A 56,251-nucleotide genomic window follows, 5' to 3' on the forward strand; every position below is an offset into this window, starting at 1 on the left:
CTCGAGAGACGGATCCTCGCAGCCCTGATGGATCAGGCCGGGCGGTCGGTCACCGTACAGCAGTTGATCGTCGAGGTGTGGGGTCCAGGGCGGTCCGACGAGGAGTCGGTGGCGCGGCTCTACCTCGGGTCCCTTCGGCGCAAGCTGGCCGCCGAAGGGCCAGGCCGTTGGCGCCTGCTGACCGACGACACCGGTTATCGTCTCCTCCGGTCCTTGCCGTCCGATCAGGAGTGAACGCCTGAGTTCCGGCGACCTCAGAATGAGGCGGCGTACAGCCATCCGGCCAGCGCGTAGCACGAGGCCCGCTACCCGTGTCCCGGCCCAGTCCGGTCCGTCGATGCACTTCGCGTACACGCTGAGCAGAACATTCACACCGTGTCCCGCTCGTTCCGCCGCTTCCGGGCGTGAACACCAGCGGCGTGCGCGGCACCCCGTGCACCAGTTCCTCCCCGCCGCCCTCCGGCGCGGGCAGGGCGCCCCGGTCCAGTAGTCCGGGCACCCAGATCGGCTCACGGTTCACAGGATCAGCGAGCCCGTGCCGCCTGCGCTTTATTGCACAGTCTGTAAATATTCACCACGAAGACCTTGCGGCGCAGTGGCGATGCCGGAATGATCCCGCTAGAGGGCCTTCACTTGGGACAACTTCCTCTGGAGTCTGTCAATATGTGCAACCACGTGCCGACCACCTCTGACGACACACAGAGGTCACGTCACCTGAGCCTGCCCGGCGCCCTCGCCGCAGCCGCGGCGTCTCACCTGACAGCACCTCGCACGCCCTGAGACCCACCCCCTCCCCCGAAATCTCGCAAAAGGAATGCCCATGCGCTTCTTAGTCCCTCCCGTCGCAGTCGCCGTTGCCTTGACCGGACTGCTCGCCGCCACGAACACCACCGCAGCCGCCGCCGACCGTGGAAGCAAGCCGAGCTACCGGTTGGACTGCGACGGCAACGGCCCCAGCAGCACCTGCACAGTGGTCGCCACCGGCAAGGCCCGACCTCACCGCGTCGAAGAGTTCGTCACCACCGTCAGGAGCGGCGACCAGGTATGGGCGCGAGACACCTTGTACACGCGTGACGGGCAGGTGCGCAGCCGCCCCTTCGTGCTCCCCGACAAGGATGTGACGGTCGACGTCTCCCTCACCTCCCTGCCGGAGAAGCACGTGGGGACACCCCTCCGGCTCATGGCATGGAACCTCTTCGTCGGCGGCACCTACAACCGCCAGGAGAACACCGGCGAGAACCTCGCCCAGATGATCGACTACATGAACGAGGTCAACCCCGACATTCTTTTCGTGGTCGAGGGGTACGGCTCCGGCCAGAAGATCCTCGACGGGCTGAACGCCGGACGGGCGGAGGGCGACCGATTCGCCGGCGTGCAGCTCACCACGCCCGAGGACTACAGCGTCAACGGCGACAACCTGTGGCTCTACACCAAGCTGGACATCCAAAAGGTGTACCCGCGCTACGCCGACGCCGACATCAGCTCATTCAACCTGGGCGGCGCCCGGCTCGGCCTGCCCAACGGCAAGCATGTCCACGCCTTCAGCCTGTGGACCTGGCACGACGGTTGGGCCTACGGCGACACCCACGACGCGGCGGTGCAGAACACCCACGGCCTCCCCCGCACCAAGACCAACGAACAGATCCTGGAGGGCGACAACCTTCGCCGGGTCGCCATGGGCAAGGCCATCCTCGAGAAGGCGATCCCGTCCTTCGTCGGCGACGACGATGCCCCTGTGCTCATGGGCGGCGACCTCAACGCGCAGTCGCACCTGGACTGGAGCGAGCAGTTCGCCAACGCCCCCGGCCACGGCGGCGTAGTCCTGCCCTGGCCGTACACCAAGCTGTACACCGACCACGGCTTCATGGACACCTTCCGCTTCGCCAACCCCGACGCCGGACGCTACCCCGGCCGCACGTGGAGCCCTTACCACGGCATGGGCGCCATTCCAGGCCGCATCGACTACGTCTTCGCCCGCGGCAAGGACGTCCGCGTCCTGGGGTCCCGCGCCGACATCGACCGCCTCCCCCGCCACCGGCAGAGCTGGCTCAACCAGCCCTACCCCTTCTACTCCGACCACGGCTCCGTCGTCACCGACGTCCTGATCCGCGGCAAGGGGACCGGACCCGACCGGGAGCCCGTCACCGAGGAGCCCGGCAAGGGACGCCACATCTGGCCGGCCGAGCCCGCCGGTCGCCGCATCCCGCCCGCCGAGCTCACGGCCACTGCCAGCACCTTCAAGCCCGGCATCGGCGATCCGCGCAATGCCGTCGACGGCAAGCTGACCACCGACTTCCACTCCGACTACCCAGCCGTCCCCCCGCAGCCGCACACCATCACCGTCGACGTCGGCCGCGTCAGGGAACTGTCGGCCGTACGGTTCCAGCCCAAGCTGCGCACGAACATGAACGGCACCATTCTCAAGGGCATGGTGCAGGTCAGCGACGACGGCATCACGTTCAGGGACGTCACACGCGTCGAGTGGCCCCGCATGACCGCCCCCAACGATGTCAGCCTCCAGGGGCTCTCGGCCCGGTACATCAGGCTGCGCTCCGACTACGGCATCGGCGGAGCCTCCGCCCTGGCCGAGATCATCCCCTACGAGAAGGCCTGACGACGAAGGCCGGCCGAGCCAGGTGAACCCGCCTCGGCCGGCCTTCGAGAGGGGGCGTCAAGAGATGCGCTGAGGAGCGGCGGGGTCAAGGATGGCCTCTTCCAGCGAGAAGAGCCGCTCGTCCACATCGTCCAGCGCCAGGCAGGCTCCGCCCAGGGCGACGCATTCCTCACCGAGCGTCGACGGCCGGATGCCGGGAACGCGCACGCAGTGGGGCTCAAGGGCCCGGTTGAGCGCGGGAAGCAGAACGTCGGCCGAGCGGGAGAAGCCACCGCCCAGAACGACCAGCTCAGGATCCAGGGTCAGCACCATGGCGGCGGTGCCGAGGGCGAGGTGGTGGGCGTAGGTATCGACGGCGGCCTGGGCTTCGGGGTCTCCGGCGCGGGCTGCGTCGAAGACGAGCCGGGCAGCCTCCTCAGGTGATGCGCCGGCGGCCGCGCGACAGCCCTCCAGGTGGCCGGCCATGGTGCGCCACCCGGTGACCTCCATGAGGCCCACCTCGCCGGTGGCCCCGCTGAACCCGTGGTGAAGCCGGCCGTTGAGGATGAGCGCGGCGCCGGGCCGGCGGCCGACGTGCAGGTAGACAAGGTCCTGAACGCCTGCCGCGACGCCGAGCCGCTGCTCGGCGAGAGCGGCCAGCTTGCTGTCGTTCTCGATGGTGATCGGGCAGGGCAGGCGCTGCCCGAGATGGCCGGCTAGTTCGACTCCGGCCCAGTCGGGAAGATCGTGGACCCGGGTGACCAGCCCTTCCCTGTTGACCACGCCGGTGCTTCCTGCGGTGGCGCCCCACAGGTCGGAGGCTGTCAGGCCGGCGGCGACGAGTGCGGCGTCGACGGCTCTCCACACGGCCTCCAGCCGCTCGTGCCGGGCGGTGTGCCGGTCGACGGCGACCCGGCCGCTGGCGATGGTCCGGCCCGTGAGGTCGGTGACCACGGCCAGGATCTTGTGAACTCCTATGTCGATGCCCAGCACGTGCCCGACGTCGGTGCGGAAGCGGTAGCGCTTGGCGGGCCGGCCCAAGGTGCCCGGTGCGGGGTCTACCTCGGCGATCCAGCCACGTTGCTGGAGCTCGGCGACGACGTCCCCCACGGAGGCTCGCGACAACCCGGTCTGCGCGACCAGCTCTGTGAGCGTCAACGGTGCGCGCGCCTCACGCAGGACGCGGAGGCTGTTCAGGGTGTTCTGCTGACGCAGCCGCTGAAGGTCTCCACCACTGACCTGCACGGGCGTGCTCCTCACTATCAACAGTCTCTGAATTATGTCGCGCCGGTCTACCTCGATCATCCGGCATTGGGGGCTTGACGGCAAGGCCGGATCCATGAATATCTATGGAGCCTGTAATAAAGGGGGTCGTCGAATGACATTGACCATAGCCGTCGTCGGGGCGGGAGCGCGCGGCCAGATCTACGCCAGGGCGGCGGCTGCTGACGGTCGGGCACGCATCGTGGCTGTGGCCGACCCAGACCCGGCGAGGCGGGCCGCGCTGGCCACCGAGCACGACGTGCCGGAGCAGTCCCGCTTCACGGGATGGGCTGACCTGGCCGCCGTGCCGAAGCTGGCGGACGCCGTGGTCATCGCGACCCAGGACCAGCTGCACGTCGAGCCGGCGGTCGCCTTCGCCGAGCTGGGCTATGCGATCTTGCTGGAGAAGCCGCTGGCCCCCACCGAACGGGAAGCCCGCCGTATCGTCGAGGCGGTCGACCGCAGTGGCGTGGTCTTCGCGATCTGCCATGTGCTCCGCTACACCGCCTACACCAAAGCGTTCAAGGAGCTCCTGGGCAGCGGCAGGTTGGGTTCGATCTCCAGTGTCCAGCACCTGGAGCCGGTGGGGTGGTGGCACATGGCCCACTCCTTCGTGCGCGGTTCCTGGCGCAACACGGTCGAAGCGGGGCCGATGCTGTTGACCAAGTCCTGTCACGACATCGACTGGCTGCTCCACCTCGTCGGCGAGGAACCGGTCGCCGTGTCGTCCTTCGGCTCGCTGACCCACTTCCGGCCGGAGAACCGGCCGAAGGGTGCGGACACGCGGTGCGTGAGCTGCGCTGTCGAGCCGAGCTGCCCTTACTCGGCCACACGCCTCTATCTGGGCTGCCTCGGCGATCCGGCCCGGGAGTTCTGGCCGCTCGGCGCCGTCACCTCCGACGCCAGTACGGCAGGCGTCATGCACGCGCTGGAGACCGGTCCCTACGGCCGCTGCGTCTACGACTGCGACAACGACGTGGTGGACCAGCAGGTCGTCACGCTGGAGTTCGCGGGGGGCGCGACCGCGACGTTCACGATGACGGCGTTCACACCACTGGAGCACCGCAAGACGCGGGTTTTCGGCACCCACGGCTTCGCCGAGGGGGACGGGCGCCACATCAGGATCGTCGACTTCGTGACCGGCGCCGAGGAAACACTTGACACCGGGACGAACGCGGGCGCATCGCTGGCCGATGGCCATGGCGGTGGCGACGCGGGCCTCGTCAGGGCGTTCATCGACGCCGTGGCCGCCGGAGACCAGGCGCCGCTCGGCGCCGACCCGGCCGGAGCTCTGGCCGGGCACCTCGTCGTCTGGGCCGCCGAACGCGCCCGCGAGACCCGGACGGTGCAGGCACTGTGACCCTGATCCCGGCGCCTTCCCGCTGCGCACCCGGACAAGGGGTGTTCACCTTCACCGCCGCGACGCCGTTGACCGCCGACCCGGTGCTGGCCAGGGCCGCGGCGTGGCTTCGCCAGGCGCTCACCTCGGCCACCGGCCTGCCGCTGCTCGAAGGTCCCGGCGGGGTCGAGATCCGCCACACCGTGGGCCTCGGGCCCGAGGAATATCGGCTCACCGCCACGACGGAGTCCGTGCTGATCGAGGCCTCGGCCCAGGCCGGTGCTTTCTACGGGGCGCAGACTCTTCGCCAGTTGCTCGACCCGGCCGCTTTCCGCGCCGGCCGTACCGGAGACAGAACCTGGAGCATCCCCGCGATCGAGATCGCCGACGCCCCCAAGTACGGCTGGCGCGGCTGTCTCATCGACGTCGCCCGGTACTTCCTGCCCAAGAACGACCTGCTGCGGTACATCGACCTGCTGGCCGCGCACAAGCTCAACGTCCTCCATCTGCACCTGACGGACGACCAGGGCTGGCGGCTGGAGATCAGGAAGTACCCGAAGCTCACGGAGATCGGCGCCTGGCGACGCGAGTCACCGCTGGGCGCCAGGCGGCACCGCCTGTTCGACGGGCGTCCGCACGGCGGCTTCTACAGCCAGGACGACATCAGGGAGATCGTCTCCTACGCGGCCGATCGCTCCGTCACGGTCCTGCCTGAGATCGACCTTCCAGGCCACACGCAGGCCGCCATCGCCGCTTACCCCGAGCTCGGCAACCTCGACGTCCCCCTGGGGGTGCGCACCGAGTGGGGTGTCGGAGAGAACGTCATCAACGTCTCCGACGAGACGATCGCCTTCTTCACCGATGTCCTCGACGAGGTCCTCGAGCTCTTCCCCGGCGAGTACATCTGCGTCGGCGGCGACGAGACTCCCAAGACCCAGTGGAACGAGAGCCTCCCCGCCAAGGAGCGCATCCGCGAACTCGGCCTGCGCGATGCCGACGAGCTGCAGACCTGGCTCATGCGGCACTTCACCGACTACCTGCTGGCCCGCGGGCGCAAGCCGCTCGGCTGGGACGAGCTCCTGGAGGGCGGCCTGCCACCGGGCGTCACCGTCGGGGCCTGGCGCGGCGACAGGTGTGCGTCGATGGCCGCGCGGGCCGGCCACGACGTGGTCGTCTCCCCGTTCGCCGAGACGTACCTGGATTTCCGCCAGGCCGAGGGCGATCAGGAGCCGGTGCCGATCGGCAGCGTGACCTCCCTGGGCGCCGTCCACGCTTTCGACCCGGTCCCCCGTGGCCTCACCGGGGAGGAGCAGAGCAGAATCCTCGGCGCGCAAGCGGCGCTGTGGACCGAGCACATCGACTCGCCCCGCCTCCTCGACTACATGGCCTTCCCACGACTGGCCGCCTTCGCCGAGGCGATGTGGAGCGACGAGCGCGACTTCGAGGACTTTCTCGTACGGCTCGCCTTACACGAAAAGCGGCTCGACGCCCTGGGCGTGGAATATCGTCCGGCCACCGGCCCGCACCCGTGGCAGCGACGTCCCGACGCTCCCGGCCACCCCCGGACCAGGGCCGAGATCGACAGCGAGCTCGCCGACTGGACCTCCAACCTGCGGCCCTGAACACCCCCCAACCCTCTGGAGACAAACGTGCGTTTCCGCCTACCCCTCGCCTGCCTCACCGGCCTGGCCGTCATGACTGCCGGCTGCGGCTCGTCCAACGAGCCGCAAGCCTCAGGGAAGGCCACGATCAGCTACGCCATCTGGGACAAGAACGACCAGGCGAGCGCGGAGAAGATCATCGCGGCCTTCCAGCAGACCAACCCGAACGTCACGGTGAAGCTCGAGATCACACCGTGGGACCAGTACTGGACCAAGCTCCAGACGGCCGCGTCCGGCGGCGCGGCGCCCGACGTGTTCTGGATGAACAGCCTCAACGTCCGCATGTACGCCAAGGGCGGGATCATCACCCCGATCGAGGAGTCCAAAGCCCAGGGCCTGTCCCCGGCGGTCGTCGAGGGTTACCGCTACGACGGCAAGCTGTACGGCCTGCCGCACAACGTGAGCGTCCCGGCGCTCTGGTACGACAAGAAGCTCTTCGACGCCTCCGGAGTGGCCTACCCCACCGCCGACTGGACCTGGGACGACGTCAAGGCCGCCGCCAAGAAGCTGACCGACCCGTCCAAGAAGCAGTTCGGCATCCTCGCCCACATGTGGGACCAGGGCGCCTTCTACCCCACCATGCTCCAGGCAGGCGGCCACGTGCTGTCGGAGGACGGCAAGAAGAGCGGCTTCGACGACCCCGCCTCGATCCAGGGCCTGGAGTACTGGACCGACATGATCGAGGAAAAGGTCGCCCCCGTCGCCGAGGTCTACACCGACACCGACCCCATCCAGCTCTTCCAGTCCGGCAAGTACGGCATGTTCTACGGCGGCGCCTGGCTCGCCTCCACCTTCTGGGCCAACCCCGAGATCCGTGAGCGGATCGACGTGGCTGCGCTGCCCAAGGGCCCGGCCAAAGATGCCGTCATCCTGCTCGGCCTGGCCAACGCCGTCTCGGCCAAGAGCAAGCACCCGAAGGAGTCGGCGGCCTTCGCCGAGTTCGTCGCCTCCGAGCAGGCCCAGAAGATCCTCAGCGACAGCGGCGGCGGCTCCCTCTCGCTCCGCGACGGCACGCAGGAGGGCTGGTTCAAGGCCTTCCCCACCTTCCACCTGAAGGAGACCTACGACGCCTCGATGCCCAACGGCGTGCCGTACCCGGTGTCGCTGAACACCGCGCAGTGGCAGGACGTGCAGAACAAGCTGCTCGCCGAGGCCTGGGCAGGCAAGCGGCCGGTGGCCGACGTCGCAAAGGAGATCGCGGCGCAGATGAACGAGATTCTGGCCAAGGAGTAACGATGCACTCCAAGCGCGAGTGGGCGTGGGGGTACCTCTTCATCGCCCCGATGGCGCTGGGCCTGGCCGTCTTCTACCTGTGGCCCATCGTCCAGACCCTGTATCTCAGCATGACCGAGTCGGGTGTCTTCGGCGGCTACACCTGGGTGGGGACGGCCAACTTCGCCGGACTGTTCACCGACGAGGAGATGTACGGCGCGCTCGGCAACACCCTGCTCTACGCGGTGCTGGTGCTGGCGGGCGTGCCGCTGTCCATCGTCGTCGCGGCACTGCTGAACGTGCCGGGGCTGCGCGGGCTGAGCCTCTACCGCACCCTCTACTTCCTGCCCGTGGTCACGATGCCCGCCGCGGTGGCCCTGACCTGGAGTTACCTGTTCAACGGCGACTTCGGGGCGATCAACCACGTCCTGGGCACGGTGGGGATCGACGGGCCGTATTGGCTCGGCGACCCCGACTTCGCGATCTACGCCATCGCGGTCGTCGGGATCTGGAGCTCGATCGGCTACAACGCCGTGTTGTTCCTGGCCGGGTTGCAGGGCATTCCGCGTCACTACTACGAGGCCGCCGAGATCGACGGGGCCGGGCGGCTGCGGCAGTTCTTCCGCATCACGCTGCCGTTGCTCACGCCCACCACGTTCTTCGTCATGGTCATAACGATGATCAACGCGCTGCAGGTCTTCGACCTCGTCTATCTCATGATCGACCTCAAGAGCCCGGCCCTGGAGGGCAGTCGCACGATCGTCTACCTCTTCTACGAGACGGGCTTCGTGCAGAACCAGCGTGGGCTCGCCGCGGCGATCGCCGTCATCCTGCTCGGGCTGATCCTGGTGCTGACCGCGTTCCAGTTCAGGCTACAGAAGAAGTGGGTGCACTATGAGTAGGCCCAGGACCTGGCCGGCGCACGTGTTCCTGGCCACCGGCGCGCTGGTCATGCTCGCGCCGTTCGCCTGGCAGCTCGTGGTCTCGCTGCAGACCCTGCCGGACTCTCTACGGGTGCCGCCGAAGTTCACGCCCTCCTGGCAGTGGTCGAACTTCGCCGATGTGTTCCGGTCAGTGCCGCTGGCCAGGCAGTTCCTCAACACAGTCGTGGTCACCGCCGCCGTCACCGCCGGGCAACTGCTGCTGTGCTCGCTGGCCGCGTTCGCCTTCGCCCGGCTCCGCTTTCCAGGCAGGGGCGTCCTGTTCCTGCTCTTCCTGGCCGTCCTGATGGTGCCCGGGGAACTGTTCCTCATCCCGCGCTACGAGATCATGATGGAGCTCGGCTGGCTGAACTCTCTGCAGGCGCTGATAGCGCCAGGCGTGTTCGGAGCGTTCGGTACCTTCATGCTCCGGCAGTTCTTCCTGTCGTTGCCCAGGGAACTGGACGAGGCGGCCTCGATCGACGGGGCGAACCCGCTGCAGATCTACTGGCACATCCTGCTCCCTCTGGTCAGACCCGGCCTGCTGGCGCTCGGCATGCTGACTGTCATGTGGTCGTGGAGCAGCCTGCTCTGGCCGCTGGTGGTCAACACCGATCCGGAGATGATGACGCTCTCGGCTGGACTCGCCTCGCTCCGCGGTCAGTTCCTGACCAACTACCCCATCCTGTTCGCCGGGTCGGTCGTGGCCTCACTGCCCGTGATCGCCCTCTTCGTCGTCATGCAACGCCAGCTCATCGCCGGTATCGCCTTCACCGGCTCGAAGGGCTGATGTCATCAACCGGTCGGCGCTGACGGAAGCCGACCTCGGGCCCGGCGCCGGGTTGAACAGTTCCGACCCGGCCACGGGGTTCGTTCATGACCCCGGCCAAGGATCAGCCCGTCGGCGTTGAGGTGGTCGACGGCGTCACTCGTGCACCTGCTCTGAGCCGGCATTTCGTCGGGTCAGCCAGGCAGCCCGGTGGTACTCGTTGATCGCTCCGCTGTCATGCCTGCAGCGCTGAGATGCCGAACCCCAGGTCAGCCCCACGACCGAGTTTCCGGCACCCACGGGCGGCTTCGACGAAGTCGCGGCCGAGGCCGCAGGACGAACCAGACCTCGCTCATGATGTCTTTCCGTTCCTTCTGCGGTGGCGGTCGCGCGGCGGTCACCCCGCAACGGGGCGAAGGCGATCACTCGTGGAGTCGTGTGCCGCGCGGATCGTTCGCGCGGCTGACGGCCATGAGGCGCCGGCGACCCGGCTTCTGTGACAGGGCGGTCATGTGACGTGCGCCACCGATCATGGGTGTCACACGGCGGTGCCGGCCGGAGTCTTGTGCATGGAGCGCAGTTGAGGGCGAACAGGCAGGAGCCGGCTATGAACGAGCGCAGCGAGCCGACGACGGGCACAGCCGAACCGCTCGCCGGCGGCCGGATGGACTCCGCGATCGAGGCGTTCGTCGCCCACCGCAACCTGCTCTTCACCGTCGCCTACGAGATGCTCGGATCGGCGGCCGACGCCGAAGACGTCCTGCAGGAGACCTGGCTGCGGTGGATGAAGGTCGACATGGAGCAGGTACGCGACCAGCGGGCCTACCTGGTCCGGATCACGACCCGCCGCTCGCTCGACCGGCTGCGCACCATGAGTCGCCGTAAGGAGGACTATGTCGGCTCCTGGCTGCCGGAGCCGCTGCTCACCGCGCCGGACGTGGCCGAGGACGTCGAGCTCGCCGAGAGTGTGTCGATGGCGCTCATGATCGTCCTGGAGACGCTGTCGCCGACCGAGCGCGCCGTCTTCGTGCTGCGCGAGGCCTTCGGTATCAGTCACGACGAGATCGCGGCCGCCGTCGGCAAAAGCCCCGCGGCCGTCCGGCAGATCGCGCACCGCGCCCGAGAGCACGTCGATGCCCGCCGTCCTCGCGAGGAGGTCGCCCCAGGCCAGGCCCGGGCGGTGTTGGCGTCGTTCCAGCGCGCGTTCGAAACCAGGGACCTGCAGGGCCTCCTCGACGTGCTCGCCCCGCAGATCGTCCTGATCAGCGACGGCGGCGGCGTCAAGCAGGCCGCGCCGCGGCCGATCACCGGTGCCGAGAAGGTGGCTCGCTTCATCGTCGGCGGCCTCGGCAAGGCCGACGTCGTGCTCACCAGCGACCACACGCTGGTCAACGGCAACCCGGCACTCGTCCTACGCGTGAACGGCGAGATCGACGGCGTCATAGCAGTCCGTGTCGAGAACGCCCGCATCGCCGGCCTCTACTACGTCCGCAACCCGGAGAAGCTGACCCGCATCGAATCCGAGACCCCGCTCACCCTGCGATCAACACGGTGACAGGCCTGCCCGCAACCTCGCAGCGACCTGGACCTGACGGTGGCGCAAGAGCCTCTCGTCCTGCGCAGCACGGTCCGGCAGGTCGGGAGCCCGATGGTGGCGGTGTCGATCACGCTGCCGAAGTCTCCGGCAGGCAGAACAGATACGGCCAGATCCATCACTAGGAGGTTATTGATGACGAAGAACGTCGCCGGCGAACTCGCCGGCCTGGAACTGCCGGTCGAGCGGGGCTGCCCGTTCGCCCCGCCCGCCGAGTACGAGCGACTGCGCGGGCAGGCGCCGATCAGCAAGGTCCGCCTGACCAGCGGCGGCGAGGCGTGGTGGGTGTCCGGACACGAGGAGGCCCGTACCGTGCTCGCCGACCCCCGCTTCTCCTCCGACAAGCGCAAGGACGGCTTCCCGCTCTTCACCCTCGATGCGGCGACCCTGCAGCAGCTCCGCAGCCAGGCGCCGTTGATGCTCGGCATGGACGGCGAGGAACACTCCGCGGCCCGCCGCCCGGTGATCGGCGAGTTCACCGTGAAGCGCCTGGCTGCGCTGCGCCCGCGGATCCAGGACATCGTCGACCACTTCATCGACGACATGCTCGCCGCCGACCGGCGACCGGTCGACCTGGTGCAGGCGCTGTCCCTGCCGGTGCCCTCCTTGGTGATCTGCGAACTGCTCGGTGTCCCCTACACCGACCACGACTTCTTCCAAAGCCGCACCACCATGTTGGTGCGCCGGACCTCGATGGAAGACCGCCGGCGAGCCTTCGCCGAACTGCGCGCCTACCTCGACGACCTGGTCACCCGCAAGGAGTCCGAACCCGGCGACGACCTGTTCGGCAGGCAGATCGCCAGGCAACGCCAGAAGGGCGCCCTCGATCACGCGGGCCTGGTGAGCCTGGCCTTCCTGCTGCTGACCGCCGGCCACGAGACCACGGCGAACATGATCTCGCTCGGCGTGGTCGGTCTGCTCTCCCATCCGGAGCAACTGGCCTTGGTCAAGGCCGACTCGGGCAGGATGCCCATGGCCGTGGAGGAACTGCTGCGCTACTTCACCATCGCCGACGGGGTCACCTCCCGGGTGGCCACCGAGGACGTGCAGATCGGCGGGGTGAGCATCAAGGCCGGCGAGGGCGTCATCGTCTCGGGCCTGTCGGCCAACTGGGACCCGGCGGCGTTCAAGGATCCGGCCGAACTGGATGTCGAGCGCGGGGCCCGCCACCACCTCGCCTTCGGGTTCGGCCCGCATCAGTGCCTCGGCCAGAACCTGGCCAGGATGGAGCTGCAGATCGTCTTCGACACGCTGTTCCGCCGCATCCCCACCCTGCGGCTCGCCGTACCGGTCGAGGACCTGCCGTTCAAGGCCGACGCCGTCATCTACGGCGTACACGAACTCCCGGTCACCTGGTGAGGAGGAGATGATGCGGATCAAAGCCGACACCGGGGCCTGCGTCGGCTCCGGCCAGTGCGTCCTGACCGAGCCGGCCGTCTTCGACCAGGACGACGACGGCATCGTGGCCCTGCTGACCGACCACCCCGACGACCAGACCGCGGCGCAGGCGCGCCACGCCGTCACCCTGTGCCCGTCCCGGGCTCTGTCCATCCTGCAGGAGTAAAGCACCCAGCAGAATGATCTCCGCGGTGCTTTGATCTCTCGCTGTGGCGGTCGCGAGAGGAGTACGGGTGGCGCGGGCGAAACCGTGGGAGGTCAGCGACGAGCTGTGGGCGATGATCGAGCCGTTGCCGCCCCAGCGGCAACGGCTTCGCCAAGGGATTGGAATAGCCGACATGTCCGTCTCGGACCTGTACGGCGAGCTGCGCCCGCGGGCGTTCGCCATCGCCTACCAGATGCTCGGCAGCGTCAGCGAAGCCGAGCACGTGGTGCAGGAGGCGTTCCTGCGGATGCACCAGACCCTCCAGCGGGACGAGCGATCGCCTCGCCGCGGGCGTACATCGCCACATTGGCCACCCGGCACCTGGTGGCCCGAGCCCGCAACCACGTCCAAAAGCACCGGCCCCGCTACCACGCCACACGGCGACAACGCGAAGAACTGGCCCAGCGCTTCTTCTCCGCCTCCGAACAAGGCGACCTGAGCGCACTCTTGCGCCCCACCGCGTCGATCCGGGTCACGTTGTCGACCACCAGCCGTACACCCTCGGCCAGGGCCGTCGGCGTCGGGTCACCATTGGGTGATGAGCGGCGTCGATGATGGCGCGCCGCAGGTTGCCGTGGTGGTGGGCGGTCTGCTTGATCTGCCTCACCTCCGCGCTTTGCGTGATCGATGGACGCCATGCCCCCTATCTTGACGTTGACAAGATAGCGAAGCTCCTCCAATCTTGCCGATGACAAGATTGGAGGACGGGATGGTTCCGTTCATCGCCCTGATCGGCGGTTCTGCTGTCTTGCGTCTGACAGGCCTGGCCGCCGTCATCGCCGCGGCCGCGTAGGTCACGGCCTGGGCGCCTCGCGCCTCACCCGTCCGCATACACCGCGACAGTCACCGCCGGCATCTGTCGGTCACGGGCACGCTTGCGCGCTCGACAGGTCCGCATCCGCACACCGGACGGCGTGGACATCCTCGCCCTCCCCATGAGTTCGACGAAGGAAGGAGAGCGATGACCGCCACCGGCTTCGCCCAGGCGAGGGAACAGTCCACACCGCCATCAGATGCCGACCCCGAGACGGGACAGAGCATGACGCGGCTGTTGCGTCCGTATGGATGGCGTTTCGCGCTCGTTGTCATCCTGCAGGTGATCGGCGCCCTTGCGGGTCTGGCGCCGCTGCTGGCGGTCGTCGAGCTGGGTCGTGCCCTGTTGGCCCCCGGCCCGGTCGATCACGGTCATGTGTGGCCGGTGGTGATCGGGGGTGCGGTCGGCTTGCTGGTCCGGCTGGTGTTCACGGCCGCGTCGTCGGGCGTCGGGCATCTTCTTGACGGCCGGGTGCAGCTGTCGTTGCGGCGGCAGTTGGCCGCGCGGCTGGGTCGGGTGCCGATCGGCTGGTTCTCCAGGCGCCGGACCGGCGAGCTGGCCAGGGTGGTGGGTGAGGACGTCAGTGCCGTGCACCCGTTCATCGCCCACACCCCCGGCGAGCTCGTCTCCGCCTTCGTGGTGCCGCTGGTGTCGCTGATCTACCTGTTCACCATCGACTGGCGGCTCACGCTGATCACGCTGATACCGGTGGTGATGGCGATACTGCTGGTCCCGCTGCTGATGCTCCCCGCGAGGCAGCGGGAGCAGGAGGCGTTCGATGCGGCCATGGGACGGATCGCGAGTTCCGTCGTCGAGTTCGTGCAGGGTATCGCGGTGGTCAAGGCGTTCGGCGGATCCGAGCGCGCCCACCGCAAGTTCCTGTCGTCCGCCGACGATTTCGTCGGCGTCTTCTCCCGGTGGGTGCGTGGCATGTCCCTGGTCGCCGCCGGGATGCAGCTGGCGCTGTCGCCGCCGTTCGTGCTGCTGGTCGTGCTGATCGGCGGAACGGCTCTGATCACGGGCGGCTCCCTGGCCCCCTCGGATCTGCTGCCCTTCCTGCTGCTCGGACTGGGCCTGACCGCTCCGGTGGCGGCCCTCGGCCATGGCTTCGACGAGCTGCAGGCCGCAGGGCGCGCGGTCGGCCGGATCCGCGACGTGCTCGAGGTGCCGCCGCTGGCGGAGCCCGCGCACCCGGTCGCGCCACAGGGGCACCGGGTGGAACTGCGCGGCGTCCGATTCGGCTACGAGGCCGATCACGAGGTGCTGCGCGGGATCGACCTGGTGCTCGAGCCGGGGACGGTCACCGCGATCGTCGGCCCGTCGGGAAGCGGGAAGTCCACGCTGGTCCAGCTGTTGCCGCGCTTCTTCGACCCGACCCACGGCTCGGTCGTCCTGGGCGGTGCCGATCTACGCGAGATCGGCAGCCGGGAGCTCTACCGGATGGTCTCCTTCGTCTTCCAGGACGTTCGCCTGCTGCGCGCGTCGGTCGCCGACAACATCGCGCTGGCGGTACCGCATGCCGACCGTGACGACGTGATTCGCGCCGCCCGGCTGGCGAACATCCATGACCGCATCCTCGAGCTGCCGCGCGGATACGACACGGTGATCGGTGAGGAGGCCGGGCTGTCGGGTGGCGAGGCGCAGCGGATCTCGCTCGCTCGCGCGCTGCTCGCCGACACGCCCGTTCTGGTGCTCGACGAGGCGACCTCCTTCGCCGACCCGCAGACCGAACAGGCGGTCCGCCGGGCCCTGGCGACGCTGGGTGGCGATCGGACGATCCTGGTCATCGCCCATCGCCTGGAGACGGTCGCCGACGCCGACACCGTCGTGGTGCTGGAGAACGGGTCGATCGTCGAGCGCGGCAGGCCCACCGAGCTGCTGGCACAGAACGGAAAGTTCGCCGCGCTCTGGCAATCCCACCGATCCGCGATCCAAGGAGACCAGTCCCGATGATTCGAATGCTGCTGCGCGTGCTGGGACACCAGTACGCCAGGGTCATGCGCCGCACCGTGACCCTCATGGCGACGACCGCGATCGCCGAGGGTCTGTCCTACGCACTGCTGGTCCCGGTACTGCGGGCACTGTTCGGGAGCACGCCGGCCGATGCCGGGCCGTGGCTGATCGCGTTCGGCACCGCGTTCGCGGCGTACGCCGTTCTGCGGTACGTCAGCGACCTATCCGGTATGCGTGTGGGGATGACGATGCTGCATGGCATGTACCACCGGCTCGGCGAGCATCTGGCCCGACTGCCCATCGGCTGGTACAGCGACGGCCGGGTCGGGGAGGTGTCCGTCATGGCCAGCCGCGGCCTCCTGCAGGCGATGGGGGTGGCGGCGCACCTGCTGGCACCGTTCATCTCCGCCCTCGTGACTCCCGTGACGATCGTCGCCGTGATGCTCGCCTTCAACTGGCAACTGGGGCTGGCCGCGCTGCTGGCCGCACCGGTCGTGGCGGCGATGATGGCCTGGACGGCACGCTCGGTGGCCGCGACCGATACCGAGCGGCACGAACGCGACAAGGAAGCCACCGGGCGAGTCATCGAATATCTCCAGGCCCAGCCGGTGCTGCGAGCCGGCGGCCGGACCGGCGAACGGTTCCGGCTGCTCGACGACTCGCTGCGGGAGGTCCAGCGTGCCTCCCGCCGTACCGTGCTGGCGATGCTGCCAGGCACGGTGGGCCTGACGCTCACGGTGCAGGCGATCTTCACTGCCCTGCTGGCCCTGGGCACCTACCTCGCGCTCGGCGGCAACATCGGCGCCGCCGAGGCGCTGGCGATCATGGTGCTCGCCGCCCGCTGCGCCGATCCGTTGCTGTCGCTCTCGGACATCAGCGGCAAACTGCGCAGTGCACGGTCCGAGCTGGACAGGCTCGACCAGGTCCTGCGCACCGAGCCGCTGCCCGAGCCTCCCGAACCGATCCAGCCGACACGCCATGACCTGGCGTTCGAGTCCGTCACCTTCAAGCACGGCGACCGTACGGTGTTCGACGACGTGTCGCTGTCCGTGCCCGAGGGACAGCGGCTCGCCGTCGTCGGGCCGTCGGGCGCGGGCAAGAGCACCCTGCTGCAGCTGCTCGCGCGGTTCTACGACGTGGACTCCGGCGCGGTGCGCGTGGGAGGCGTGGACGTGCGCTCCATCAACACCGAGGTGTTGATGGCGCAGATCGCCATCGTCTTCCAGGAGGTCTATCTCTTCGACGGCACGATCGAGGAGAACGTGCGCCTCGGCCGTGCCGACGCCTCCGAGACCGACGTGCGGGCGGCGGCGACCGCGGCGCGCCTGGACGAGGTGATCGAGCGGCTACCCGGCGGATGGGCGACGAACGTCGGCGAGGGCGGCGCCCTGCTGTCCGGCGGCGAGCGCCAGCGCGTCTCCATCGCGCGGGCGCTGCTGAAGAACGCGCCCATCGTGCTGCTGGACGAGGTCACCTCCGCACTCGACCCGGTCAACGAGGCGGCCGTCCACGAGGGCATCGAGCGCCTGATGGCGGGCCGGACGGTCGTGATGGTCGCGCATCGGCTGCGCACCGTCCAGCGCGCCGACCACATCGTCTTCCTGGACGGCGGCCGGATCGCGGAGCAAGGCAGCCACGACGAACTGCTGCACCGCAGTGGCCGCTACGCCGACTTCTGGTCTGTCTCCGCGGCGCCCGCGCTGGGTGAATGAACCAGTGAGGCCAGCAGCTTCTGCCTTGCGCTGACGGCGAGTCTGGCAGAGCCAGGACCTCGAAGGCTCCTCCGGCCAGCCGTCGAAGACCTCTGATCAGCAGGACGGAGCGGTCAGGGACGTGGCGCGCTGGTCGAAGAACAGGCGGGCGACCAAGTCGCCCCGGGAGCCGGTGCCGGACCTGGCGAAGATCGACTTCAAATGGTCGAGGTGGAGATCCAGGTGGAAACCTGTGCACCGGGTGGGCTTAGCGTCAACCGAAGCCGAGAACGTCGTCCACGTGACCGCGTTCATGGCCGTTCCCGCAGGAGCGGCGGTTCGGGAAGGGGTTCCATCATGCCCAAATACCTCATTCAGGCGAGCTACACCGTGGACGGCCTCAAGGGGGTGCTCCGGGAAGGAGGCACCGGACGGCGCCAGGCGGTGGAGCGCATGGCGGAGAGCCTCGGGGGCCGCGTCGAGCAGATGTACTACGCGTTCGGCGAGAGCGACGTCTACGTCATCGTCGACCTGCCCGGCAACGTCGCCTCGGCCGCCTTGGGCCTCAGGGTGTCGGCGGCCGGCGGAGCACGGACGAAGACGGTCGTCCTCCTGACGTCGGAGGAGATCGACGATGCCGTCAGGCAGGAGGTGGAGTACCGGGCTCCCGGAACCTGACGACGGCCGCCCGCCGAGGGTAGGCGGCGATCAGCATTGCGGAGCGATCTCGATGGCGGCCTCCTTCTGACCGGCGAACTCCAGCAGCCGCCGGGCCTCCGCCATGACCTCGTCGGGCAGCGCGCCGAAGGGCTGGATCCGCAGGCCCGTCCTGGTCAGCCACCACATCCCGGCGACGAAGCCGTCGACCAGGATCACCGGATGGGTCACCGAGCCCACGCACACCTGCCTGCGGTGCTCGTCGGCCATGAGCCTCGTGCGGTCGTCGTAGGCGAGCACGAGGTTGTCGAAGGACGGCAGCAGCCGCACCGGCGCGGGCGTGTCCTCGTCGGCGAGCTCGGCGTCGGGCAGGTCGTACAGGACGCGCCCCTCCTCGTCGGTGTAGCGGCGCAGCGGCATTCCCTCGACGACCTCGCGCAGCCTGCTCAGCCCCGACCACATCTGGACGTCCTTGACGCCGGCGGGGCCGAAGGCGGCCAGGTACCGCTCGACCAGCCGCTCGGGCGAGAGCGTGCTCTCCAGCGGCCTGCCGATCCACTCCTCGGCCAGCGTGAACGGCGTGGCCCCTCCCCTGCCCCAGATGCCGTTGGGCGGGGTGTGCACCACCGCCAGCAACGACTGGGCCAGCCAGCCGAGCGCGAGCGCGTCCGCCTCGGGCCAGCGCTCCGCCAGCAGGTCGCGCAGCTGCGGGCGGGTCAGCGTGCGGCCGGTCAGGTGCCGCCTGGCCAGCGCGGCCAGCTCGTCCCTGTCCACGCCCTGCGTCACCTTGGCGAAGGCGCTCTGGCTCGCCCTGCTGAACCTGGCCTGCATGAGGGGGCGCACCCACACGTAGTCGTCGGCGGCGGTCAGGTGCTGGGTGGCGCGCAGCAGGGAGCCGCGCACGACCTGCCCGCCGTACAGCATGTCGGACAGGTCGTCGTGGGCGAAGCCCGACAGCCGCGACCACAGCCCGAGGTAGGGCGCGTTGATCTCCTGGCCCTGCACCGCGACCAGCCTGCGGATCGCCTCGATCGGCGACATCGTGGAGCGGCGCAGCAGGAGCTGCCGGTGGAGTGCGGTGCGGTTGAGAGTCCTGCGCGTCAGCTTCATGGGGCCAACGCTACGGCCCAATGCGGAAGGCTTCATTCCGCAATTCGTCGAGCGCGTCGCGGAGCCTGCCGGTGATCTCCCACGCGTCGGGGATCATGGTGCGGTCGGTGACGACCCCGACGTCCAGCGAGCCGTCGTAGGAGAAGCAGGTGATGTTGACGCCGCCGCTCACGTCGGTGATCACCGACACCGGGTAGTGCGTCAGCAGCCTGGCCCCGCACACGTAGAGCGGGAACTGCGGGCCCGGCACGTTGGAGATGGCCACGTTGATGGGCGGCGAGGTCTGCCCCACCAGGCCGAAGGCCGAACGCGAGGCCAGGCCCATCAGTGCGGCGGGCATCGACTCGCTGAACTCCCTCAGCCAGCGGGCGGGGGCCAGCGAGAACCTGTCCTTGATGCGCTGCATGGAGACGCGCACCTCCTCCAGGCGCTGGACCGGGTCCTCGACGTGGACGGCGAGCGGCGCCGTCATGATCGTGACCTGGTTGCCCCTGCGCGCCTCCCCCACCTCGCGCACCGAGAACGGCACGCCCGCCACCAACGGCCGGTCGGGCACCCCGCCGTGCGCGGCCAGCCACTGGCGCAGCGCTCCCGCGCACACCGCCATGACCACGTCGTTGACCGTCACGCCGAACGCCTTGCGGACCTCCTTGATCTCCTCCAGCGGAAGCGACACGAAGGCGAAGCGCCGGTGCGCGGAGATGGGGCCGCTGAAGGGGGTACGCGGGGCGGGCAGCGCGGGCAGTCCGGGCGCGTCTCCCGCGCCCGCCACCCTGCGCGCCAGCCCCGAGACCAGCTCCACGCCCGGCACCTTCGACACCACGGGGATCTCGTCCAGGTGCGGCACCGCCCTGGCCGCGAACCGCACCGCCTGGGCGGGGTTGGCGGCCAGCCTGGTCAGCGCCCTGCCCACCATCGCGGTCCTGCTCGGGGCCGGCTCGTCCGGCTCGGGCTCGCCGTCGGGCGGCGGCGCGGGCGTGGGCGACAGGTCGAGCAGCGCCGCCAGCACGTCCGCGCCGCCGACCCCGTCGACCGCCGCGTGATGGATCTTGGTGTAGAGGCCCATGCGACCGTCGGCCAGGCCGTGGATCAGGTAGATCTCCCACAGCGGCCTGCCTCTGTCGAGCCTGCGCGCGTGCAGGCGCGAGACCTGCTCGGCCAGTTGCCTGTCGTCGCCCGGCGGCGGCAGCCCGATCTCCCTCACGTGGTAGTCGAGGTCGAGGTCGTCCTCCCTGATCCAGTAGGGATGGTCGAGCCCCAGGGGCACAGGGGCCAGTTTGCGCCGCAGCGCGGCCACGTGCGGCAGGCGCTGTTCCAGCAGCGCCTGCAGGTCCGATCTGTTGAGGTCGCCGTCGAGGATGGCCAGGCCCGCGATGTTGGCCACGTTGGTCGCTGTCTCGAAGTGGAGGAACTGGGCGTCTAGAGCGGTCAGCTGCGCCATGACAGGAAATTTACTCGGCTTCGGGTTTGCTGCAGAGGGCATGAGTAGCACAGCTGCCAGACTGCTGGTCCGGGCGCTGGAGGCGGAGGGCGTGAAGTACGTCTTCGGCATCCCGGGTGAGGAAAACATTCACTTCGTCGACGCGTTGAACGACTCCTCCATCCGCTACGTCCTCGTCCGCCACGAGCAGGGCGCGGCGTTCATGGCCGAGATGTACGGCAGGCTGACCGGCAAGGCGGGCGTGGCCTCGGCCACCCTCGGCCCGGGGGCGATCAACCTGCAGCTGGGCGTCGCCGACGCCACCACCAACAGCACCCCTGTCGTGGCCATCTCGGCGCAGGTGGGGCTCGACCGCATTTACAAGGAGTCGCACCAGATCGTCGACCTGGTGTCGCTGTTCAGGCCCATCACCAAGTGGGCCGAGCTGGTTCCGACGGCCGCCGCGGTGCCCGAGATGCTGCGCAAGGCCTTCAAGATCGCCCAGACCGAGCGGCCAGGCGCGGTGTACCTGGCGATCCCCGAGGACGTCGAGAAGGCGCCCGTCCCCGACGACGCGCGCCCGCTGCCGGTGAACGTGGTGCGGCCCGTCGACCCCTCCGCCGCCCAGATCGCCCGCGCCGCCGACCTGCTGGCCACGGCCAGGCGGCCGATCGTGCTGGCCGGTCACGGCGCGGCCAGGGCAGGGGCCCGCGACGCGCTGGTGCGCTTCTCCGAGCACCTGGGCATCCCCGTGGCCACCACCTTCAACGGCAAGGGCGTCTTCCCCGACGACCACAGGCACGCGCTCGGCGCGTTCGGCTTCATGCGGCACGACCACGTGAACGTCGCCTTCGACGAGGCCGACGTGCTGATCAGCGTGGGCTACGAGCTGCAGGAGTTCGACCCCGTCAAGATCAACCCTGACCGGTCGAAGAAGATCGTCCACATCCACCAGTTCCCCGCGGAGGTCGACGAGCACTACCCGGTGGCCGTCGGCGTCCAGGGAGACCTGTCGAGGTCGCTGCACGCGCTCGGCGAGGCCGTCCACCGGCGCTTCACGCTCAGCCCGACCGTGGAGAAGGTCCGCACGCTCATCAGGGAGGAGTTCGCCCAGGGACAGGGCGAGGACGGCTTCCCGCTGACGCCGCGCAGGGTCGTGGCCGACATCAGGCAGGCGATGGAGCGCGACGACATCGTGCTGGCCGACACGGGCGCGGTGAAGATGTGGATGTCGCGCATGTACCCGACCTACGAGCCCAACACCATGCTGGTCTCCAACGGCCTGTCGTCCATGGGGTTCGCGGTGCCCGGGGCCATCGCCGCCAAGCTCGCCTTCCCCTCCCGCAGGGTGCTGGCCGCCACGGGCGACGGCGCCTTCCTGATGAACTCGCAGGAGCTGGAGACCGCCGTGCGCGAGCGGATCCCGATCACGGTGCTGATCTGGGAGGACGGCGCCTACGGGCTCATCGACTGGAAGATGGGGCTGGAGCTCGGACGCAGCTCCAGCATCGCGTTCGGCAACCCCGACTTCGTCAAGTACGCCGAGAGCTTCGGCGCCAGGGGCCACCGGGTGCGGGCGGCGGAGGAGCTGCTGCCGACGCTGCGCGAGGCGCTGGCCTATGAAGGGGTGTCGGTGATCACCGTCCCCGTCGACTACTCCGCCAACCTGGCCCTGACGGAGACGCTCTCCCACGTCCTGGAGTCCTAGGATCGGCGGGATGGACGTGCCCGCCGTACCCGCCGCCGAGCAGCGGCTGCCCGCGATCGCCGAGGCGCCCGCCACCGACCCCTACCACGTCTACCTCGACTCACTGGCCAGCGCCGAGTCGAGGAGGACGATGCGAGGGTGCCTCGATCGCATCGCGAGGGCGCTGACCGGCGACGAGGCGGTCACGGGGGCGGGCATGCCGTGGCACCTGCTGCGCTACGAGCACACCGTGCGCATCAGGACGGTGCTCACCGAACAGGGCTGGTCGCCCGCCTACGTCAACAAGCACCTGGTGGCGCTGCGGCGGGTGCTGAAAGAGGCCTGGCGGCTCGGCCAGACCAGCGCGGAGGAGTACGCCCGCGCCGCCGACCTGGCGCCCGTCACCCACACCAGGCTGCCCACGGGCCAGCATGTCCCGCCGGAGGTGGTGGGCGCGGCGCTGTCGGCGTGCGACGACTCCCCCGCGGGGCTGCGCGACGCCGCGCTGATCGCGACCCTCTACTCCACCGGCTGCAGGCGCGCGGAGATCGCGGGGCTGGCCCTGACCGATTACGACCCCGCCGCCCGGTCGCTGCGGGTGCGCGGCAAGCGTGACAAGGAGCGCATGGTCTACCTGACCGGCGACGCGATCGGGCTGCTCGAGCGGTGGCTCGCGGTCAGAGGCCGTACGGCCGGCGCGCTGTTCTGCCCGATCAGCAGGGTGGGACGGCTGCGCACGCGCGACGGGCGACTGGTGCCGCTGACCGGGCAGGGCATCGCCGACATCCTCGCCAGGCGGCTGGGCGAGGCGGGCGCCTCGCCACGGACCGCGCACGACTTCAGGCGCACCTTCATCGGCGAGCTGCTGGACGCGGGGGTGGACCTGGCGACCGCTCAGGCGCTGGTCGGGCACTCCTCGCCCGCGACGACCGCCCGCTACGACCGCAGGCCGGAGAACACCAGGCGCGAGGCGGTCGACAGGCTCAGGCTCCCCGAGGCCAGACCGCTGCGCTGAAGCAGGCCCACGCGCCGGAAGATTTTCCTCCTCGTTGTCGAAACGGCCGCCGCTCGCGCGTCATGGCAGTGACACCATCACACAGGAGGGACTGTCATGAAATATCTGTTGCTGGTCCCCTACGTGGAGACCGTCGAGCACCTCGGCGGCTTCTACCTCATCGAGGCGGAGAACCTCGACGAGGCCATCGGCTACGCCAATGCATGCCCCGAGCAGATCGTCGAAGTGCGACCTGTCGTTGAGTATCAGGAATGACGCGGTCGAGCAGGCGTACCGGGAGCACTGGGCGCGCCTGCTCGCCCTCCTGACCGCCGAACTGCGCGACCTGGACCTGGCCGAGGAGTCGCTGCAGGACGCCTTCACCACGGCCGTCTCCTCCTGGCCGCCCGTCCCCGCCAACCCACCGGCCTGGCTGCTGACGGCCGCGCGCCGCCGCGCCGTCGACCGGCTGCGCCGTACGGCGGTGGCCACCCGCAAGCTGCCGCTGCTCGTGGTCGAGGAGCAGCCCGCGCACGACGACCGGCTTCGGCTGATCTTCACCTGCTGCCACCCCGCGCTGTCCATGGAGGCGCGGGTGGCGCTGACCCTGCGCTGCGTGGGTGGTCTGACCACCCGGCAGATCGCCAGGATGTTCCTGGTCGGCGAGGCGACCATGGCCGCCAGGATCACCCGCGCCAAGAAGAAGATCAGCCAGGCCGGCATCCCCTTCAGGGTGCCCGCGGGGCCCGAGCTGGGCGAACGGCTCGACGGCGTGCTGGCCGTCCTCTACCTGATCTTCACCGAGGGTTACGCGGCCACCGAGGGCGACGCGCTGATCCGCGACGAGACGGCGAGCGAGGCGATCACGCTGGCCCGCATGCTGGTCTCGCTGCTGCCCGACGACAGCGAGGTGAGGGCGCTGCAGGCGCTGATGATGCTGCACCACGCGCGCCGCCACGCCCGCGTCGGCGCAGACGGCCGCCTGGTCACCCTCGCCGAGCAGGACCGCTCGCTGTGGCGGCACCAGGAGATCGAGGAGGCGCTCGCGCTGCTGGCCCCCGGCCCGCCCGGCCCCTACCTGCTCCAGGCCGCCATCGCCGCCGAGCACACCTCCGCCGCCCGCGCGCGGGACACCGACTGGACGGCCATCGCCGCCCTGTACGGCATGCTCGAGGAGCTGACCGGCTCGGCCGTCGTGCGGCTCAACCACGCCGTCGCCGTCGCCGAGGCGTCAGGACCCGAGGCGGGCCTGGCCATGCTCGACGGGCTGGAGGCCGAGCTGCCCCACCACCACCTGCTGCCCGCCACCCGCGCCGAGCTCCTGCGCAGGCTGGGCAGGACGGAGGAGGCGGTGACCGAGTACGGCAGGGCGCTGGCCCTGGTCGGCACGCAGCAGGAGCGGGAGTTCCTGCTGTCGAGGCGCACCGAGACCGAGAGCGGGCCGCACCCGTGAGATCCTGGCCACCGTGCCCCCACTCCACACGCCCCGCCCGGGTCCCGCCCTTCCCTCACCCGCGGGCGGCGTCATGGGCGAGGCCGGCGAGCTGCTTCCCTTCGACCTGCTGCAGGCTCAGGTGACGGCCAACCTCGCGCTCCTCCGGCCGGTGAGCGCGCCGGTCGGCGACGGGCTGCGAAGGGCGGCGGTGGCCGTGTGCGTGCTGCGCGACGGCGAGCGCCCGCCGTACACGATCGTGATCAGGCGGGCCGCGCGCGGGCGCAACGCGGGGCAGTGGGCGCTGCCTGGCGGGCGGCTCGAGGACGGCGAGCAGGCGACGGAGGGGGCGCTGCGCGAGCTGGCCGAGGAGACGGCGGTCACCGGCATGGAGGTGGCGGGCGTGCTGGACGACTACGTCACCGACTCGGGCTTCGTGATCACCCCGGTGGTGGCCTTCGGCGGGCCGGCCGACCCGCGCCCCGACGCCAGGGAGGTGGCCTCGGTCCACAGGGTGCCGCTCGACCGGCTGCTGGCGCCCGGCGTGCCCCGCTGGAACCAGGGGCTGCTGCAGATGCCGCTCGGTCCGAGCATCGTGATACACGCCCCGACGGGTGCGATTTTGTGGCAGTTCGCCGAAGTCGCCCTCAGGGGGCGTGAGCTGCGCGTTTCCGGCGTCAGCCAGCCCCACTGGACGAGAACCTGACCCACTCTTGGGGCAGGATGGAATAGCCACCGCCCGATGTCCGTTAGAGTCGACAAGGCCGCTGTGGTCTGTGTCCCCCGGGCCGCAAATTACCGCCTTCACGGAATACCGTTCGGCTGGAGCCGTGTTGTGCACCTCGCCGAGGAGGCGACCGCCACAGCGGCCTTGAGCGTCACGAACGGCGCCCCACCCACCGGTGGGGCGCCGTTCGGGTGTGACGGGTGGTAAAATATGTGACGCGTCCGCTCGGACGCCCTCCGCGCCCGTGAGTCCGCCGGGTCGCCCTCTCCTTCTCCCTTACCGTGCCGGTCCTGCGCAGAGTCCCGTCATGGACATCAACGCGTTTCCCACCCAGCTGGCCCGCACGCAGCGCCTCTCCCTCGGCCTGCCGCGCGCCTTCACCCTCTCCCCCGACGGCCGGAGGGCGCTGTTCCTGCGCACCCGTGGCCCCGAAGACCGCGCCGGCTGCCTCTGGCTGCTCGACGGCGACCGCGAGCGGCTGCTGGCCGCCCCCGAGACACTCGGCGCGCACGGGCCCGTCCCCGAGGCCGAGCGCGTCCGCAGGGAGCGAGCCCGCGAACACGCGGCGGGCGTGGTCGCCTACAGCGCCGACGCCGACCTCCGCGTCGCCGTCTTCGCCGTGAACGGGCGGCTGTGGGCGGTGGACACCCGCGAGGGCAGGCCGTGGCGAGTGCCCACCGAGGGGCCCGTGACCGACCCTCGCCTCGACCCCACGGGCGCCAGAGTGGCCTACGTCTGCGAAGGGGCGCTGCACGTGAGCGAGCTGGCCGGCGGGAGGCTGCTGCGCATGGCCGCGCCGGACGGTCCCGAAGTGGTCTGGGGGCTGGCCGAGCACGTGGCGGCCGAGTCCATGCACAGAAGCCGCGGCCACTGGTGGTCGCCCGACGGGCGCAGGCTGCTGGCCGCCAGGGTGGACCACTCCCCCGTCCAGCGCTGGTGGATCGCCGACCCCTCCGACCCGTCCAGGCCGCCGCGCCCGATCCGCTATCCCGCCGCGGGCACCGCCAACGCCCTCGTCACCCTCCACGTGCTCGGCCTCGACGGCGGGCACGTCGAGCTCGACTGGGACCGGGAGTCCTTCGAGTACGTCACCGCCGCCCGCTGGGACGCCCACGGCCCGCTCATCGGCGTGCAGAGCCGCGACCAGCGCACGCTGCGGATCCTGGCCGCCGACCCCGGCACGGGCGCGACCACGCTCCTGCACGAGCAGCGCGACCCCGCCTGGGTCGAGCTGATCCCCGGCACCCCCGCCCGCACCGCCTCGGGCGCGCTCGTCCACACCGCCGACTCCCCTGGCACCCGGCGGCTGCTGGTGGACGGCGTCCCCGTCACCCCCGAGGGACTGCAGGTCGCCGAGGTCCTCGACGTCAGCGGCGAGTCGGTGCTCTTCCTCGCCACGGACGAGCCCACCGAGAGACACCTGTGGTCGTACGACCCCTCGCGCGGCGCCGTACGGCTGAGCGAGGAGCCGGGTCTGCACACCGGCCACCGGTCGGCGGGCGCGCTGCTCGTCGCCTCGCACACCCCGCGCGGCCACACCTTCCGCCTGCTCCGCGACGGCCTGCCGGACACCGAGATCGCCTCGCTGGCCGCCGAGCCGCTCCTGTCGCCGCGAGTCACCTGGCTGAGGGCGGGCGCGCGGGAGATCCGCACCGCGCTGCTGCTGCCGTCCTGGCACAGGACCGGCGCGGGACTTCTGCCCGTCCTGATGGCCCCCTACGCGGGGCCCGCCATGCAGCTGGCGGTCAGGGCCAGGCACTGGTGGCTGTGCGAGGCGCAGTGGTTCGCCGAGTCGGGGTTCGCCGTCGTGGTCGCCGACGGGCGCGGCACCAGGGGACGCGGGCCCGCATGGGAGAAGGCCGTCCACGGCGACACGCTCACCGCGCCGCTCGAGGACCAGGTGACGGCGCTGCGCGCGGCCGCCGCGCACTGCCCCGATCTCGACCTCGCCAGGGTCGCCATCCGCGGATGGAGCTACGGCGGCACGCTCGCGGCGGCGGCCGTGCTGCGGAGGCCCGAGGTCTTCCACGCCGCCGTCTCCGGCGCCGCGCCCAGCGACCAGCGGCTGTACGACACCCACTGGCGCGAGCGCTTCCTCGGACATCCCGATCAGGAGCAGCAAAACTACGAGCGCTCCTCTCCGATCGGCGACGCGGCGCGGTTGCGACGGCCACTGCTGCTGGTGCACGGCCTGGCCGACGACAACGTGGTGGCCGCGCACACGCTGCGGATGTCGGCGGCGCTGCTGGCGGCGGGCCGTCCGCACCAGGTGCTGCCGCTGCCCGGCGCCGCCCACACGCCCACGGGGGAGGCGGCCGTCGCGGGGCTGCTGCACTGCCAGCTGGACTTCCTGCGGCAGGCGCTGAACCTCACCGCCCGAGGTGGGGCGTCGGGGCCGCCCAGCGCGCAATAGGGTTGGCTTCGCCGTCCACACGATTCAGGAGAGCCGTTGCTGTACCAGATGGTGAAGTTCGTCGCCGCGCCGATGGCGCACGTGATGTGGCGCCCGCACATCTCCGGCGGTCACCACGTCCCCGCCACGGGTCCCGCCATTTTGGCCGCCAACCACCTGGCGGTGATCGACTCCTTCCTGATTCCCGCGCTGCTGCCCCGCCACGTGACCTTCACCGCCAAGAGCGAGTACTTCTCGGGCAACCCCGTCTCCCAGTGGTTCATGCGGCTGGGCGGCAGTCTGCCGATCGACCGCGAGTCGGCCGGCGCCGCCCAGGCCATGCTCGACAGCGCCGCCGAGCTCCTTGAGCGCGGCGAGCTGTTCGGCATCCACCCCGAGGGCACCCGCTCGCCCGACGGCCGCCTATATCGCGGCAAGGTCGGCGTGGCGTGGCTGGCGCTGAAGACGGGCGCGCCGGTGCTGCCCGTCGCGCTGTCGGGCACCGAGAACGTGCTGCCCCTCGGCGCCAAGGTGCCGCGCTTCACGAAGATCGGCATCAGGATCGGCGCACCGATGACGTTCGAGGGCGACTACAAGAACGCCCGCGACCGGCGCAGGGTGACCGACGAGATCATGGTGGAGATCCAGAAGCTGTCCGGTCAGGAGTACGTGCCGGCCTACGCCTCCAGCGTCAAAGCCGGAATGTCGTGAATCGGCGGCAGGTAGGCTCTGCTACCTGTCGATGACCGGGGGGATGGCTCGTGCCGCGTGGCCGTACGATCGCGATCGTTTCAGGGGTCAGCGTGCTGGCGGTGGGGGCCGCGGCCGGGGGTGCCTGGTGGGTGCTGCACACGCGCGGCACCCCGCAGGAGAGCGCCCAGCGCTTCGCCGCGGCCTGGCAGGCGGCCGACACGGGCAGGATGACGGCCGAGCTGGCCGCTCCCGCCTCGCTGGCCGCCTACGAGCAGCAGCGCAAGGGGCTGAACGTCGAGCGGACCACCGTCAAGCTCGGGCAGGCCGTCGAGACGGGCGACGGCACCGCCAGGGCTCCCTACACCGCCACCCTCACGCTGAGGAACATCGGCGACTGGACCTACACCGGCCAGATCGATCTGAAGGTCGCCGACAGGGCCTGGAAGGTCGACTGGTCGCCCGCGACCGTGCACCCCTCGCTGACCGGTCAGGCCGCCTTCTCGCTCAAGACGGACTGGCCGGCGCGGGCGGCGATCACCGACTCCTCGGGCGAGCGCATCGACACGGGCCAGGCCGGCGGCTCGGTGCAGCAGCTGGTCGGCTTCCTCGACAAGGCCACCGCCAAGGACGTCGCCAAGCTCGGCCCCTCCTACAAGGTCGGCGGCGCCGTCGGCAGGGGCGGCCTGCAGGAGACCTTCCAGAAGCGCCTGGCGGGCACCCCCGCCACCGAGATCCTGCTCGGCGGCAAGACGCTGGCCACGATCAAGGGCAGTGATGGCAAGCCGCTGGAGACCACCCTCGACCCCCGCGTGCAGGCCGCCGCCGTCGGCGCCGTCCGCGACCTGGACAAACCCGCCTCCCTGGTGGCGGTCCGGCGCGGCACGGGAGAGATCCTCGCCGTCGTCAACAACCGCGGCGGCTTCAACAGGGCGCTCGACGGCCGCTACCCGCCGGGCTCCACCTTCAAGGCCGTCACCGCGCTGGCCCTGCTCGCCGAGGGCGTCTCCCCCACCGAGCGGGTGACCTGCCCCAAGTACGCCACGGTCGGCGGCCTGAAGGTGCGCAACTCCGAGCACGCCGAGTACGGCTCGCTCACCTTCTCCGACGCCTTCGCCTACTCCTGCAACACCACCTTCGCCCCGTTGGCCGCCGAGCGACTGGGCCCCGACAAGCTGCTGAAGGCGGCCGAGATGGTCGGCTTCAACCAGCCGCTCACCATCGGCGTCCCCGCTGCCAAGGCCAGCTTCCCCAAGGCCGAGTCAGACGCGGAGCTGGCCGCCGAGTCCTTCGGCCAGGCGCGCATCACCGCCAGCCCGCTGGTGATGGCCTCGGCGGCAGCCGCGCTCGCCGACGGCGCCTGGCGCCCGCCGACGCTGGTGAAGGGGCTCAAGCAGAAGGCGAAGGAGGTCGAGCTGCCCGAGGGCGTGGCCGACCAGCTGCACCCGATGATGTCCGCGGTCGTCACCAAGGGCACCGCCAAGGCGGCGGGCCTGCCGTCGGGCACGCGCGGCAAGACCGGCACCGCGGAGTACGGCAGCGGGCCCGAGCTGCCCTCCCACGCCTGGTTCATGGGCTACAGCGACGACGTGGCCTTCGCGGTCGTCGTGGAGGGCGGTGGCGGCGGCGGCAAGGTCGCGGCCCCTGTTGCAGCCGACTTCCTGCGCGGCCTCTGAGCCCGTTCCCGGACCGCCGGCTCGCCGGTCCGTACCCCGAAGACGTCCGCCAGGCGCCAACACGCGCCTGCACCATGCTCACCACGGCGGAGGACCGGAACCGGCCGCGGGAGGCCGACGCCAGCCTCCCGTTCAGATCCTCGGCGCCCTCGCAACGTAGTGGGATCGAACCTCAGGCCGGCCCCCCGCAGCGGCCCGCCCGACGGCCGCCTCGACCGCCCCGCACCCCGCCTCCGCCGACCTCGCCGCGTCGGCGCGTGTGGGCGAGATGGTCGGCGCGGTCGTGACGGCCGGGCTGGACGCCGTGGCGCTGAGCGCCGCCGCGCTGGCCCGCCTGCCGGCCGCCGACCGGCGCGAGGCGGTCACCGCGCTGCCCGGCCTGGGCCCGCTGCGGCTGAGCGACCGCTACGGGCTGCACCGGCTGACCGTCGTCTGGCTGCACACCCGGCCCTCGCCGGCCACCACCGCCGCCTACCTCGCGGACCTGACCGGCTACCTGCTCGCGCACGAGGTGGCCACCCGCAACCCGCTGGCCGGGCTGGACCGCCCGCGCTGGACCGCGACACCTCGGCCACCGTCAGCCTGTCGCGCGCCGAGGCCGCCGCGGCGTGCGCACCTCCACGCTCCGCTTCTGGGAACAACAGGGCCTCGTCACCCCCGAACGCACCGCCGGGCTCAACATGCGGCACTACCCGCTCGCCGCGATCCGGGAAGCGCGAATCGTTGCTGCGCTACGCGCCGGCGGCTACCGCATCCCCGCAGTACAAGCGGTGATGAAATCCCTCCGCAGGATCAGCGACACCGACGACGCCCGCACCGCGCTCCAGAACCGACTCCGAACAGTCGCGAGCCAATCAGAAGCGCTACTCCGAGCCGGCACCGACATCGCCGACCTGATATCGCGTTGAGCCTGACCAGCAAGCCCGTGCCTGCTCCTCACGCCAGGCCGGCTCAACCCTCGATTTACGCACCCTCTAAGTGTTAGGTCACCTTTCAGTTATCTGCTACGTTGGGCCAAACGATCTGATCACGGAAGGGGATAGGCGATGACGGAGGCGCCGGAGTTGTCGCTGGAGATGCGGCGGGACGGACTCGACCCGGTCGAGGAACTGGCCCGGGCTCGGGACGGTGAGGGTGTGGTGCAGGTGGTGACGCCGTTCGGCCAGCCCGCGTACCTGGTCCTCCGGCACGAGGATGTGCGCGAGGTGCTTTCGGATCCGACCCGGTTCAGCAACGCCATGACACCGTTCGCCGCGGCCGGTGAGATGAGCCAGGAAGAGCAGGACAAGCTGCGGGCCGGGTTTCTGCTCGCGTTCGACCCGCCAGAGCACACCAGGTTGCGGCGGATGCTCACCCCGGAGTTCACCATCCGTCGGATGCGCCGGCTCGAGCCGCGCATCGTGGAGATCGTCGAGGCGGCGCTGGACGATCTGGAGCGGGCAGGCAAGCCGGCCGACCTGGTGTCGCACTTCGCGTTGCCGGTGCCGTCGCTGGTGATCTGCGAGTTGCTGGGAGTGCCGTACGCCGACCGCGCCGAGTTCCAGGAACGTTCCGTTCGCCTGTTGAACATCTCGTTGCCGGTCGAGGAACAGACCGCGGCGCTGCGGGAGAACCGCGCTTACACGGCCGGCCTGGTCGCCCGCGCACAGGCCGACCCGGGCGAGGACATGCTGGGCATGCTGGTGCGCGAGCACGGCGACGATCTGAGCACCGACGAGCTCAACGGCATCGCGGCCCTGCTGCTGCTCGCCGGGCACGAGACGACCTCGAACATGCTCGGCCTGGGCACCCTGGCCCTGCTGCGACACCCGGACCAACTCGCCGTGATCCGCGAGGATCCGACGCGGGCCGAGCCCGCCATCGAGGAACTGCTGCGCTGGCTGTCCATCGTGCACTCGCCGTCACCGCGCACGACCACGACGGATGTGGAGATCGCCGGCCACGTCATCCCCGCGGGATCGCTGGTGCTCCTTTCGCTTCCCGCCGCCAACCGCGACGGTGGCCACATCGAGAACCCCGACACCCTCGACATCACCAGGGGCGCCCCCGGACACATCGCCTTCGGCCACGGCGTGCACCACTGTCTCGGCGCGCCGCTGGCACGAATGGAGATGCGCATCGCCTTCCCGGCTCTACTGCGACGCTTCCCCAACCTCACACTCGCGGACGAGCAGGCCGACTACCGGGTCTTCAGCACCGTCTACGGGTTGAACTCGCTACGGGTGACCTGGTGAGAGCCGACGCAGCCCGCAACCATGAGCGCATCGTCGGCGCCGCGGTCCTGGCGTTCGAGGAGATCGGGCCCCAGGCGACGCTCGAGGAGATCGCCGCACGCGCGGATGTGAGCGTGATGACGGTCTACCGCCGCTTCCGCTCGCGTGACCAACTCGTCCGGGCCGTCTTCGACCATGTCCTCACCACCGAGCTCCAGCCCATTACAGCGGTACACACCGACGACCCATGGCAGGATCTCACCGGGATGCTCGAGGCCGTCACCGAGGTACTCGCCCGGCGGCGGGTCATCATCTCACTCGCCCACGAGTTCGTGACGTTCGCGAACGAGAGCACGCAGCTCTTCATGCAGGCCCTCGAACCCATGCTGCGCCGGGCCATCGACGCTGGCGTGGTGCGACCGGAACTGCTTCCTCGCGATCTGACCGTGATCACCGTCATGAACCTGGCCACGGTGCACCCGGGAGATCCCCAGGGCGAGGACCGCAGGCGCTACCTCGCGCTGCTCATCGACGGACTGCGCCCATCACCGGTCACCCTGCCCCCACCCTCACCGCATGACTTCTTCGAGCCACCCGGCGCCGACGAACCGGCGCCCTAACCACTCGAAGCTCAAAGCACCGATATCTCTCTCCCATCGACCTCGACGGCTCGCCGTTCTCCGGCAGAGGCCGCAGGTCTTCCCAGCCCTGTCGCAAGCTGCCACCGGCGTTCACCTCGCCGGACGTCGCGACTCGTCCCACCTGCTGGAGCACGTACGGCTTGCGTTCGTGCACGGAATGACCAACCTGCTGTGGATCGCCGCCGCCGTCGCGCGCTGCGGAATCGTCGTCGCCCTCGTTGTGCTGCCGCGTGGCTCCAACAGCGTTCCACAAACCGAACCGACACCGAGGAGGCCGACATGGAAGTAATCGTCGACCAGGACAAGTGCACTGCGGGCGGCCTATGCGTCATGGCCGCGCCGGAGGTCTTCGACCAGCGCGACGAGGACGGCATCGTGGTGCTGCTCGACGCCATTCCGCCCGCCGGCCACCACGAGGCCGTCCGCGAGGCCGTCATGATCTGCCCCGCCGCGGCCATCCGGCTGAAGGAGGATCGGTGAACGGTGTCCTGGTCATCGGCGCTTCTGTCGGCGGTCTCACCGTGGTGGAGGCCCTGCGCCGAAAGGGCTATGGCGGACGCATCCGGTTGGTCGGCGACGAACCGCATCTGCCCTACGACCGGCCACCGCTGTCCAAGGAGATCCTCACCGGCAGGTGGCCGATCGAACGGGCTCTGCTTCGCAACCGTGAGCAGTTGGACGACCTCGAAGCCGAGCTGTACCTCGGCCGCCGAGCCGAACAGCTCGACCTCGAGGCCCGTACGGTGTGCCTCGATGACGGGCGCCACCTGCGGTACGACACCCTCGTGATCGCCACCGGCCTGGCCCCACGCCCGCTGCCCTTCCAGCCCGATATAGCTGGCATACACACGCTGCGAACCGTGGACGACGCCCTCGCGTTGCGCCGGGAGCTGTCCACGGCGCGGCGGGCCGTGATCATCGGCGCGGGCGTGCTCGGCTGCGAGATCGCCGCCGCAGCCCGTTCCCTCGGCCGTCAGGTGACGCTGATCGACCCTCTGTCCGTGCCGATGGCCCGCCAGATCGGCGGGGAGCTCGGCGCCCGCATCGCGGCGATGCACCAACGACGTGGCGTTCACCTGCGCATGGGAGCCGGTGTGTGCGGCTTCAACAGTGTGAACGGGCGCGTCGGCGCGGTCGAGTTGGCCGACGGCGAGGTCGTCCCCACAGACCTGGCGGTCATAGCCGTCGGGTCCGTCCCGGCCACCGGCTGGCTGACCGGCAGCGGACTGACGCTGAGCGACGGCATTGAATGCGACGCATACTGCCGCGCCGCGCCCGACGTTTACGCGGTCGGCGACGTGGCCCGCTGGCGCCACCCTGTCACCGGGGCGAGCACCCGCCTGGAGAACCGCACCAACGCCACAGAACAGGCGCTCACTGTTGCCGCCAACATCCTGCGGGCCGATCGCCCCTACACCCCGACTCCGTACTTCTGGACCGATCAGTACGACACGAAGATCCAGGTCCACGGCGTCATCGCTCCCGACAGCCGCATCCGGTTGATCGAGGGCGATGCAGCCGCCGGGCGCTTCGTCGCCCTCGCGGAGAGTGGGGACACCGTCACCGCCGCGATCGGCTGGAACCATCCCCGCGGCGTCCGTACCGCGCGCCGACGTCTGGTCATGGACCCCTGATGCCGGAGCGAGGCCACGCTGAAGGTAATCGCGTACTTCGACGCTCTGCTGCGCGAGCTCACCGCAGCGCTGCTCGCCGACGGTGTAGTCATCCGCCTGGCCGAACCCATCCGCACCCAGCGGGCGAACGCCGCTGCCGGTGGCGGCGGTTAGACCCGGCCAACAAGAGCTGCTCGTCCTGGCTCACCTGCGTCACGGCGACACCTACGCGCGCCTGGCCGCCGGCAGACCTGTGCTTTGCTGCGCCACATGGGCCATGAGCCCTGCCAGGACGGCCACGGTCAGATGAGAGCATTGCCGCGGCTCATCGGTAGGCGAGGCGGCGCAGCAGGATCTCCGCAGGCCCCCGGTAGCCGGCTCGGCGCATGAGCTCGGCGAGAGCGACGGATACCACCCAGGTGGCCGCGGCCACCCCCGTGGCGCCGGCCAGCCCGAGGTCGTCCTGCAACGCGAGCCCGTACGGGTAGAAGACCTGGACGAACACCACGGACTGGAAGAGATAGAGGCTCATCGAGCGCTGGCCGAGCGCCTGGACGGCGGTGGTGAAACGGTTCGGCCGCCAGCCGGCCGGGATCGCGATCAGCCCGATGACGGCGGCCATGCCGATCCCGCCCGCGTATCCGGTGAGCGGCTGTGCGAGCGCCGCGAACCACAGGGCGCCCGCCGACGGCTCGGCCCACACCCCCAGCTGCACCAGGCCGGCGGGGAGTGCACCGAGGACGGACAGCGAAAGAGTGACGATCGCGGCGTTGCGCGCCGTCACCCTGGCCATGCAAGCCGCGATCCCGCACCTGCTCGCCGGCGGCCCCCACACCCTGGCGGCCGCGGGCCTGGACGATCCGGACCGCTTCGCCCGCGACCTGCTGGACGCGGTCTACGGTCGTGCCGAGGCACGGAGTGAGAAGTACGCTCATGGCCACTAACCCGTTCCGCGCCGTGCCTGAGACCTCTCGCACGATGCTCTCCGGGCAGGTCCTGCAGGCCGTCGTCAGCGCGCATACGGTGGCGGGAAGATCGTCAAAAGGCCCGCTCACCAGCAAGGATTCCAAGTCCTGCCCCGCCGATGGATCGTCGAACGATCACTCGCATGGCTGATGAACGCCCGCCGCAACGTCATCGACTATGAACGCCGGCCGGACCACAGCCAGGCACACCTGACCTGGGCCACTATCACCCTCATTTCACGCAGGCTGGCCAGGAAGGCCGCCGCCCGGCCATGGACCTCATCGCAACCCGACTCTGCCGGCCAGGCCGCCTAAGCCGCGCCTAAGCCTCCACGCTCGGTGATCAGAAATTCAGAGATACCTTCTGAGGCTCTGCCGGTACTCCCAGCGTGGGAGGCAGGGCTGCCCCAGGGGTGGCTACATCGCCGTCAGTTCTGCCGCGGCTTCGGGGTCGTGCTTGGTGATGGTCTTGATAATCCAGGGCTTGTGATGGGTCACGTCGGTCCAGATCCCCAGGCCGGGGCCGCCCCTGGGGTTGGTGGCGCAAATGCCGCTGCCGTCCTTGCGCACGTTCAGGTCGTCGCCGTCGCGGGAGGTGGCTCCGATGAGTTCCCACCTGCCGGCGATCTTGCGGATCTGCGGGCCGCCGGAGTCGCCGCTACACGACATGGCCGCGCGGCCGTGGCGTTGGCCGGTGCAGAGCTCGCTGGCGTGGTCGATCATCGTGCAGCGCTTGTCCGGCACCAGGACGGTGTTGAGCTCTCTCAGCTGGCGGGGCATGTTCTTCTCGCACCTGGGCTTCTTAGGGTCGTCACAGGTCACGCCCCAGCCGATGACGCGGGTCGGCGTTGCGGCCGGGCCGGCGTCGTCAGCGATGCGGATCGGGGCGAGATCAACCTTCCGCTCCAGCTGAACCAGTGCGATGTCGTTCTTGAGCGGCCGCTTCACGCCCTTGCGCATGTCGGGCAGCTTGAAGCCGGGATGCACCACCAGGCGCTCGTATCCGACGAGCGTTCCGCCCTTGAGACGGTGGGGCGAGCCGATCCTGGCCTTGGTCTTGCCGGGGACCACCAGGTCGGCGCAGTGGGCGGCGGTGACGATCCAGTTCGCCGCGATCAGGGAGCCGCCGCAGTGGCTGGGCAGCCCCTTCTTACGCAGGTAGGCCATGAAGGGGTAGGCATCGGTGGCCGCGCGACCGCCGATGATGGCCGCCTCTGCGGTAGCAGCGGGCGCGGCGGTGGCGGCGGGTGCGGCGGCCAGGGTTAGGCCGATCGTGGTCAGGGTGGCGAGGACGGCGGAGCGCATGCCGATGGCCATGGACACCGGTCTCCTTTTCATGTTGGGGGCGCGGCTGGGGGCACACCGGAGGTTCTGTAATTTCATTACGGTTGTAATGACACTACAGTGGCCTTTGTGTGAGTGCGCAACCCAGGGAGAGGGAGATCACAACGATGCGGCTGAGCCGAGCCGAGGCACGCGAGCGCAGCAGGCGGGCGCTGATCGAAGCGGCCGCCGAGGAGATCAGCGACCGGGGCTATGCCGCGGCCCGGCTTGAGGACATCGCCTCACGCGCCGAAGTGACCACCGGATCGATCTACTCGATCTTCGGGAGCAAGCTCAACCTGATCACCGCCGCGATGGCCCATCTCGCCCACGATCTGTACGGGGAGATGATGCCCGCGATAAGCCCCGGCGAGGACCTCACCGTCGAGGACGTGCTGCGCTCGTGCGCCCGCCGGATCCAGCACCTGGCCTCCACCCCACAAGCCCAGCGCTACATGCACCTGGAACTGGAGCTGGCCTCCCTCGCCCTCACCGACAAGGAGACCTTCGCCCAAGCACGCGAAGCCGTCCTCGACCCTCCCCAGGACCTGGTCCTCACCATCGCCATGCTTTTGACCGGCCGCCGTCTGGCCGGCGACAGCCACGACCGCACCACCCCGGAACAGGGAGCCGACCTGGCCCCAGCCGTACAAGCGCTCCTGCTCGGCCTCTTCCAGGCCCGCGTTCTGCACGCCGAGGACATGAGCGCCGAATACTACGAGCGGGCCGCCGTCGCACTCCTGGGCATGCTGAACACCTGAACGATGTCCAGCCAACAGAGGCGACCCTCCCCGCGGCGGTTAGCACGTGCAGGCGCTTGCGGGCGAACCGCTCGGACATCAGCAGCAGGAAGCTGGCCACGGCGCCGCGGCTGGGAATCTCGGCAAAGATCGCCCGTTTGGGGCTGGTGACATGGGCGTTACCGGCACCCCGGTTCGGCTTGGAGTTGTGCCCGGGCGCATCAGGGAGCGCGGTCTCCACGATCGGCTGCAGCTGGCGAGCCCTGGCCTGTGCGGCGCTCTGGGCCTCCTCACGCTCGCGCTCCAGGCGCTCCCGGCGCGAGCGCTAGTTCGAGCGCCAAAAGCTCACTGTGAACCGCGTCAATCACGTGCGGCTCGCGGACTCCGCACACGATGAGGAAGGACGTGACGAAGTGACGACGTCCTGTCCGTACCTCGCCGCAGGAGAGCGATCGCCTGAGCCAGCTCGTTCTCGGACCTGCCCATCCGGTCCGCGATCGAGGACAGGGGGCGGCCGGTCACCGCAGAGGCCGGCCGGGCCATCCTCGCGGAGAACTACGCGGCATACGTCGCCGAATACGGCGAGCCCGCGTAGTCACGGGGGAGCTACCTGGCGGCTGGGACATGTTCGGGAGCGGGGAGGGCCCTGACGCTCAGAGCGTCGAGGATCTCACCGCGCTGCTGACCTCGGCGGGGGAGCGCTGAGGTCGAGACAGTTACCGCTCCCGGACTGCGTAGGTCAGGTGGGTCACCTGCTGCGTCGGCTCCGCGCGGACCGGCTCCAGGGCCACGCGGCCCGCGTCCACGCCCTCGAACAGGCGGATTCCGGAGCCGAACAGCACGGGTGAGAGCGCGATCGAGAACTCGTCGATCAGGCCCGCGTTCACGTACTCCAGGATCGTCGCGCCGCCGCCCGCGATGCGGACGTCTCGGTCGCCGGCGGCCTCGCGGGCTTGGTCGAGCGCGGTCTCGATGCCGTCGTTGACGAAGTGGAAGGTGGTCCCACCCGGCCGCTCATGGTCCCCCACCGTTGCGTCCCGCCCTGTGACGGCAGAGGAAATCATGGCGTTCAACAAGTCGGGATGATCCCTTTTCAATAGGCTCTATGGGCTCGCAGGCATGACGAAGCCTCCCGGTCCCTCTGCCTGACGGCTCGACTCGCTGACACTTTGCCGATCGGATTGCTCGGATTGATCGATTTTCGGTATCACGTCGCCTCCATCGTCTCGATCTTCCTTGCCCTGACGGTGGGCATCGTGCTCGGTACCTCACTGCTCCAGGGACCGGCCCTCAGGACGACCCAGGACCTGACGGCACAGCTGGCCACGACGAAGGAGGAACTGCGCACGCAGATCAAGGCGCTGGAGCGGCTCCAGGCGGAGAATGACGCGTACATCGCTTCGACAACGCCCGAGCGGGTAGCCGAGGTGCTCGCGGGTGAGCGGGTCCTGCTGGTGGAGGCTCCAGATGCGAACCCCGCCGAGCGCGAGGCCGTCCAGGAGGCACTCCTACAGGCCGGCGCCGACTACGCCGGCCGGGCCACGCTCACGAACGCGTATGTTGACCAACAGCGCCTCGACGAGCTCGACCTGCTGGTAACCAGGCTCATGCCGGGCGACATGGCCATCGATCCCGCAGCCACCACTTATGACAAGGCCGCCATGCTGCTCGGCAGCGCTCTGATGACGAACGACCGTGCCCAAGCGGGAACGCGCAACAAGGAAACCCTCACGGTGCTGGACGAGTTCGAGCGGGCCGGGTTCCTCAGCATCGACAGGGAGCCGGGCAGTCGCGCGACGATCGCCGTCATGATCGCTCCCGAGGATCCATTCGAAGGCGAGAACACCGAGGCGCAGGCCGGCGCGCTCGTCTCACTGGCAGCCGGGCTCGATGCGGCGGGCCGAGGCACCGTACTCGCCGGCGACACCACCTCTACAACTCCCGGTGGCCTCATCGCCGCCTTGCGCGACGAGAACGAGACCGTCAGGCACGTCACCACCATCGACACCGCCGACACCCCCTTGGGGCGCATCACGGTCGTCCACGCCCTGCGCGAGCAACTGAGCGGGCGCGCCGGCCAGTACGGCACGGGCACCGGAGCCTCGTCATTCCCGCTCACGACGTCACTCTCGACCCCGTCGCCTCGCCGGTAGGGGGATCGTCTGGGGCCCATCCGCCTTCTCGACGCTCGACGTGGTCCTGACCTGCCTGCGAGATGTCGATATCGGCGGTTCCAATTGCCGCTACCTCGCACCTGGAGTGGCAGGTTCCCCTTGTCAGGAAGCCGACCCGCCACAGCCCCCTGAACGACCTTCTCGCCGCCACACCCCTTGGCCCTGAGCCGGGGAAACCCCGTCTTCGTCAGAAGGCCAGTGCGGCGGCCTCGTGGCGGAGCACCAGCACCAGCAGCGTCGCCACGAGGGTGGCGATCAGGAGCCAGCTGACCATGATGATGACGGTCGAGCGGCGTGGACGGCGGGGCGGAACGGACTTCTCGCCGTTCGCCTTGGCCTCGCGCCGACGCTCGGACTCCTCGCTACGGCGCACACGGTCGTTGAACGACTCCAGGCGGGCGACGAGCCGTGGATCCTCGTCGACGAGGTGGCGCTCGATCTGGGCCAGCAACCGCTCCTCGTCCTGCGACCAGGCCATGGTGCACCTCCGGAACGCAAGCTCTGTGCCCCGTTTCCTGCCCAACCGTGAAGATCATTATCCGTTCCAAGGGTAGGTAATTACCGGCTCTTTCCCGTTGCGATCACTATCGAACCTGCGTTCTAATCATGGGATGCGCTGGGACAACCTGCGTCTGGCCGACGCCGAGGGCGACGCTTCCGCCGTGCCGCTGTTCGCGCGCGGCGCGGTGGCGCGCACCTTCGACACGCCTGAGTTCAAGGGGATGACCTTCTACGAGATTCAGGCCAAATCCATCATCAACAAGGTCCCGGCGGCCAGCAGGGTCCCCTTCACCCACACCATCAACCCCTACAGGGGGTGCAGCCACGCCTGCTCCTACTGCCTGGCGGGCGACACGCCGGTCCTCATGGCCGACGGCCGTGCCAGGCCCATCGCCGAGCTGCGCACCGGCGACCGGATCTTCGGCACGCGGCTGGTCGGCGGGCGGCGGCGCCACGTGGTCACCGAGGTGCTCGACCACTGGTCGACGGTGAAGGCGGCGCACCGGGTGACCCTCGCCGACGGCACCCGTCTGGTGGCCAGCGGAGAGCATCGCTTCCTCACCGAGCGCGGCTGGAAGCACGTGACGGGTGAGGGCGCGCGGCCGTTCCTCGGCGAGGGTGATCGGCTGGTGGGCTGCGGGCGCTTCGCCGCGCCTCCCAAACGGGACGACGACTACCGGCGCGGCTACCTGTGCGCGATCCTCTCCGGCACGCTCCCGCAGGAGGGCCACCCCGCGAGGAAGGCCGGGGAGCGCGCGCTGCCCGAGGAGGCGCTCGACAGGGCGCGCTCCTACCTCCGCCACTTCGGGGCCGATCCGGCCCTCCTGCGCGCCGCGCGCGAGCCCTCGGGCCTGTTCGCGGTGGAGGAGGCGCCTTCCGGCGAGTGGATGAAGGGCTTCGTGGCGGGCGGCCTCGACGCGGGAGACGGCCACCAGGCCGGCCGCCTGCGCACATACCTGTCCGCCCTGGGCTTCGACCGGCTCGACACGGGCCCGGCCTCGACGAGGTTCGGCGGAGAGCCTGCCCCGATCGCGCTGCGAGGAGACCCGGCCCCGATCGCCCTGCGAGGGGGCCCTGCCGCGTGGCTGCGGCTCCTGCACACCGTCGATCCCGCCGTCCCCGGCCCGCACGGCCTCGAGGGCGCCGTCGTCGAGTCGGGGGCCGACCTGAGGGTCGTGTCGGTCGAGCCGCTCGGCGTCGAGACGCCGATGTACGACATCACCACCGGCACCGGCGACTTCATCGCCGACGGCGTCGTCTCCCACAACTGCTTCGCCAGGAAGACCCACGAGTACCTCGACCTCGACGCCGGCCACGACTTCGACTCCAAGATCGTGGTGAAGGTCAACGCCGCCGAACTCGCTCGCAAGGAGCTGGCCTCGCCCCGCTGGGGCGGGCACCACGTGGCGATGGGCACCAACGTCGACTGCTACCAGCGCGCCGAGGGGCGTTACCGGCTGATGCCGGGCATCCTGCGGGCGCTGACCGAGGCGGCCAACCCGTTCTCCATCCTCACCAAGGGCACGCTGATCCTCCGCGACCTGCCGCTGCTGGTGGAGGCGGCGCGGGTGAGCGAGGTGAGCGCCGCGTTCTCGGTGGGCTTCGTCGACGAGCGGCTGTGGCGGGCGGTGGAGCCGGGCACCCCCCATCCGAGAAGGCGGCTGGAGGCGTGCCGCAGGCTCACCGACAGCGGCATCGCCTGCGGGGTGCTGATGGCGCCGATCCTGCCCTACCTGTCCGACTCCCCCGAACAGCTGGAGGCGGCGGTGCGGGCGATCGCGGCCTCGGGGGCGACACACGTCACGCCGATCGTGCTGCACCTGCGCCCAGGGGCGCGCGAGTGGTTCCTCGGCTGGCTCTCACGCGAGCACCCGCGCCTGGTGCCGCGCTATCTCGAGCTGTACGGCAGAGGCGCCTACGCGCCCAAGGCCTACCAGGAGCGGGTGAGCGCCCAGGTGAGGGAGCTGGCCAGGCAGCACGGCATCGGCCGGAGGGCCTCCTGGCGCATCCAGCCGGACAAGACCCCGCCACCCGAGCAACTATCCCTTCTGTGAGACTAAATAGCCAAATGGGTATTAATGCGCGTGATGCCCGAATAGCGGGCCGACATCACGGGGGAAAGATCCATGGCAGAGGAGCGGAAGAAACCCGTCGCCAAGTCAGGCAAGGCCAAGAAGGCGACCATCAAGGCCACCAGGGCCGCCAAGAACGCCAAGCGGGAGTCCACCAGGAAGCCGGAGACGGAGTAGTCTCCGCGCCGGCACCGGTGAAATCATGATCAGGCAGCCGGAGGCCGATCCGGCTGCCTGATCACGGAGCGGACATTGACGGCCTACCTGCGCTTTCCAGCGATCTTCAAAGACGTGGTGGTCTTCGCCGCCGAAGACGACCTCTGGATGGTCGCCGCGCAGGGCGGCCGCGCCTTCCGGCTGACGGCGGGCCTGGCCGAGGCCGCCTACCCGCGCTTCTCCCCTCGCGGAGACCAGCTCGCCTTCGTCGGCAGGGAGGAGGGCCCCGAAGAGGTGTACGTGATGCCAGCGGGCGGCGGGGCGGCCAGGCGCGTCACCTTCCACGGGGCCCGCTGCACCGTCACCGGCTGGGATCCGCAGGGCAGGGTGCTGTACGCCAGCGACGAGCGGCAGCCGTTCGAGGGGCAGAAGTGGCTGCACAGGGTGCTGCCGGGCGGCGTGCCCGAGCGCCTGCCGTACGGCCCTGCCACCAGCATCAGCCACGGGCCGCGCGACATGATCGTGCTGGGCCGCAACACCGCCGACCCGGCCCGCTGGAAGCGTTACAGGGGCGGCACCGTGGGCGACCTGTGGATCGAGCCCTCGGGGCGGGGCGACTGGCGGCGGCTGATCAGCCTGCCGGGCAATCTCGCCTCGCCCTGCTGGAGCGACGACAGGGTCTGCTTCCTGTCCGACCACGAAGGCACGGGCAACGTCTACTCCTGCGCCCCCGACGGCTCCGACCTGCGCAGGCACACCCATCACGACGACTACTACGCCCGCAACCTGTCCAGCGACGGCCACACGCTGGTCTACCACGCCGCCGGCGACCTCTACGTCCTCGAGCCGGGCAGCAGGACCAGGAAGGTCGAGGTGCTGCTGGCCAGTTCCCGCACCCAGCGCAACAGGCGGTTCGTCGAGGCCGCCGACCACCTCGACAGCGCCGCCCCGAGCCCCGACGGCAGCAGGCTGGCCATCACCACGCGCGGCAAGGCCTACACCTTCGCCGGGTGGGAGGGCCCCGTCCAGCAACACGGCGAGGTCGACGGCGTCCGCTACCGCTTCCTCACCTGGACGGGCGAGGGCAGCCTGGTGGCCGCCGCCAGCGACGAGGGAGACCGCGAGATCCTCGTCCTGCTCGACGGCAGGCGCCAGACCCGCCTCGACCATATCGACACCGGCCGCGTCACCGACCTCGTGGCCTCCCCCGACGGCGACCTGATCGCCGTCACCAACCACCGCCACGAACTGCACGTCGTCGATCTCGCCGCGCGCACCACCACGCTGGTCGAGGCCAACCCGCACGCCGCCGTCGAGGAGCCCGCCTGGTCGCCCGACGGCCGCTGGCTGGCCTACGTCAGCCCCACCAGCGGCCAGCACACCGCGATCAAGCTCCACCACGTGCCCACGGGGCGCACGGTGGAGGCCACGCACCCGGTGCTGAAGGACTCCGGCCCCGCCTTCGACCCCGAGGGCCGCTACCTCTACTTCATCGGCCAGCGCGTCTTCAACCCCGTCTACGACGCGCTGCAGTTCGACCTCGGCTTCCCGCTCGGCACCCGTCCCTACGCCATCGCCCTGCGCAAGGACGTCCCCTCCCCCTTCGTGGCGCAGCCGCGGCCGCTGGCCGCCAGGGACGACGACGAGGACGACGAGCAGGGCGAGGAGGGCGGCGACGAGCGGCCCGAGCTGACGATCGACGTGGACGGCCTGCCGGACCGGATCACCGCCTTCCCGCTGCCCGAGGGGCGCTACGAACAGCTGGCGGGCCTGAGGGGCAAGGTGCTGATCCTCTCGAGCCCCATCGAGGCCGACGACGGCACGCTGCACCTGTTCGACTTCGACAAGCAGAAGAACGAGACCTTCGCCGAGGACGTCGGCGACTTCCAGCTCGCCGCCGACCACAGGAGCCTCCTCTACCGTTCGGGCGATCGCCTGCGCCTGCTGAAGGCGGGAGAGATCCCCGACCACGACGACGACCACGCCTCGAGGAGCAGCGGCTGGATCGACCTGGGCCGCGTCAAGGTCTCTCTCAGCCCCGAGGCCGAGTGGCGGCAGATGTTCCGCGAGGCCTGGCGGCTGCAGCGCGAGAACTTCTGGTCGGCCGACATGGCGGGCCTCGACTGGCAGGCGGTCTACGACCGCTACCTGCCGCTGGTCGACCGCGTCAGCACCAGGGGGGAGCTGTCCGACCTGCTGTGGGAGCTGCAGGGTGAGCTCGGCACCAGCCACGCCTACGAGATCGGCGGCGAGTACCGGCCAGGCCCCGACTACACGCAGGGCAAGCTCGGCGTCGACTGGGACTACCGCGACGGCCTCTACCACATCGGCCACATCGTCCAGGGCGACAGGTGGGATCCCGAGGCCACCTCGCCGCTCAACAGGCTCGGCCTCGACGTACGGCAGGGCGACGCCCTCCTGGCCGTCAACGGCGTGCCCATCGACGAGGCCACCACCCCCAACCAGGCGCTGGTCAACCAGGCGGGCCAGGAGGTGCTGCTGACCCTGCGCAGAGGAGAGCAGACCTTCACCGCCGCCGTCCGCGCGCTGGCCGACGAGCAGCCCGCCCGCTACCGCGACTGGGTCAACCTCAACAGGGCCCGCTGCCACCAGCGCAGCGCGGGGCGCGTCGGCTACGTGCACATCCCCGACATGGGCAGCGCCGGATTCGGCGAGTTCCATCGCGCCTATCTCGCCGAGTACGACCGCCAGGCCCTGATCGTGGACGTGCGCTTCAACGGTGGCGGGAACATCTCCGCGCTGCTGCTGGACAAGCTCGCCCGCCGCCGCCTCGGCTACGACCACCCCCGCAGGGGCGAGCCGGAGCCCTACCCGCCCGAGTCGCCCAGGGGCCCGCTGGTGGCCATCACCAACGAGTGGGCAGGCTCCGACGGCGACATCTTCAGCCACACCTTCAAGCTCCTCGGCCTCGGCCCGCTGATCGGCAGGCGCACCTGGGGCGGCGTCATCGGCATCTGGCCGCGCCACCGCCTGGCCGACGGCACCCTCACGACCCAGCCCGAGTACTCCTTCACCTTCATCGAGGGCGACAGAGAGGTGGAGAACTACGGCACCGACCCCGACCTCGAAGTCGACATCACCCCCCAGGACTACGTCAGGGGCATAGACACCCAACTCGAAACGGCCATTGACCTGGCACTGAAAAGGATCATTCACAGCTGACGTTCAGGCTTTGCAACCTTTGTCCGCCTTAAAGCGTCTAAAGATCGAAAGCGGGGGAACGCGCCACGGGGACAGACGACGCGTGAACTCGGTCGCAGGCGAGAAGGGGACCCAGAGTGCGTGCACTGGCAGGCAAGGGTAAGGCGGCCATATACCGGCTCTACGAAGCCAACAACCGTAGGCGGGCGCGCTCCGCGCCGCCACCCTCGACCGACCGGGTCCACATCCTGCTCCTGCACGCGTACGGGATGGGCGGCACCATCAGAACGGTCTTCAACCTGGCCGGCTATCTGGCCTCCACCGGACGTGAAGTGGAGATCGTCTCCATCCTCAAGGAGGCGGAGGAGCCGTTCTTCCCCGTCGACCCCCGGGTGAAGTTCCGCTTCCTCGACGACAGGCTCACTCCCAGGACGGGTGTGCGGGGGCGGCTGTCGAAGATGCCCAGCAAGCTCATCCCTGAGCAGGAGGCCGCCTACCACCGCTTCAACCTCTGGACCGACCTGCAGCTGGCCCGATGGATCCGGTCGATCGACACCGGCGTCATCATGGCCACCAGGCCAGGACTCAACCTGGCCCTGGCCCAGCTCGCCCTGCCGAGCGTCATCACCATCGGCCAGGAACACGTGGCCCTGCAGGGCCAGCCGCAGCCGGTCCAGGAGCTTATCAAGCGCCGCTACCGCTCCTTCGACGCGCTCGTCACCCTGACGAAGGCCGACCTGCGCGACTACCGCGAGACGCTGCGGCGCAAGCCCAAGAGGCTGCTGCGCATCCCGAACGCCGTGCCGCCCATGCCGGGCGAGATCTCCAAGCTGGAGAACAAGGTCGTCCTCGCGGTCGGCCGGATGACCAAGCTCAAGGGCTTCCACCGCCTCATCACCGCGTGGGAGACCGTCGCCGCCACCCATCCCGACTGGAAGCTTCGCATCCTCGGCGCGGGCCCGCAGGAGGACAACCTGCGCGCCCAGATCACCGAGGCGGGGCTCGAGGGCAAGGTCGAGCTGCCGGGGCCGTCCAACGACGTGGCGGGCGAGCTGGAGAAGGCCTCGATCTTCGTGCTCAGCTCGCGTCATGAGGGCTTCCCCATGACCATCCTGGAGGCCATGGCCAAGGGGCTGGCGATCGTCAGCTTCAACAGCCCGCACGGCCCCAAGGAGATGATCACCGACGAGGTCGACGGCCTGCTGGTCAAGCCGCGCACCAACGCCAACCTCGCCACCGCCATCATGCGCGTCATCGAGGACGAGGAGCTGCGCCACCGCCTGGCCGAGGGCGCGCTGGCCACCGCCGCGACCTACGACGTCGACTCGATCGGCGCCCGCTGGGACGCGCTTCTTGACGAGCTGCTGGCCCGCCGCAACGGCACCTACGTCAAGCCCACTCCAGCAGCTCCACCGGCTCAGTGATGACGTCGACGAGCGCGCCGTTGCGCAGCACCGTGATCGGCAACGGCCGCCCTATCGCGTCGGCGAACGTCAGCCGTTGAAGGCTCTGCGCGTCGCCCACCGGGCTGCGGCCTGCGTTCACCACCAGATCGCCCGACCGCAGCCCTGCCCTCGCCGCCGGTGAGCCGCTCACCACCTCCACCACCCGCAGCGCCCGCCGCTGCCCGAGCCGCTCTGCGAGCGAGTCGGGCAGCGGAGCGGGCGAGGTCACCAGCCCGAGGTAGGCCCTGCGGACCCTGCCGTCCCTGATCAGCGCGGCGATGATCGAGCGCGTCGTGGAGTTCACGGGTACGGCCAGGCCCACGCCGACCCCCGCCACCGCCGTGTTGATCCCGACCACCCTGGCGCGCGAGTCGGCCAGCGCCCCGCCCGAGTTTCCCGGGTTGAGCGCGGCGTCGGTCTGGATGACGTCCTCGATGAGCCGCCCGCCCACCGGCAGCGAGCGGCCCAGCCCCGAGACCACGCCCGCCGTCACCGACCCCGCCAGGCCCAGCGGGTTGCCCACCGCCACCACCAGCTGGCCCACCACCAGCGCGTCGCTGTCGCCGAGCAGCGCGGGCTCGGGCGTCGGCCCCTGCGCCCTGATCACCGCCAGATCCGACAGCGGATCGCGGCCCACCAGCGTGAAGTCGCCGGCCGAGCCGTCGGCGAAGGCCACGCTCCCCGATCTCGAGGAGCCCACCACGTGCGCGTTCGTCAGAAGGAAACCGTCGGCGGTGAACACCACCGCGGAGCCGCTGCCCCTGCCCGCGCGCACGCCGGCCACCTTCGGCTGCAGCTCGGCGGCGACAGAGGAGACGGTACGGGAGTAGGCGTCGAGGGGATCGGACATGCGAGACCTCCCGGGTGAATTACACGATTACACGGTAACTCGCCCATCCCTCGAGCGCGCCCGCGAGCGCGCCAGCCGATCGCGCGGCGCGTCAGGCGATCGCGCGGCGCGTCAGCCGATCGCGCAGCGCGTCAGCCGATCGTGATCGCCAGCGCGGCGCCCGCCGCCGCCGCGCCCAGCCCCGCCACCACGCTGAGCACCACGTTGGCCACCGCCCTGAGGCGGAAGCCCTCCTCGGCCAGGCGCACCGTCTCGTAGCCCAACGTCGACCAGGTCGTCAGCGCGCCGCAGAACCCCGTGCCCGCCAGCGCCATCACGCCAGGCGAGGCCGCGAACGCGACGAGGAAGCCCAGTACGGCGCTGCCCGCGACGTTGACCGTCAGGGTGCCCCACGGGAACAGCGTGCCGTACCGGGACTGGACCAGCCGGTCGACCAGGTAGCGCAGCGGCGCGCCCACCGCCGCGCCCAGCGCCACCAGCAACGCCGGCGGCAGCGTCTCCTGCATCGCGCTCATCGCAGCACCAGCCGTGTCAGCCGTGCCCCCGCGAACACCGCCGCCAGGGCCGCCAGCACCGTGGCCAGCAGGTAGACCAGGCCCACCAGCGCGGCACCCGAGGCGATCAGACGCTGGAAGTCCACCACGTAGGTGGAGAAGGTGGTGAACCCGCCCAGCACGCCCACCCCGGCGAACGGCCGCACCAGCGGATGCGGCGCACGCGAACGCGTGATCGCCGCCATGAGGACCCCGATCAGCAGGCAGCCGAGCACGTTCGTCGCGAACGTCGCCCAGGGAAAGCCGCCGGCGGGCGCGGGGAAGGCCACGGCCAGGCCGTAGCGGGCCAGCGCCCCCACCATCCCGCCCAGCGAGATCACTCCGAGCACCCGCCATCGGCCGGGCCCCAGCTCCGCCCGTTGCTCCTCGACCTGCAGGTCGACATCAGGATCGACAGGATCTCCCACGCCATCCCCCGGGTCTGAACGCGGTCTCCTCGCACCCAGGCGAGGGCGGCGAGTTCCACCGCCGCACGATTCCCACAGCCTAGCGCCCCCGTGTCAAACTCCCCGGGGGCGGGAACCTACGGAACGGGAGGCGCCACTTGAGCACACGTGACGCGATCGCCGTACTGGCGGCCGCCGTACTCCTTGCCGCCTTACTCGGCAACAATCCGCAGCAGACCGCCAAAGCCACCGCCACGCCCCTCGACAACCCCGACGGCACCAGGCCAGGCCTCGCCCCGCTCACCAGCAGAGCCGACAGGACGGCCGCCCGCCACCTCATCGGCAGGCTCAGGACCAAGGGCATGGGCCCCAAGACGGGCTACACCCGCACCCGCTACGGCGAGAACTGGGCCGACACCGCAGCGAACGTCCCCTACGCCGGCAACGGCTGCCGCACCCGCGACGACCTACTCGTCCGCGACGGCCACGACCTGTCCTACCGTGGCGGCTCGCCCTGCGACGTCGTCGCTCTCAGCCTCGACGACCCCTACACCGGACGCACCATCGCCTGGCGCAAGAAGCACGCCGACGACATCCAGGTCGACCACGTCGTCCCGCTGTCCTACAGCTGGCGCATGGGAGCCGGCCGCTGGTCGGCGGCCAAGCGTCTGCGCTTCGCCAACGACCCGCTCAACCTGCTGCCCGTCGACGGCGACACCAACGAGGCCAAGGGGGGCTCAGGACCCGCCTCCTGGCTGCCGCCCCAGCGCCGCGTCCGCTGCGCCTACGCCGTCCGTTTCGCCCAGGTCGCGCTCAAGTACGGCATGCCCGTCACCCGAGCCGACCGCGCCACCATGATCAGAGTGTGTCGTTAGACCAGTCGAATCCCTTCTTGAACGTGATGTCGGCCAGGATCTGCTGCCCCTCGGAGTTGGGGTGGAAGTAATCCCACTTGCTCACCTGCGCCAGAGTGAACGGATAGGCGAACACGGCGCCCTCGTCGGTACGGCAGCGCGGACCGAACGCCAAGCACGCCCTGGCCCACTCCCTGTTGAAGTCGCGCACCCGATCACGCACCCTGGCCCGCCGCTGCACGTCGGCCCGCTTGGTCGAGGTCGGGTTGGCCAGCATCGCCTGGCAGATGCGACCCAGCCCCCAGAACGTCCTCGCGATCGCGTTGTCCTTGCCCACCTGCCACAGCCTGCGCAGGTCGGGGATGCTCGCCACGAACACCCGCGCTCCCGGCAGCTCGGCCCGCAGCTTGCCCATCGCCGCCTCCACCCGCCGCCTGAACAGCGCCACCGGCGTCATGGCCGTCTCCGTGCGCACGCACGCGTCCTGGGCGCCGAGCAGGATCGTCACGTACTCGGCCTTCTCGGCGATGGCCTTGTCCACCTGCCCCATCAGATCGGCGCTCGTCGCACCCGGCACGGCGAAGTTGCGGTTGTGCCCGTGAAGCGAGGGGCCCCGCTCGGCCAGCCGCACGTAGTGGCTGCGCACCTCCGCGTTGTCGCCCGCCGACCACGAACGCGACGTGCACGAGACGTACCAGCCGCAGGCGTTGAAACCCGCGCTGACCGAGTCGCCCAACGCCGCCATCACCCCTGGCAACGGCTCCAGCGAGGAGGCCGCCGCGGAGCTCGTCACGGAGCCCGACCCTGAGACCAGCACGACGGCAGTGAGCACGTGACGGATCATGGCCCTTAAGGTAGGGAGCGTCACACGCCAAGGCCACGACCAGGACCCACTTCCTATCGTGGCTTGACACGATCAAGATAAGCCCTATACAACCTCATGTCTGATTCTCGAGCTTAAGGTGGCCGATGGGCAGGGGCCCGAATCGAACATGTTCAGCTCCCGCATAGCATGTCTTGAGTGAGTGTCGCGCTCGGAATAACCCGCCCTCTGCCGGTTCGCACCATCCCGATCGGTGACCCCGGTGACCTGCTCTCCCGCCTGCCGTCCACCGCCCCCTACGCGTGGATCAGGAACGGCGAGGGTCTCGCCGGATGGGGCGAGGCCGCCAAAGTCACCGTGCCACCAGGCCCGGACCGCTTCGCATGGGCCCGCCAGTGGCTCAACTCGGTCCTCGCCGACACCCACACCACCGACGGCAACGGCCACCGGCACGGACCCGTCGCCTTCGGCACCTTCACCTTCGACGAGAACTCACCGGGCTCCACCCTCGTCGTCCCCCAGACCGTCCTGACCCGCCGCGGAGGACAGGCCTGGCTCACCAGCATCGGCGAGCCCACCCTCGGCCAGGACGTGACTCCCCTCACCTATCCCGGCCGCATCAGCTACGGCGACGGCAGCCTCACCGCGCCCGCGTGGGAGGGCATCGTCGCGCGCGCCTCCCAGCGCATCCGCGAAGGCGAACTCGAGAAGGTCGTGCTGGCCCGCGACCTCACCGCCACCGCCGAACACCCCATCGACATCCGCCTCCTGCTCACCCGGCTGGCCACCCGCTACCCCGACTGCTACACCTTCTCGGTCGCGGGCCTCGTCGGCGCCACCCCCGAACTCCTCATCCGCAGGGCAGGACAGCAGATCGAGTCACTCGTCCTGGCAGGCACCACCACGCGCGGCGTCAACCCCGCCGACGACGTCGCCCGCGGCGCCGCCCTGTTCGCCTCCGCCAAGGACAGGCACGAGCACGAGTGCGCCATCGCCTCCGTCCGCCACGCGCTCACCCCGCTGTCGGCCACGCTCGACGTGCCCGACGAGCCGGAGCTCCTCGTCCTGCCCAACCTCCAGCACCTGGCCAGCCACGTCACGGGCACGCTCGCCGACGGCGCCTCCGTCCTCGACGTCGTCGCCGCCATGCACCCCACGGCCGCCGTCGGCGGCACCCCCCACCGACACCGCGATCACGCTCATCCGCGAGCTCGAAGGGATGGACCGCTCCGGCTACGCCGGGCCCGTCGGCTGGATCGACGCGCACGGCGACGGTGAATGGGGCATCGCGCTGCGCTCGGGCATCGTCCACGGCAACCGCGCCAGGCTCTTCGCCGGCTGCGGCATCATGGGCGACTCCGACCCCGCAGCCGAACTGGCCGAGGCCCAGACCAAGTTCCGCGTCATGCAGTACGCCCTGGAGGGATAGAGCCGCCGCACCGCCACCTGCAGCGGCGTCGTGGTCATGGCCGGCGGGTTGATCAACGGCGGCCGACACGTCACCCTGGTATCGCGCCGGAAGGCGACCCGTCGCCCTCCACCGATCGCAGGAGATCACATGTCGCTCTGGAAGAAGATCGGTATCGGTCTCGCGGCGGCCGTGGCGCTGTTGGTCGTCGCCCTGGCGGTGGCGGTCTTCGTGCCGGGCGGCTGGAAGTTCTCGCTCATCCTGCTGGGAGTCCCGGCGCTGGCGGGCTGGCTCTTCTGGACGTGGCTCGGGGAGTCCCATCCGTCGTCCCGCCGCGACGACACCCCGCCTCCCGGCTCCCGCTGGGACGAGCGCACCGAACGCTGGCGCCACCCGTCCCAGTGATCGCGGTCTACCCCTTGCCGAGCAAGACACGGGCGGCGGGGACGACCTCACGGGCCCAGGCGGTCAGCTGCGCGGCGTCGGCGCTCTCGGGCCAGTACACGAAGGAGTCGAAGCCCACGTCGCCGGCCAGGTGCCCGATGACCTCGGCCCACTGCGCGGCGGTGGCCCTGATGGGAGCCTCACCCTTCAGGACGACCTCGCCAGGGGCGTCGGTGATGTGGCCGACCAGCTGGGCGATCCTGGTGATGTCGGAGGGCCGCCGCCCCGCCTCGATCGCGGCCGTGTCGATGATCTCCTGGGACTCACGCCACTTCTCGTAGGGCAGGTAGTGCGGGATGGGGGCGGCCCAGCCGTCGGCCAGGCGCCCGGTCTGGGCCAGGGCCCTGGGTCCGACGCTGCCGAACCAGATCCCGATCGGGTGCGCGGGCGCCGGGCCGCCGTGGACGCCGGCCATTGAGTAGTGCTCGCCTGTCACCCTGACGCTCCCGCCCGGGCGCCAGAGGCCCCGGATGATCTCGACCGCCTCCTCCAGTGCGACCTGGTTCTGGCCTGCGGTGCGGTCGGGGCCGCCGAAGGCGGTGATCGCCTGGCGGTAGCCACCCGCGCCGAGACCGAGTTCGAAGCGCCCACCACTGAGCAGGTCGAGCGTGGCCGCCGCTTTGGCGATCACACCGGGACCGCGGAGCGGCAGGCTCGCCACATCAGGATATCCGGATCCGCGTGGTGTCGGCGAGCAGCGTGGCGATCACGCTGAACGTGTCGGCCAGGCCGCCCGCGTAAGGGTGGTCCTGCACGCCGAGGAGGTCGAGCCCCTCCCGGTCGGCGAGCCTGGCAAGCTCTCGGATCCCGGAGAGGTCGTCAGCGGACGGGGACAGCTGGACGCCGAAACGATAGGACATGACGATCTCCTTCGGACGACAGGGTTGTCGGTCAAAGGCGACACTAAACCGTTCAGTTTTGCGCCGTCAACTGAACAGTTCAGTTCTGGATATCACCCTGAACCGTGTAGTTTAGGACGATGGACGTTGACGACTTCGGCATTCCGATCATCCCCGACGCGGTCAACGTGTCCCAGCTCAAACGCCAGGCCATCATCGACGCCGCGGCCACCGAGTTCCTCAGGGAGGGCTACACGGCTGCCTCCGTGGACGCCATCGCCTCCCTCGCGGGGGTCTCCAAGCCGACCATCTACAAACACTTCGGCAGCAAGGAGCGGATGTTCCTCGCCGTCATCGGCGGGATCCTGCCGAAGACCTACGCCGACCTGGAACCCTGCACCTCGAAGATCGCCGAAGCCGCCGACCTGCGGGCGGCGCTGATCGACCTCATGACCGACTGGGGCAGGATCCTCCTCCGCGAGGACATCATGACCCTGCGCAGGCTGGTCATCGGCGAGATCGACCGCTTTCCCCAGCTCGGAAGGCTCTGGTACCGGGTCAGCTACGACATGAACACCCGGCCCCTGATCGAGGCGCTCAGCATCCTGCACGAGCGCGGCGCCCTCGACGTGCCCGACCCCGCCCTGGCCGTCCAGCAACTCGTCGCCGTGGCCATCGGGGTTCCCCAGCTCGTCCGCACCTTCGACCCGGCCTCGGAGGTCGACCTCGACGCCATGGTCTCCTCAGGGGTCGACGTCTTCCTCGCCAGGTACGGCCCCCGCCCCCGCCCCGCAGCCGGGTGACGGCGCCCGCCGTTGAATCCGGGTGACGGCGCCCGCATCCGAGTTGAAGCCTGCCGCCGGGGCACGCAGGCGACCTCAAGCCGGATGACGGCGCCGGGCCTCGTGCGCTGTCCAGGCCCGTTTCAGCGCTCGGGGACGTGGATCTCCGCGCCAGGATCGACCGTGGCGCGGCCGGCCGTCAGCGTGGCCACCCACTCGGTGAACGAGGCCACCTCGTTCTCCCCCACCGCGACCGAGAACGACACCTCGCCCCCGTAGCTGACCTCGCGCACCGGGTACGCCGACACCCGCAGGTCGTTCTCCACCCTGCCCGCCTGCTCGTGCCCCACCGACACCCGCACCAGCCTGGCGGGCACCATCCGCACGGGCTCGACCCTGTCGAGGGTCTCGGTCACCGCCGAGCCGTACGCCCTGACCAGGCCGCCCGCGCCCAGCAGCACCCCACCGAAGTAGCGGGTCACCACCGCGACCACGTCGTTGAAGCCGCGCCCGACCAGGGCCTGCACCATCGGCGTGCCGGCCGTACCGCCAGGCTCGCCGTCGTCGTCGCCCTTCTGCAGGCGCTGCCCGACGACGTAGGCGGTGCAGTTGTGGGTGGCGCCCTGGTGCAGCCTGCGCCGCTCGGCGATGAACTCGGCCGCCTCCTCCGCGCTTCCCGCCGGCGCCATCGCGCAGATGAACCGCGACCGTTTGACCTCGGTTTCGTGCTCGGCGCGGGTTCTGAGGGTGAGGTACGGAAGGGCCACTGATCCAGGCTAGCGCCTTTACAAAGTAGAGCAGCTTGATTATGACTGACTGGTCATTCATAATCAGCTTCATGCCAAAGAGAGTCGACCATGCCGCGCGCAGGGATGAGATCCTCCAGGCGGCCGTGCGGGTGTTCGCCCGCAAGGGCTTCGCCGCCTCGCGCATCGAGGACGTCGCCGCCGAGGCGGGCATCGCCAAGGGCAGCGTCTACCTCTCCTTCGACAGCCGCGACGCCCTGCTCCAGGCCGCCTTCGAGTCGTACGCCGCCGGCTCGGCGCACCTTCTCACCTCGCTGGAACCGGGTCCTGCGCTCGATCGGCTGGCGACGCTGGTGCGGCGGGTGGTCGCGATGCTCGCCGCCCACCCCGACCACGCCCGCGTGCTGGTGGACCTGTGGTCGGCGGGCCCACCGCTGGACATGGCCGCCGTGTACCGCGACTACCGCGAGGCGATCGCGGGCCTGCTGCGACAGGCCCGCGAGGAGGGCGCGCTGCGCCCCGGGATCGACGAACGGCACGCCGTGGTGATCGTGGCGGCCATCGAGGGCTGCCTGCTGCAGTGGCTGGTCGACCCCGAGCTTCCGCTCGCCGACCTGGCCGCCCCCATCATCGAGGTCTGTGTAGAGGGAGTCCGCTCATGACGATGACCGACAGGCTGATCGCTCCCGGCGCCACCAGGGGCGAGGTGCTGGTCTCCGTCGGCACCGCCTTCGCCGGCGCCGCCCTGTCCGTCGCCCTGGCCGTGGGCGCGGGGCTGCCCGCGCCGGCCGTCGGCGTGATCGCGGTGGTCGCCTTCGACCTGTACGGCGGAGCCGTCGTCAACGCCACCCGCTCGGCCAAGCTCTGGTTCCACCGGCCGGGCCGTACCGCGGGGCACCACCTGGGTTTCGTGGCCGTCCACGTCCAGCCGTTCATCCTGGCCTGGGCGGTGCCCGGGTTCGGCTGGACGGCGGCGGCGGTCGTCTACGGCTCCGCTCTCACCGCCGCTCTGGCGGTGACGGCCACTCCCCCGCCGCTGCGCAGGCCCGTCGCCTTCGCCGCCACCGCGCTGGCCCTGATCTGGACCACCAGCCTGCTCAGCGTGCCGCACGCCGTGGCCTGGTTCGCCCCGCTCCTGCTGATCAAGCTCCTGCTCGCGCATCTCCTTCCCGAGGAGGCCGCCCGCTGACCGCCGACGGCGCACCTCCTCGCGGCGGACGCCGTACGGCTCAGCCGCCGGGTGGCGATCCCGCCGGCGGAGCCGTACGGCATGGCCGAGCAGCGGGGGTCGTAACCGGGGCGACGGCAGGGGCGGGTGGCGGTTACGGCGCCTGCGGACGGCCGTGGAGGGTGGCCAGGAGGG

General features: G+C 70.1%; 55 protein-coding genes and 3 pseudogenes (1 of these 58 cut by a window edge). 42 read left to right on the plus strand and 16 right to left on the minus strand.

Annotation, left to right across the window (positions count from 1 at the left end; translation table 11 throughout):
* Positions 1 to 234, plus strand: a 234-nt coding sequence (locus ABFX55_RS11285) for a winged helix-turn-helix domain-containing protein (protein ID WP_346120215.1), incomplete at its 5' end; no start/stop codon positions are given.
* Between the two features lie 586 nt (positions 235 to 820).
* A complete protein-coding gene (locus tag ABFX55_RS11290; RefSeq protein ID WP_346120217.1) occupies positions 821 to 2,614 on the plus strand; it encodes a discoidin domain-containing protein in 1,794 nt (597 codons plus the stop codon).
* A 57-nt stretch (positions 2,615 to 2,671) separates the two neighbouring features.
* Here the strand turns inward: ABFX55_RS11290 and ABFX55_RS11295 are convergent, their stop codons facing one another.
* A complete protein-coding gene (locus tag ABFX55_RS11295) occupies positions 2,672 to 3,838 on the minus strand; it encodes an ROK family transcriptional regulator (RefSeq protein ID WP_346120218.1) in 1,167 nt (388 codons plus the stop codon).
* A 133-nt stretch (positions 3,839 to 3,971) separates the two neighbouring features.
* Here ABFX55_RS11295 and ABFX55_RS11300 point away from each other — a divergent pair, with 133 nt between their 5' ends.
* From ABFX55_RS11300 to ABFX55_RS11340, 9 genes are all read left to right on the plus strand, one after another.
* Entirely contained in the window at positions 3,972 to 5,216 is a 1,245-nt protein-coding gene (locus ABFX55_RS11300; RefSeq protein ID WP_346120220.1) for a Gfo/Idh/MocA family protein, read from the plus strand.
* Positions 5,213 to 6,817 (plus strand): beta-N-acetylhexosaminidase, encoded by a 1,605-nt coding sequence (locus ABFX55_RS11305; protein WP_346120222.1) that lies wholly within the window; start codon positions 5,213 to 5,215, stop codon positions 6,815 to 6,817. Before ABFX55_RS11300 ends, ABFX55_RS11305 begins: the two co-directional genes overlap by 4 nt.
* A gap of 27 nt (positions 6,818 to 6,844) precedes the next feature.
* Positions 6,845 to 8,089, plus strand: a complete 1,245-nt coding sequence (locus ABFX55_RS11310; protein WP_346120224.1) for an ABC transporter substrate-binding protein — start codon at positions 6,845 to 6,847, stop codon at positions 8,087 to 8,089.
* A 2-nt stretch (positions 8,090 to 8,091) separates the two neighbouring features.
* Positions 8,092 to 8,970, plus strand: a complete 879-nt coding sequence (locus ABFX55_RS11315) for a carbohydrate ABC transporter permease (protein ID WP_346120225.1) — start codon at positions 8,092 to 8,094, stop codon at positions 8,968 to 8,970.
* On the plus strand, positions 8,963 to 9,778 hold the full coding sequence (locus tag ABFX55_RS11320; protein WP_346120227.1) for a carbohydrate ABC transporter permease: 816 nt from the start codon (positions 8,963 to 8,965) through the stop codon (positions 9,776 to 9,778). The genes ABFX55_RS11315 and ABFX55_RS11320 overlap by 8 nt, the downstream gene beginning before the upstream one ends.
* Before the next feature lie 586 nt (positions 9,779 to 10,364).
* Entirely contained in the window at positions 10,365 to 11,312 is a 948-nt protein-coding gene (locus ABFX55_RS11325) for an RNA polymerase sigma-70 factor (protein WP_346120229.1), read from the plus strand.
* A gap of 174 nt (positions 11,313 to 11,486) precedes the next feature.
* Positions 11,487 to 12,710 carry a cytochrome P450 gene (locus ABFX55_RS11330; protein WP_346120231.1) on the plus strand — a complete coding sequence of 408 codons (1,224 nt, stop codon included), beginning with the start codon at positions 11,487 to 11,489 and terminating at the stop codon, positions 12,708 to 12,710.
* A gap of 7 nt (positions 12,711 to 12,717) precedes the next feature.
* Positions 12,718 to 12,915, plus strand: coding sequence for a ferredoxin (locus ABFX55_RS11335; protein ID WP_346120233.1), 198 nt, complete (start codon positions 12,718 to 12,720; stop codon positions 12,913 to 12,915).
* A 67-nt stretch (positions 12,916 to 12,982) separates the two neighbouring features.
* Positions 12,983 to 13,393, plus strand: coding sequence for a sigma factor (locus tag ABFX55_RS11340; protein ID WP_346120235.1), 411 nt, complete (start codon positions 12,983 to 12,985; stop codon positions 13,391 to 13,393).
* A 570-nt stretch (positions 13,394 to 13,963) separates the two neighbouring features.
* On the opposite strand, the gene ABFX55_RS11345 is transcribed toward ABFX55_RS11340, so the two are convergent.
* Positions 13,964 to 14,143, minus strand: a complete 180-nt coding sequence (locus ABFX55_RS11345) for a hypothetical protein (RefSeq protein WP_346120237.1) — start codon at positions 14,141 to 14,143, stop codon at positions 13,964 to 13,966.
* 9 nt (positions 14,144 to 14,152) lie between these two features.
* On the opposite strand from ABFX55_RS11345, the gene ABFX55_RS11350 reads away from it, so the two are divergent.
* The 3 genes from ABFX55_RS11350 to ABFX55_RS11360 all read left to right on the plus strand — a co-directional run bounded on the left by ABFX55_RS11350 (position 14,153) and on the right by ABFX55_RS11360 (position 18,090).
* Positions 14,153 to 15,721 carry an ABC transporter ATP-binding protein gene (locus tag ABFX55_RS11350; RefSeq protein WP_346120238.1) on the plus strand — a complete coding sequence of 523 codons (1,569 nt, stop codon included), beginning with the start codon at positions 14,153 to 14,155 and terminating at the stop codon, positions 15,719 to 15,721.
* Positions 15,718 to 17,433, plus strand: coding sequence for an ABC transporter ATP-binding protein (locus ABFX55_RS11355; protein WP_346120240.1), 1,716 nt, complete (start codon positions 15,718 to 15,720; stop codon positions 17,431 to 17,433). The genes ABFX55_RS11350 and ABFX55_RS11355 overlap by 4 nt, the downstream gene beginning before the upstream one ends.
* Before the next feature lie 336 nt (positions 17,434 to 17,769).
* Positions 17,770 to 18,090 carry a GYD domain-containing protein gene (locus tag ABFX55_RS11360; RefSeq protein ID WP_346120242.1) on the plus strand — a complete coding sequence of 107 codons (321 nt, stop codon included), beginning with the start codon at positions 17,770 to 17,772 and terminating at the stop codon, positions 18,088 to 18,090.
* Between the two features lie 30 nt (positions 18,091 to 18,120).
* On the opposite strand, the gene ABFX55_RS11365 is transcribed toward ABFX55_RS11360, so the two are convergent.
* A complete protein-coding gene (locus ABFX55_RS11365; RefSeq protein ID WP_346120244.1) occupies positions 18,121 to 19,179 on the minus strand; it encodes a winged helix DNA-binding domain-containing protein in 1,059 nt (352 codons plus the stop codon).
* Between the two features lie 10 nt (positions 19,180 to 19,189).
* Positions 19,190 to 20,620 (minus strand): WS/DGAT/MGAT family O-acyltransferase, encoded by a 1,431-nt coding sequence (locus ABFX55_RS11370; RefSeq protein ID WP_346120245.1) that lies wholly within the window; start codon positions 20,618 to 20,620, stop codon positions 19,190 to 19,192.
* Positions 20,621 to 20,660: 40 nt separating this feature from the next.
* Between ABFX55_RS11370 and ABFX55_RS11375 the strand changes: the two genes are divergently transcribed.
* From ABFX55_RS11375 to ABFX55_RS11440, 14 genes and pseudogenes are all read left to right on the plus strand, one after another.
* Positions 20,661 to 22,307, plus strand: coding sequence for an acetolactate synthase large subunit (locus ABFX55_RS11375; protein WP_346120247.1), 1,647 nt, complete (start codon positions 20,661 to 20,663; stop codon positions 22,305 to 22,307).
* Positions 22,308 to 22,317: 10 nt separating this feature from the next.
* The gene (locus ABFX55_RS11380) at positions 22,318 to 23,301 is read left to right on the plus strand and encodes a tyrosine-type recombinase/integrase (protein ID WP_346120248.1); all 984 of its coding nucleotides are present in this window, start codon (positions 22,318 to 22,320) and stop codon (positions 23,299 to 23,301) included.
* A 96-nt stretch (positions 23,302 to 23,397) separates the two neighbouring features.
* The gene (locus ABFX55_RS11385; protein WP_346120250.1) at positions 23,398 to 23,556 is read left to right on the plus strand and encodes a YciI family protein; all 159 of its coding nucleotides are present in this window, start codon (positions 23,398 to 23,400) and stop codon (positions 23,554 to 23,556) included.
* Positions 23,540 to 24,733: an RNA polymerase sigma factor gene (locus ABFX55_RS11390; protein WP_346120252.1), complete on the plus strand. Its 1,194-nt coding sequence runs from the start codon at positions 23,540 to 23,542 to the stop codon at positions 24,731 to 24,733. The genes ABFX55_RS11385 and ABFX55_RS11390 overlap by 17 nt, the downstream gene beginning before the upstream one ends.
* 13 nt (positions 24,734 to 24,746) lie before the next feature.
* Positions 24,747 to 25,418 carry an NUDIX hydrolase gene (locus tag ABFX55_RS11395; protein ID WP_346120253.1) on the plus strand — a complete coding sequence of 224 codons (672 nt, stop codon included), beginning with the start codon at positions 24,747 to 24,749 and terminating at the stop codon, positions 25,416 to 25,418.
* Between the two features lie 328 nt (positions 25,419 to 25,746).
* Positions 25,747 to 27,852 (plus strand): S9 family peptidase, encoded by a 2,106-nt coding sequence (locus tag ABFX55_RS11400; protein WP_346120255.1) that lies wholly within the window; start codon positions 25,747 to 25,749, stop codon positions 27,850 to 27,852.
* 36 nt (positions 27,853 to 27,888) lie between these two features.
* The gene (locus ABFX55_RS11405) at positions 27,889 to 28,542 is read left to right on the plus strand and encodes a lysophospholipid acyltransferase family protein (RefSeq protein WP_346120256.1); all 654 of its coding nucleotides are present in this window, start codon (positions 27,889 to 27,891) and stop codon (positions 28,540 to 28,542) included.
* A 50-nt stretch (positions 28,543 to 28,592) separates the two neighbouring features.
* On the plus strand, positions 28,593 to 30,197 hold the full coding sequence (locus ABFX55_RS11410) for a penicillin-binding transpeptidase domain-containing protein (protein WP_346120258.1): 1,605 nt from the start codon (positions 28,593 to 28,595) through the stop codon (positions 30,195 to 30,197).
* A gap of 608 nt (positions 30,198 to 30,805) precedes the next feature.
* Positions 30,806 to 31,105: a MerR family transcriptional regulator gene (locus tag ABFX55_RS11415; RefSeq protein ID WP_346120260.1), complete on the plus strand. Its 300-nt coding sequence runs from the start codon at positions 30,806 to 30,808 to the stop codon at positions 31,103 to 31,105.
* Positions 31,106 to 31,243: 138 nt separating this feature from the next.
* Entirely contained in the window at positions 31,244 to 32,431 is a 1,188-nt protein-coding gene (locus ABFX55_RS11420; protein WP_346120262.1) for a cytochrome P450, read from the plus strand.
* Positions 32,428 to 33,030, plus strand: coding sequence for a TetR/AcrR family transcriptional regulator (locus ABFX55_RS11425; protein ID WP_346120263.1), 603 nt, complete (start codon positions 32,428 to 32,430; stop codon positions 33,028 to 33,030). The genes ABFX55_RS11420 and ABFX55_RS11425 overlap by 4 nt, the downstream gene beginning before the upstream one ends.
* 300 nt (positions 33,031 to 33,330) lie before the next feature.
* On the plus strand, positions 33,331 to 33,531 hold the full coding sequence (locus tag ABFX55_RS11430; protein WP_346120265.1) for a ferredoxin: 201 nt from the start codon (positions 33,331 to 33,333) through the stop codon (positions 33,529 to 33,531).
* The gene (locus tag ABFX55_RS11435) at positions 33,528 to 34,685 is read left to right on the plus strand and encodes an NAD(P)/FAD-dependent oxidoreductase (RefSeq protein ID WP_346120267.1); all 1,158 of its coding nucleotides are present in this window, start codon (positions 33,528 to 33,530) and stop codon (positions 34,683 to 34,685) included. The genes ABFX55_RS11430 and ABFX55_RS11435 overlap by 4 nt, the downstream gene beginning before the upstream one ends.
* Positions 34,686 to 34,730: 45 nt before the next feature.
* A pseudogene (locus ABFX55_RS11440) lies at positions 34,731 to 34,938 on the plus strand (helix-turn-helix domain-containing protein); the annotation flags it as partial.
* 51 nt (positions 34,939 to 34,989) lie between these two features.
* On the opposite strand, the gene ABFX55_RS11445 reads toward ABFX55_RS11440, so the two are convergent.
* On the minus strand, positions 34,990 to 35,457 hold the full coding sequence (locus ABFX55_RS11445; RefSeq protein WP_346120269.1) for a DUF418 domain-containing protein: 468 nt from the start codon (positions 35,455 to 35,457) through the stop codon (positions 34,990 to 34,992).
* On the opposite strand from ABFX55_RS11445, the gene ABFX55_RS11450 reads away from it, so the two are divergent.
* Both ABFX55_RS11450 and ABFX55_RS11455 read left to right on the plus strand, forming a co-directional pair.
* Positions 35,456 to 35,608 (plus strand): hypothetical protein, encoded by a 153-nt coding sequence (locus tag ABFX55_RS11450; protein ID WP_346120270.1) that lies wholly within the window; start codon positions 35,456 to 35,458, stop codon positions 35,606 to 35,608. The two genes, ABFX55_RS11445 and ABFX55_RS11450, sit on opposite strands and share 2 nt — an antisense overlap.
* 75 nt (positions 35,609 to 35,683) lie before the next feature.
* A pseudogene (locus ABFX55_RS11455) lies at positions 35,684 to 35,944 on the plus strand (transposase); the annotation flags it as partial.
* Between the two features lie 102 nt (positions 35,945 to 36,046).
* On the opposite strand, the gene ABFX55_RS11460 reads toward ABFX55_RS11455, so the two are convergent.
* Entirely contained in the window at positions 36,047 to 36,946 is a 900-nt protein-coding gene (locus ABFX55_RS11460) for a S1 family peptidase (protein WP_346120272.1), read from the minus strand.
* Positions 36,947 to 37,080: 134 nt separating this feature from the next.
* Between ABFX55_RS11460 and ABFX55_RS11465 the strand changes: the two genes are divergently transcribed.
* On the plus strand, positions 37,081 to 37,713 hold the full coding sequence (locus ABFX55_RS11465; protein WP_346120274.1) for a TetR family transcriptional regulator: 633 nt from the start codon (positions 37,081 to 37,083) through the stop codon (positions 37,711 to 37,713).
* Between the two features lie 695 nt (positions 37,714 to 38,408).
* Here the strand turns inward: ABFX55_RS11465 and ABFX55_RS11470 are convergent.
* Complete coding sequence (locus tag ABFX55_RS11470) at positions 38,409 to 38,720, minus strand: dihydrofolate reductase family protein (RefSeq protein ID WP_346120276.1); 312 nt, start codon at positions 38,718 to 38,720, stop codon at positions 38,409 to 38,411.
* Between the two features lie 141 nt (positions 38,721 to 38,861).
* On the opposite strand from ABFX55_RS11470, the gene ABFX55_RS11475 reads away from it, so the two are divergent.
* Complete coding sequence (locus ABFX55_RS11475; protein ID WP_346120277.1) at positions 38,862 to 39,845, plus strand: copper transporter; 984 nt, start codon at positions 38,862 to 38,864, stop codon at positions 39,843 to 39,845.
* A gap of 208 nt (positions 39,846 to 40,053) precedes the next feature.
* Here the strand turns inward: ABFX55_RS11475 and ABFX55_RS11480 are convergent, their stop codons facing one another.
* The gene (locus ABFX55_RS11480; RefSeq protein ID WP_346120278.1) at positions 40,054 to 40,344 is read right to left on the minus strand and encodes a DUF3040 domain-containing protein; all 291 of its coding nucleotides are present in this window, start codon (positions 40,342 to 40,344) and stop codon (positions 40,054 to 40,056) included.
* A 133-nt stretch (positions 40,345 to 40,477) separates the two neighbouring features.
* On the opposite strand from ABFX55_RS11480, the gene ABFX55_RS11485 reads away from it, so the two are divergent.
* From ABFX55_RS11485 to ABFX55_RS11500, 4 genes are all read left to right on the plus strand, one after another.
* A complete protein-coding gene (locus ABFX55_RS11485; protein ID WP_346120280.1) occupies positions 40,478 to 42,421 on the plus strand; it encodes an intein-containing Rv2578c family radical SAM protein in 1,944 nt (647 codons plus the stop codon).
* Between the two features lie 72 nt (positions 42,422 to 42,493).
* The gene (locus ABFX55_RS11490; RefSeq protein WP_346120281.1) at positions 42,494 to 42,616 is read left to right on the plus strand and encodes a hypothetical protein; all 123 of its coding nucleotides are present in this window, start codon (positions 42,494 to 42,496) and stop codon (positions 42,614 to 42,616) included.
* Positions 42,617 to 42,691: 75 nt separating this feature from the next.
* Positions 42,692 to 45,778: a S41 family peptidase gene (locus ABFX55_RS11495; protein ID WP_346120282.1), complete on the plus strand. Its 3,087-nt coding sequence runs from the start codon at positions 42,692 to 42,694 to the stop codon at positions 45,776 to 45,778.
* A 116-nt stretch (positions 45,779 to 45,894) separates the two neighbouring features.
* The gene (locus tag ABFX55_RS11500; protein WP_346120284.1) at positions 45,895 to 47,181 is read left to right on the plus strand and encodes a glycosyltransferase family 4 protein; all 1,287 of its coding nucleotides are present in this window, start codon (positions 45,895 to 45,897) and stop codon (positions 47,179 to 47,181) included.
* On the opposite strand, the gene ABFX55_RS11505 is transcribed toward ABFX55_RS11500, so the two are convergent.
* The 3 genes from ABFX55_RS11505 to ABFX55_RS11515 all read right to left on the minus strand — a co-directional run bounded on the left by ABFX55_RS11505 (position 47,147) and on the right by ABFX55_RS11515 (position 49,013).
* Complete coding sequence (locus ABFX55_RS11505; RefSeq protein WP_346120285.1) at positions 47,147 to 48,052, minus strand: S1C family serine protease; 906 nt, start codon at positions 48,050 to 48,052, stop codon at positions 47,147 to 47,149. The genes ABFX55_RS11500 and ABFX55_RS11505 overlap by 35 nt on opposite strands.
* Before the next feature lie 131 nt (positions 48,053 to 48,183).
* Entirely contained in the window at positions 48,184 to 48,567 is a 384-nt protein-coding gene (gene crcB / locus ABFX55_RS11510) for a fluoride efflux transporter CrcB (RefSeq protein ID WP_346120287.1), read from the minus strand.
* The gene (locus tag ABFX55_RS11515) at positions 48,564 to 49,013 is read right to left on the minus strand and encodes a fluoride efflux transporter FluC (RefSeq protein WP_346120288.1); all 450 of its coding nucleotides are present in this window, start codon (positions 49,011 to 49,013) and stop codon (positions 48,564 to 48,566) included. The genes crcB and ABFX55_RS11515 overlap by 4 nt, the downstream gene beginning before the upstream one ends.
* Before the next feature lie 137 nt (positions 49,014 to 49,150).
* On the opposite strand from ABFX55_RS11515, the gene ABFX55_RS11520 reads away from it, so the two are divergent.
* Positions 49,151 to 49,867 carry an HNH endonuclease family protein gene (locus ABFX55_RS11520; protein WP_346120290.1) on the plus strand — a complete coding sequence of 239 codons (717 nt, stop codon included), beginning with the start codon at positions 49,151 to 49,153 and terminating at the stop codon, positions 49,865 to 49,867.
* On the opposite strand, the gene ABFX55_RS11525 is transcribed toward ABFX55_RS11520, so the two are convergent.
* Positions 49,851 to 50,690, minus strand: coding sequence for an SGNH/GDSL hydrolase family protein (locus ABFX55_RS11525; RefSeq protein ID WP_346120291.1), 840 nt, complete (start codon positions 50,688 to 50,690; stop codon positions 49,851 to 49,853). The two genes, ABFX55_RS11520 and ABFX55_RS11525, sit on opposite strands and share 17 nt — an antisense overlap.
* 177 nt (positions 50,691 to 50,867) lie before the next feature.
* On the opposite strand from ABFX55_RS11525, the pseudogene ABFX55_RS11530 reads away from it, so the two are divergent.
* Together ABFX55_RS11530 and ABFX55_RS11535 are read left to right on the plus strand one after the other, a co-directional pair.
* A pseudogene (locus ABFX55_RS11530) lies at positions 50,868 to 52,098 on the plus strand (isochorismate synthase).
* A 129-nt stretch (positions 52,099 to 52,227) separates the two neighbouring features.
* A complete protein-coding gene (locus ABFX55_RS11535) occupies positions 52,228 to 52,482 on the plus strand; it encodes a hypothetical protein (protein ID WP_346120293.1) in 255 nt (84 codons plus the stop codon).
* 7 nt (positions 52,483 to 52,489) lie between these two features.
* Here the strand turns inward: ABFX55_RS11535 and ABFX55_RS11540 are convergent, their stop codons facing one another.
* Together ABFX55_RS11540 and ABFX55_RS11545 are read right to left on the minus strand one after the other, a co-directional pair.
* Positions 52,490 to 53,182, minus strand: coding sequence for an LLM class flavin-dependent oxidoreductase (locus ABFX55_RS11540; RefSeq protein ID WP_346120294.1), 693 nt, complete (start codon positions 53,180 to 53,182; stop codon positions 52,490 to 52,492).
* Position 53,183: 1 nt separating this feature from the next.
* A complete protein-coding gene (locus tag ABFX55_RS11545) occupies positions 53,184 to 53,381 on the minus strand; it encodes an LLM class flavin-dependent oxidoreductase (RefSeq protein ID WP_346120296.1) in 198 nt (65 codons plus the stop codon).
* A gap of 119 nt (positions 53,382 to 53,500) precedes the next feature.
* On the opposite strand from ABFX55_RS11545, the gene ABFX55_RS11550 reads away from it, so the two are divergent.
* Positions 53,501 to 54,163: a TetR/AcrR family transcriptional regulator gene (locus tag ABFX55_RS11550; RefSeq protein WP_346120298.1), complete on the plus strand. Its 663-nt coding sequence runs from the start codon at positions 53,501 to 53,503 to the stop codon at positions 54,161 to 54,163.
* 122 nt (positions 54,164 to 54,285) lie between these two features.
* On the opposite strand, the gene ABFX55_RS11555 is transcribed toward ABFX55_RS11550, so the two are convergent.
* A complete protein-coding gene (locus tag ABFX55_RS11555) occupies positions 54,286 to 54,909 on the minus strand; it encodes an IMPACT family protein (RefSeq protein ID WP_346120299.1) in 624 nt (207 codons plus the stop codon).
* A 71-nt stretch (positions 54,910 to 54,980) separates the two neighbouring features.
* Here ABFX55_RS11555 and ABFX55_RS11560 point away from each other — a divergent pair, with 71 nt between their 5' ends.
* A complete protein-coding gene (locus ABFX55_RS11560) occupies positions 54,981 to 55,550 on the plus strand; it encodes a TetR/AcrR family transcriptional regulator (protein ID WP_346120300.1) in 570 nt (189 codons plus the stop codon).
* Positions 55,547 to 56,077: a hypothetical protein gene (locus ABFX55_RS11565; protein WP_346120301.1), complete on the plus strand. Its 531-nt coding sequence runs from the start codon at positions 55,547 to 55,549 to the stop codon at positions 56,075 to 56,077. Before ABFX55_RS11560 ends, ABFX55_RS11565 begins: the two co-directional genes overlap by 4 nt.
* A gap of 133 nt (positions 56,078 to 56,210) precedes the next feature.
* Here the strand turns inward: ABFX55_RS11565 and ABFX55_RS11570 are convergent, their stop codons facing one another.
* Positions 56,211 to 56,251, minus strand: the 3' end of a protein-coding gene (locus ABFX55_RS11570; protein ID WP_346120303.1) for a LysR family transcriptional regulator. The gene runs 853 nt beyond the window's last position; the window shows 41 of its 894 coding nt (coding positions 854–894); its start codon lies beyond the right edge, outside the window; its stop codon occupies positions 56,211 to 56,213.

Origin of the sequence: Nonomuraea roseola (assembly GCF_039535395.1) — a bacterium.
GTDB classification, from domain to species: Bacteria; Actinomycetota; Actinomycetes; order Streptosporangiales; family Streptosporangiaceae; genus Nonomuraea; species Nonomuraea roseola.

Coding starts and splice junctions, on each gene's coding strand:
- ABFX55_RS11290 (WP_346120217.1), top strand. CDS start 821: ATGCGCTTCTTAGTCCCTCCCGTCGCAGTCGCCGTTGCCTTGACCGGA.
- ABFX55_RS11300 (WP_346120220.1), top strand. CDS start 3,972: ATGACATTGACCATAGCCGTCGTCGGGGCGGGAGCGCGCGGCCAGATC.
- ABFX55_RS11315 (WP_346120225.1), top strand. CDS start 8,092: ATGCACTCCAAGCGCGAGTGGGCGTGGGGGTACCTCTTCATCGCCCCG.
- ABFX55_RS11320 (WP_346120227.1), top strand. CDS start 8,963: ATGAGTAGGCCCAGGACCTGGCCGGCGCACGTGTTCCTGGCCACCGGC.
- ABFX55_RS11325 (WP_346120229.1), top strand. CDS start 10,365: ATGAACGAGCGCAGCGAGCCGACGACGGGCACAGCCGAACCGCTCGCC.
- ABFX55_RS11330 (WP_346120231.1), top strand. CDS start 11,487: ATGACGAAGAACGTCGCCGGCGAACTCGCCGGCCTGGAACTGCCGGTC.
- ABFX55_RS11335 (WP_346120233.1), top strand. CDS start 12,718: ATGATGCGGATCAAAGCCGACACCGGGGCCTGCGTCGGCTCCGGCCAG.
- ABFX55_RS11345 (WP_346120237.1), bottom strand. CDS start 14,143: ATGACCGTGATCGACCGGGCCGGGGGCCAACAGGGCACGACCCAGCTC.
- ABFX55_RS11355 (WP_346120240.1), top strand. CDS start 15,718: ATGATTCGAATGCTGCTGCGCGTGCTGGGACACCAGTACGCCAGGGTC.
- ABFX55_RS11360 (WP_346120242.1), top strand. CDS start 17,770: ATGCCCAAATACCTCATTCAGGCGAGCTACACCGTGGACGGCCTCAAG.
- ABFX55_RS11365 (WP_346120244.1), bottom strand. CDS start 19,179: ATGAAGCTGACGCGCAGGACTCTCAACCGCACCGCACTCCACCGGCAG.
- ABFX55_RS11370 (WP_346120245.1), bottom strand. CDS start 20,620: ATGGCGCAGCTGACCGCTCTAGACGCCCAGTTCCTCCACTTCGAGACA.
- ABFX55_RS11375 (WP_346120247.1), top strand. CDS start 20,661: ATGAGTAGCACAGCTGCCAGACTGCTGGTCCGGGCGCTGGAGGCGGAG.
- ABFX55_RS11380 (WP_346120248.1), top strand. CDS start 22,318: ATGGACGTGCCCGCCGTACCCGCCGCCGAGCAGCGGCTGCCCGCGATC.
- ABFX55_RS11385 (WP_346120250.1), top strand. CDS start 23,398: ATGAAATATCTGTTGCTGGTCCCCTACGTGGAGACCGTCGAGCACCTC.
- ABFX55_RS11400 (WP_346120255.1), top strand. CDS start 25,747: ATGGACATCAACGCGTTTCCCACCCAGCTGGCCCGCACGCAGCGCCTC.
- ABFX55_RS11420 (WP_346120262.1), top strand. CDS start 31,244: ATGACGGAGGCGCCGGAGTTGTCGCTGGAGATGCGGCGGGACGGACTC.
- ABFX55_RS11430 (WP_346120265.1), top strand. CDS start 33,331: ATGGAAGTAATCGTCGACCAGGACAAGTGCACTGCGGGCGGCCTATGC.
- ABFX55_RS11450 (WP_346120270.1), top strand. CDS start 35,456: ATGCAAGCCGCGATCCCGCACCTGCTCGCCGGCGGCCCCCACACCCTG.
- ABFX55_RS11445 (WP_346120269.1), bottom strand. CDS start 35,457: ATGGCCAGGGTGACGGCGCGCAACGCCGCGATCGTCACTCTTTCGCTG.
- ABFX55_RS11460 (WP_346120272.1), bottom strand. CDS start 36,946: ATGGCCATCGGCATGCGCTCCGCCGTCCTCGCCACCCTGACCACGATC.
- ABFX55_RS11465 (WP_346120274.1), top strand. CDS start 37,081: ATGCGGCTGAGCCGAGCCGAGGCACGCGAGCGCAGCAGGCGGGCGCTG.
- ABFX55_RS11480 (WP_346120278.1), bottom strand. CDS start 40,344: ATGGCCTGGTCGCAGGACGAGGAGCGGTTGCTGGCCCAGATCGAGCGC.
- ABFX55_RS11485 (WP_346120280.1), top strand. CDS start 40,478: ATGCGCTGGGACAACCTGCGTCTGGCCGACGCCGAGGGCGACGCTTCC.
- ABFX55_RS11490 (WP_346120281.1), top strand. CDS start 42,494: ATGGCAGAGGAGCGGAAGAAACCCGTCGCCAAGTCAGGCAAGGCCAAG.
- ABFX55_RS11505 (WP_346120285.1), bottom strand. CDS start 48,052: ATGTCCGATCCCCTCGACGCCTACTCCCGTACCGTCTCCTCTGTCGCC.
- crcB (WP_346120287.1), bottom strand. CDS start 48,567: ATGAGCGCGATGCAGGAGACGCTGCCGCCGGCGTTGCTGGTGGCGCTG.
- ABFX55_RS11525 (WP_346120291.1), bottom strand. CDS start 50,690: ATGATCCGTCACGTGCTCACTGCCGTCGTGCTGGTCTCAGGGTCGGGC.
- ABFX55_RS11535 (WP_346120293.1), top strand. CDS start 52,228: ATGTCGCTCTGGAAGAAGATCGGTATCGGTCTCGCGGCGGCCGTGGCG.
- ABFX55_RS11545 (WP_346120296.1), bottom strand. CDS start 53,381: ATGTCCTATCGTTTCGGCGTCCAGCTGTCCCCGTCCGCTGACGACCTC.
- ABFX55_RS11550 (WP_346120298.1), top strand. CDS start 53,501: ATGGACGTTGACGACTTCGGCATTCCGATCATCCCCGACGCGGTCAAC.
- ABFX55_RS11560 (WP_346120300.1), top strand. CDS start 54,981: ATGCCAAAGAGAGTCGACCATGCCGCGCGCAGGGATGAGATCCTCCAG.
- ABFX55_RS11565 (WP_346120301.1), top strand. CDS start 55,547: ATGACGATGACCGACAGGCTGATCGCTCCCGGCGCCACCAGGGGCGAG.